Genomic DNA, 57,671 nt, shown 5'->3' with positions numbered 1-57,671 from the left:
CCGCCGCGACCTACGGAGCCGCCAGCTCCACGACTCCCCACAGAATGACGACGATGCCCACAGCGAAGAACAGCAGAGCATCAGGCGGCACTCGCATCGACCAGTTTGGGAAGAGCGGCGTGATGCCGCGATAGACACGCCTAGACCACTCACGCAGGGGCCTCTGTGCCAGGTGAAGGACCAACCCGACGGCGAGACAGAGGAATCCGGAGGTGATATGCCAGACACCCATGCGACTCCCCCCAGTGCCCTGCCTAACGCATTTGCGCTTCAGCTGCGCGCCGAAGCCCTCTCTTCGTAGCCTACACCGTGGCGCGTCAGCTGGAAGCGCTTGTTAGGCACGCTCCCCCACCGACTCCCTACGGCGAGGACGGCCAAGCACAACCCCCGAGAGCACTAGGGTGATCGCGGCTAGCACCAGCGGTCCGAGAGAGTTGTCGATAAGGGTGAACGCGAGCCCCATAGCATCGAACCGAGCGTCCGACCCGAAACTCATTGCAGTGAGAACGGCGTCGCGGACCACAAACACCAACAGCCCGATTGCCAGCAGCAGCAGTAGCGTGCCGACCAGCTGTCGACCAATTGGAGGATCGGGGCGACGCCAGCAAACCAGCGCCCAAATAGCTACCGCAACAACGGCCGCCGCAGGAGCAATCCAAAGAACCTCCGACGAGATGATCACGTCCAATAGCGACCTCCTGGTGCTGTGCCTAACGTTCTTGCGCTTCAGCCGCGGCCGAGCGCCTCCCTTCGTAGCTTAGCGGTTGCGCCGTCGGCTGGAAGCGCGGGTTAGGCATGCCTCGCCGGTCGATCAGCAGCCCTCAGGCCACCGACGAACGTACCGGCAAACCACAAAGCCGCGTACATGATGACGCTCCAGAGAACCCAGGCCACGATGGCCAGCGCGTAGGTGCCTGCCTCCCCGCCGGTCACGTAACCGATCAGCATCGCGGGAAACTGTAGGAAGATGAACGCGAACAGTCGCGACAGCCCGGTGTCGACAGCACTCATCAGGAGAATCGAAGCCAGAACGAGCACCCCACTGATGCCACCAGCAATCGCAATTCGCCTCACGGCAATCCCCCCTCTGCTATGCCTAACGTTCTTGCGCATCACCCGCAGCGCGCCTGCGAGCGCCACAATCCCGAGTCTATCGTAAGGGGCGCGCTGTCGGTGTGGATGCGCGGGTTAGACCTCGTCCGATGCTGCAGCCAAGCCGCCCAAGTACGTGACGCCATTCCCAACGACCGTAGGGTCAATACAACCCGCAGCGCTCGACAGCTCGTCCGAGATGCCCCGGACTGACGCCCGCCATCGTTCAGCGGTCTTGATGTCGACCAGGCTCTCCCACTCTGCAAGCAGGCCGGGAACGCGCATCTCAAGCAGGTACCCCTCGTCATCAACGGCGTGCGCGGGGATCTCAGTTGTTGAAAGCGATACTGACCTACCGTGCGCGAGCTGCCTCCTGAAGCCGAACATGGCCTTGAAGTCCTGAAAGGGTGCTACACCCTTGTCAATCGCCAAGCGTGAACGTTCAGCGATGGCATCAAGCTTCTTCTCCGGACGCAGCCACTCTACGGCGGCCCAGACCTCTGGCTCGTAGGACTTCTCCAGGAAGAGATACGCGCCAACATGGTTGAGCACCGCTTCTACCGTCAAGGGGCAGAGCAACATCGCCGTGACCGTGTCGAGATAGTGGCCGCGTCCGCCCGACTTGGCGTGAAGTAGGGCAGAGTAGCTCATCTGGTGAAGGGTGAAAGCGGGAGTGACCTCGCGTGAGGCGGATTGGATCACCCTCTGTGGCTCCTCGCGATCCAATTCGTCGCCCCCATCGGACGTAGGTCTAACAATGATTCGACAGACTCAAATTCACTTTGATTCTAGGTTATGGAGTTCCGTGTAGACAGCGCAATTCCTCTCACGTCGCATCTCCAGCCCAGGATATGCAGTCTCGATAATCCGGCACTCACCGGACCGGCCTTACATCCCATCCAGCGGACTCCGCACGCCCAACCCGCCCTTGTTGAGCACGTGTGTGTAGATCATGGTCGTGTTCACGCTCTTGTGTCCCAGCAACTCCTGGATCGTCCGGATGTCGTAGCCCGACTCGAGCAGCTGCGTCGCGAACGTATGCCGGAAGGTGTGACACGTCACATGCTTCTGGACCCCGGAGCGCAGGACCGCCTCACGCACCGCACGCTGGACGAGCGTCTCGTGTATGTGGTGCCGGCCCTGCTCTCCCGTCGCACGGCTCGTCCACCGGCGCTGTTGCGGAAACACCCACTGCCAACGCCACTCCGCAGCGGCATTCGGATACTTGCGCCCCAGCGCCTCGGGCAGCACCACCCTGCCCCAGCCGTCGGCAACATCCCGCTTGTGCACGACCTCGGCACGGCGGAGTTGGTCCTTGAGCGGGCCCTTCAGCGACTCGGGCAGCATGGTCACGCGGTCCTTGCCACCCTTGCCGTCGCGCACCACGATCTGGTTCGCACCGAAGTCGATGTCCTGCACGCGCAGGGAAAGACACTCGCTCAGCCGCATGCCGGTGCCGTAGAGCAGTGCCGAGATGAGCCAGTACTCGCCCTCGAGCTCGGCCAGGACGGCCCGGATCTCGGCGCGGGTCAGCACCACCGGCAGATGCGTCGACTTGCGCGCGCGGACAAGCCCCTCGAGTTCGCCGACGTCCATGCCCAGCACAAATCTGTAAAGGAAGAGCACGGCCGAGAGTGCCTGCGTCTGCGTCGACGCGCTCACGCCGCTATCGACTGCAAGACTCGTGACGAACGCATTGACCTCCTCGGCGCCCATCTCTGCCGGATGCCGCATTCGGTGGAACCGTATGAAGCGCCTGACCCACTGCAGGTAGGCCTTCTCGGTGCGCGTGCTGTAATGACGCGCCCGCAGCTCCTCCACCATGATGTCGAGCAGCTTCGGTGGTTGAGGATCGGACATGGTCGGCTCCCGGGTGCGCGTTCGGTCGAAACATCATGCGCACGCGTAGGTCACCAGGATCCAACCGGGGACAAACCAGATGAAGCATGACGCAGAGACGGCAGCACTGAGGAGGGTCTGATGAAGCGGCAGCCGAACGTGTCCAACACCGACCGCGTGGTGCGGTTCATCCTCGGAGGCGCGGCGCTCGGCCTTGGCCTCGCCTTCTGGCCGGTGGGCGCCGTCGTGGGCGTGCTGTTCGCAGCAGCGCTGTGGATCAGCGCCTGGACAGGCTACTGCCACATATACGAAGTGCTCGGCATAAGCACGCTCAAGCGCTGACCGTTCGCGCGCCTACTGCTTGTCCTTCACCGCCTCGGCGATCCCTGTAGCCCACTCGGCAACCGACGAGAAATCGTCGTCGCCCGGCCGATACTTCACGGTGAAGTCGTCGAACGGCATCTCGAAGCCGATCTCCTCGAGCCGCGCACGCATCTGCTTCTCCGCGCCCTTGCTCCAGCCGTAGCTCCCAAAGGTGGCCGCAAGTCGTCCGGTGGGCTTGAGTCCGGCCAGGTACTGCAGGTAGCCGGCGACTCGGTAGAGCATGCCGTGGTGGAGTGTGGGCGAGCCGAGGAGCAGCGCCTTCGCCTCGAGCAGCTCGGCGGTGACGTGTGCGATCGGCGAGACCGCGAGATCGTACACGACCACCTCGCACCCGGCCGCTCCCACCGCATCCGCGATCCGTGAGGCGAGCGCTGCAGTGGACCCCCACATCGTGCTGTAGGCGATCACGATCTTGTCGCGCTTCTCTCCCACGCCCCACCGCTGATACGACTCAATCACACGTCCGATCTCCTCGCCGCGCCAGATGAGTCCGTGCGACGGGGCCACCACGTCGAGCTCCCACCCGGTCTCGACGACCTTCGTGATCGCCTTGTCGATGGCGGTGCCGAGCGGAAGCAGGATGTTGGCGTAGTAGACGCCGAGTTCGTGGAACGCGGCATCCAACCCGTACTCGCTCGCGAAGCGCTCGTCGCTCGAGACATGCTGCCCGAAAGCGTCGTTGGGCATGAGCACGCGCTCCTCGGGACAGTACGTGAACATCGAGTCGGGCCAGTGCACCATCGACATGGGCTGGAACGTGAGCGTACGCCCGCCGAGGTCGATCACATCGCCAGCCTTCACGGCCTCCACCTCGAGTCCGTTGTGGTACTCGGCCACGCCCTTCACGCCGGCAGGTGAAGCCACCACGCGCGCTTGCGGCATCGCCGCCATCACCTCGGGTAGTCCGCCGTTGTGGTCGGGCTCCACGTGGTTCACCACGATGTGCGTGATCTTCTCGAGCGGCACCACCGACTCGATGCGCGACAGCAGCTCCGACACGAATGGCGCCTTGGTGGTGTCCACGAGCGCGATGCCCGTGTCGCCCATCACGAGGTAGCAGTTATAGGTGGTGCCCTGCGGCGTCTCGAAGCCGTGGAAGTCGCGCAGGTTCCAGTCGATCGCGCCGACCCACCAGATGTTGTCGGTCACCTTGGCAGCACGCATAGGAGAGCCTCCATTCGAGGACGGGTTATCCCGTTCATCATACCCGTCAGCGAGCTCCGCTCGGCCGCCGGGAGGTCCGAGGAAGCCTCCGCAGCGCGGGTTGTGCGCGAGGACAGCGACGAGGGCCTCCCAGTGGCCGCGCGAGGCGAGCGTCGTCCTCCGCAGCGCGGGTTGTGCGCGAGGACAGCGACGAGGACCTCCCGGTGGCCGCGCGGCGCTCAGTCAGCGTCTCAGCTGTCGCGCTCCACGAAGAAGTCGGCCATCGAGAGCAGCAGGTCGCGGGCCTTGCTCTTGGGCAGCGCCGCTTTGAGGTCGGCCTGAGCGGTCAGCACGATCCCGCGCGCATACGAACGCGCGAACTCGATGCTGCCGCTCTCACGCATGATCGTCACAGCCTCCTCGAGCAGGGCCGGATCCTCGGTGCGCGACGCGAGGATCTCGAGCAGCCGCTCCCGCCGGTCCGAATGCTCGAGCGCATGCACGGCGGCGAGCGTACGCTTGCCTTCGGTCACGTCGCTGCGGAAGTCCTTCTTGGTGGCCTCGCGCGTGCCCACCAGATTGAGCACGTCGTCCTGGATCTGGAACGCCAGCCCGGTGGCCTCGCCGAACGCGCGGAGCGCGGCCACCTGCTCGTCGGTCCCTCCGCCCGCGATGGCGCCGATCGCCAGCGGCACGGCGCCCGAGTAGAACGCCGTCTTGTGCGTGGCCATCACCAGGTAGTCATCGACGGTGAGGTTGAAGCGGTCGTCGCGCGCCCATCCGATGTCGAGCGCCTGCCCCTCGATCGTGCGCGTGGTCATGTCCACCAGCTCGCGCAGCACGCGGAGACGCACATCGGGCTCGAGCGTGTCGTCCCCCACCACCGTGCCGGTCACCAGCGCAAGCGCCAGATCGCCCGCGTTGATCGCCAGGGCCTCGCCCTCGGTCACGTGCAAACACGGCACGCCCCGCCGTGTCAGCGACGAGTCCATGATGTCATCGTGTATCAGCGCCGCGGTGTGGAAGTGCTCGATCGCCGCCGCCGACGTCCTCGCACGCTCGGGGTCGCCCCCCACCGCCTCGGCAGCGAGCATGCAGATGAGCGGCCGATGCCGCTTCCCGGCGTTCGCGGTGTAGTCGGCGAGCAACCGGTACAGGTAACGGCCCATGTCTTCGTGTGTGCCGTCCTTGAAGAACCGCGCGAGGTACGCGTCGAACTTCTTCGCATTGCGTTTCAGATAGAGCTCGAAAGCGGTCATGACCCTCCTGATGGACCGCAGCGGGTCCACGGTCCCCGATAGTGTAGGGTGCCGCCCCCAACGCGGCAACCGCCGGTTTGGAGCCTCCACCACTAGACATACGACGGGCGCACCGGCAGTCCTACATGCCGGCGCCATCCCCGTTCTCCTCGCGCATCCCTTGTTCCAGGAAGACGCCGTCATCGCTGAAGCGCTTCCGGAACGTCAGCATCACCGCCACGACCGACCCCAGCGCGGTAGCAGCCGCCACCATGAGCATCACCACGATCTGATAAGCGCTGGCGGCGAGCGGGTCCGCGCCCGCAAGGATCTGCCCGGTCATCATCCCCGGGATGAACACGATGCCCGCCGCGGCCATCGAGTTGATCGTGGGGATCAGCGCCGCCGAGATAGCCTTGCGCACGCTCGGTCCGGCCGCCTCCCACGGCGTGGCGCCCAGCGCCACCAGCGCCAGCAGCTCCTCCGCGCGCAGATCGAGGTCGGCGAACATCCGCTCCAGCGACAGGGCGATACCGTTCATCGAGTTGCCGAGCACCATCCCCGCGATCGGGATCACGTACTGGGCGCGGTACCACGGCTCCACCTGCACCACGAGCCCGGTCACCGCGAACGTGACGATGAACCCGGTGAGCAGCATGGAGACGAACGAGCTGCCGAATATCCCGCGTGGAGCGTCCGGCGCGCGCTGCACTATCGTGCGCGCGGCCGCCGCGACCATCACCAGAAGCAGCGCCAGCACGAGCCAGGGGCTGTCGATGCCGAACACCCAACGGAGCACGAGGCCGAGGATGAACAGCTGCACGTACGTGCGCAGCGTGGCCACCGCCAGGCTCTTCTCGATGCCGAGCGAAAGCCGGATCGACACGACGCCCACGAACACCATGAACCCTGCAGAGAGCAGCAGTTGCGGCCATCCGATCGCGACCACGCCAACGGTCTCAGGCACCGGGACCCACCCCCCTGAGGTGACCGGCGGTAAGCCGCAACCGGCGCGCGGGGACCTCGTCGGGCATCTGGTGCCGTACCCGCACCACAGCACCCGAGGCTGCGAACTGGGCCGTGAGCATCGCCACCTGAGAGGCGGAGTCCGAATCGAGGCTTGCGTCGGGCTCGTCCAGGAGCAGCACGTCAGGCGCGGTGAGCACCACGCGCAGCAGCGCCACGCGCGCCGCCTGACCCACCGACAGCCTCACGGCGTCACGGTCGAGCGAGACATCCTCGAGACTCACCCGGTCGAGCGCGGCACGGAGCTCGTCATCGTCCGGAGCCGCCTCGCCGTCCCTCACCTTGAGGTCCCAGGGCATGCGCAGGTTCTCACGCACCGTGCCCTTGAGTATCACCGGCTTCTGCGGCAGGAGCGCCACACGGGTCCGCCACACGCGTTCACCCAGCTCGGCGGGCGTCGCGCCGTCCAGGAGAAGCTCGCCGGTGACACCCGGCTGCAAGAGCGCGAGAGCGCGGAGCAGCGTGGTCTTCCCCGCCCCAGACGGGCCGAACACGTCCACTACCTCGCCACGCTCCACCGCGAGATGCGCGCCGTCCAGCACCTTGAGCGGCCCCGCGTCCGACTGCCGCACGAACCGTAGGTCACGCGCCTCGAGGAGAGGCTGCGCGCTCACCAGCGGTCCCGGTGCACCGCGCCAGGGTCGTACCGGCCGGCCGGGGGTTTCGTCTCGGCAGGATGCCCGACGGCCAGCACGCAGAACGGCTCCACGCCCTCGGGCAGCTCCAGGACCGTGCGCAGGGGCGCCACGCGCTCCATCTTGGGCCAGAAGCCGAGCCACACCGCGCCGAGACCGAGCGCATGGATCGCCACGAGCGCGCTCTGAGTGGCCGCCCCGCAGTCCTGCTGCCACATCACGTCGTGCTTGAGGTCGCGCGTATCGGCGCACACGGCGATCGCCAGCGGCGCCCGGCGCAGGATCGAGCCGTAGGGCGTCGTCTCGGCCATCGCGTCGATCCGCTCGCGATCGGTGGAGACCACGAACCGCCACGGTTGCTGATTGCCCGCCGAGGGCGCGGCCATCGCCGCGCTCAGGATCGTCTCGATGTCCGCCTCCCGAACAGGCTCGTCGGTGTAGTCGCGGATCGAACGGCGTGTGAGGATCGCTTCGATGGCGTCCATGTCAGACCTCCTCGGCGCGCTCCTGATGTCTCAGTCCGAGCGCGGTCTCGATATCGGCGCGCTCCTTGAGGCTCAGCAGCCATTCGGCGAGTTCCCTGCCGGGCTCTCCAAGCAGGCCGAAGTACTCCACGGCGCACTGGGGCCGGGCGTGTTCCGGGCCGATCTGCGACCAGAAGATGCAGCCGTCCTCGTCGCACTCGAAGCCGAGGTCGAGGACACGTCGTCTCAGGCTGCATTCACTCATGGCGCACTCCCGGAGGGGCATCGTGGTCCCCATCAAGATGACATATGGCGGAGGCGTGTGCGAATCGAACACACCCGGGAGGCTCTTCACCCCCCACGACGGTTTTGAAGACCGCGGAGCCCACCAGGACCCATCCGCCTCCGCCCGAAAGGATAGCGGTTTCCGGCCTGGCGCACCACGGGTGCGCCGCGGCGGCTACGCGTTCTTGCCGAGGGTGCGTGCATCGCCCTCGCGCTTCGTCACGCCCTGGGAGTCGAAGTACTCGAGCAGCGGCATGATGTACTTGCGGCTCGAGCCCACGATGTCCCGCGCGTCCTTGGGCAGTATGGAGCCGTGCTCCCTGAGGTAGGCCACGATCGCCGAGCGGGCGGCCCCCACCGCGGCCGCGTCGAAGTGCAGGTCCGGACCCAGACGCACCAGCTCGCCCTGTGTCGCCAGCCGCCCCAGGACCTTCCGGGCCAGCCCGGTATCCACCCCGGCTTCAGCGGCGAGATCGGCGGTGGATGCCGGCGCGATGCCCTGTGCCTTGAGAAGCGCCGTCAGCTTCTCCGCCGCCTCCTCCTCGGCGGCAAGCGCGGTCGATGCCGCCTTGGGGTGACGCGCTTCCCCGCCGGCGATGACCACCGCGCCGCGCTCGACGGCAAGGTCGAGCAGCGCGTCGAAGACCTTCTGCTCGATCCGACGGTCCACGCGGTCGCGCAGCGCACCGGTTGCGAGACCCGTCGCCTTGGGGTTGGTGTCGTGGAACGCGAGCAGCTCGCGCTCGATCGCGCCGAGCAGGCCCTCCTGCGCCTCGGCGGTGACGAAACAGGTCTCCCCGCCGGCCTTGAGCCGCTTGAGGTCGGCCTTGTTGAGATCGTCCGCCACCTGTGGTCGCGGCACGCCGATCGCCGCAGCCACCTGCGCCGAGGTGAGCGGCATCGCGCGGCTGGCGAGCAGTCCCAGGGCGGCGCCCGACAGGTCGTGGCCAAGCAGCGCGTCGAGCAGCTCGCGCTCGTGCGACCTCAGCGTCGTCCGGCGCGGCGGGAGCACGTCGAGCACCACGCCGCCGCCGATCGTCCACATCGGCGAGTACGAGCGGATGATGAACCGGTCGTCATAGCGCGGCGCCAGAGGACTCTCCAGCCGTACTTGCGCCAGACCGCTCTGCCCGGGCTGCAGCGAGTCCGCATCCATGAGCAGCACTCTGCCGAGCACCTCGCGCGTACCGTGATGAACGTGCACGCGGGCGCCGCTCTCAAAGGGCTTCTCCTCGCTCGCGAGATAGGTCACGCGGGCGTCGAACCGGTCGGTCACGGTGAGCGTTCCCGGCTCGGCCACGATGTCGCCTCGCGAGATGTCGTCGGTGTCGAGCCCCGCGATGTTGAGCGCCACACGGTTGCCCGCCACCGCCTTCTCGGCCGGAGCGCCGTGGATCTGCACCGAGCGTATGCGCCCGCGCTTGTTGCCCGGATACAGCTCCACCTGGTCGTCCCGCTTGGCAACGCCGCTCCACAGCGTCCCGGTCACCACCGTGCCGGCTCCCGCGATCGTGAACACGCGGTCCACCGGCAAGCGGAGCGGCAGGTTGGAGTGACGCGCCTCGGCCTCCTCGGCCACCTCGTCCAGCGTTGCGAGCAGATCGGGCAGCCCCGCCCCGCTGCGGGCGGACACTGGCACGATCGGCGCACCGGCGATGGACGTTCCCTCCAGCAGGCCTCCCACATCCTCCACGACCATCTCGAGCCAGTCGGGGTCGGCGAGGTCGGCCTTGGTCACGGCCACCACGCCGCGGGGGATGCCGAGCAGGTCGATGATCGCGAGGTGCTCTCGCGTCTGCGGCATCACGCCGTCGTCGGCGGCCACCACGAGAAGCACGATGTCGATGCCGGTGGCGCCGGCGACCATCTGACGCACGAACCGTTCGTGGCCGGGCACGTCCACCACGCCCATCGTCCGTCCGCTTGGCAGTGCGAGCTGCGCGAAGCCGAGCTCGATGGTGATGCCGCGCTTCTTCTCCTCGCTCAGCCGGTCGGGATCGGTGCCGGTGAGCGCGTGCACCAGCGTCGACTTGCCGTGGTCGATATGTCCGGCCGTGCCGAGAACGAGCGAAGGTGTGGTCATCATCAGCCCCAGGCGATCAGGCCGAGTCCGCGCCCGGCACAGATGCGGAAGAAGTGCTGCAGGTCGGCGCAGACGTCGGCGTCGTGCGGGCCCCCGGTCACGTCACGTTCCACCGAGAGAGCCGCAAGCTCATCGGGCTCGAAGACCTCGAGCAGCGCGGAGAGCTGCTCGACCTGCGCGGGTGTCAGGCTCTCGGCGATGTTGAAGCCGGTGGCCTCGAGGATCAACTCCCAGTAGATCTTGCCGCGGAACGACGACTCGGCACCGGAGCAGATGCCGCCACAGAGACGCAGGCCCGCCTCCTCGAAGGCGCGCTCATCGTCGCCGGTGAGCTCGACATCCTCAAGCGAACGCGATGCGAAGTTGTCCAGGCCCGTGGTCATCGCCCCCATACACGCATGCCCGCCCTGCACCCTGCCAGGCCGTTCACGCTCGTGCCGCCCGTGCGAGCGCCGAGGCGACCTCGGGGTCCTCGTCCTCGCGGAGCGTGCGGGGATCGAGCAGCAGGCGGTCGTCCTTGATGCGGGCGATCACCGCGGGCTCGCCGAGGCGGAGCCGCTCCTCGAGCGAGGTCGCGCTTCCGCGATGCGGGGCCAGCGCCACCACGGTGGTGGGGATGTCTTTCATCGGCAGGGCGCCACCGCCTGCCCGCGAGGTGTCGGCGGCAGTCACCACATCGAATGCCTCGCCACATGCGCTCACGATCGCGTCCGCCAATCTGCGGGCACGCCGCTCCAGTTTGGCCTGGGTCATCGTGAGCATCCTGAGCGTGGGGACCTCGGCGAACAGGCGCCGCTCGTCCAGGTACAGGCGGAGCGTCACTTCGAGCGCTGCGAGCGTCATCTTATCGAGTCGGACCGCGCGGGCGAGCGGGTGCTTCTTCAGCTTCGCGATGACATCTCGCTTGCCTGCCAGGATGCCCGCCTGCGGACCGCCGAGCAGCTTGTCACCGCTGGCGCTCACGAGGTCCGCACCTGCGGCCACGGCCGCACCGATCGTCGGCTCGCCAGGCAACCCGAATCGCGCGAGGTCGATGAGCACGCCGGACCCCTGGTCCTCGAAGACCGGGACGCCGTGCTCGGCGCCAAGCGCCACGAGATCCTCGAGCGACACCTCCTCGGTGAAGCCCACCACGCGGTAGTTGCTCGTGTGCACCTTGAGCATGAGTCCCGTGCGGGACGTGATGGCGTTCTTGTAGTCGCGCAGATGCGTCTTGTTGGTGGTGCCGATCTCCACCATCTTGGCGCCGCTCTCGCGCATGATGTCGGGGATCCGGAAGCTGCCCCCGATCTCCACGAGCTGCCCGCGGCTCACGATCGCTTCCTTGCGGCGTGCGAGCGCGGCAAGGCCGAGCAGCACCGCCGAGGCGTTGTTGTTCACGGCCATCGCCGCCTCGGCCCCGGTGAGGCGGCAGATGAGATCCTCCACGTGCACGTGCCTGCTGCCGCGCTGCCCGCTCGGCACGTCGTACTCGAGCGTGGAGTAGCCGCGGGCCACCTCGGCAACGGCCTCGATCGCGGTCTCCGCAAGCGGCGATCTGCCGAGGTTGGTGTGCACCACGATGCCGGTGGCGTTGATGACGCGCCGGAGCGACCTGCGCGCCTTGAGCGCGAGCCACGCGACGGCGTCCGCGGCGATCGCGTCGGCCGAGACCTCGACGATCTCCCCGGCGCGTACAGCAGCTCGCGTGGCGTCGAGCGCCTCGCGCAGCGCCTCCAGCGTGAGCGGGCGCCCGTGCGTGGCATCGAGCGCAGCCACGTCCTCCCGCTTGAGGAGCTCGTCGACCTTGGGCAGTGAGCGAAGCAATGTGTTGGTATCCATGGGAGTCATTCTAGCGGTTCACTGCAACGCTGCCCTACACCCATCACGGCGCGTCGTCGGGCCGACACGAGAAGAGCCGTGGGAACGGCCTAGGCGATGCGGACCCTGCCCGGCTCGCCCTTCACGGCGCGGCCTAGCACCACGGCTTCTTCACCCCGCGCCGCGAGCGCCGCAAGCAACGCGTCGGCCTTCTCCGGGGCGACCGCCATCAGCAGGCCCCCGCTCGTCTGCGGATCAGCGAGGATGCCTTTCCAGGTGAAGTCTGCGGGGCCCCAGTCCACGAACGCGTCGAGGTACGCCACCACATCGGCGGTGCGGCCAGGCCGCACCATCGCCTCGGCATATTCGATGACGCCCGGCCAGGTGGGTACGGCCGCAAGCTCGATCTCGCACGCGCAGCCGCTGCCCTCGGCCATCTCCCGGATATGGCCCGCCAGGCCGAATCCCGTGATGTCGGTAGCGGCATGCACGCCGATCTCCACCATCGCCTCGGCGGCCGCGCGGTTGAGGTGCGCCATGCTCTCGATCACGTCGCGCTGGCTCTCCTCGGTCTCGAGTCCCTGCTTGATCGCGGTGTTGAGGATCCCCACGCCGATCCGCTTGGTGAGCACCAGCGCATCTCCCGGGCGTGCTCCCACGTTGCGGACCGCGCCTCCCGCGCCGGCGACACCCATCACGGACAGCCCGTACTTGGGCTCCTTGTCGTCGATGGTGTGGCCGCCTACGATAACGGCCCCCGCCTCGCGCACCTTGTCGGCGCCGCCGCGCAGCACCTCGGCGGTGACCTCCGGCGGCAACGAGCAGGGCATGGCAAGCAGGTTCATCGCGGTGAGCGGCCTGCCGCCCATCGCGTAGATGTCCGAGAGCGCGTTGGCCGCGGTGATTCGCCCGAAGTCGTACGGGTCGTCGACCATCGGCGTGAAGAAGTCCACCGTGAGCAGGACCGTCTGGTCGCCGAGACGATAGACCGCGGCGTCATCGGAGGTGTCGAACCCCACGAGCAGGTCTTCCGACTCTCCCGGATGCATCTTCTCGAGCACGGCGGCGAGGTCTCCCGGACCCCACTTGGCGGCTCAACCGGCCTTGGTCGACATCTGCGTGAGACGGACGGGCTCCACTGGGCGGCTCCTAAGAATCGGTTTCGTTCATGCATAGCATAACCGATGCTGATGCCAAAGGAAGGGTGCGGGCACGTGTTCGTGAGGCGTCAGAGCGCAGCGGTGCCCATGAGGCGCCTCGCCGCGATCAGAACGCTGGTGTGACGTCCTCGTCGGCGGGATACGGGAGTTGCGGCCTGCAGAAGAGAAAGCCCTGGCCGAACTCCACGCCGAGCTCCCGCAGAACGGCGAGCTGGTCGGCCCGCTCGATGCCCTCGGCGATGAGCTTCACGCCGGTCCGCTCGGCGAAGGTGACGAGGGTGCCCACGAGCGCGCGGCGGACCTCGTCGGTGTCCACATCACGGATGAGCGAGATGTCGATCTTCAGCCAATCCGGCCGCACCTCGGCGATGCACTGCATCGACCCGTACCCCGCCCCGCCATCGTCGATAGCGATGCGGAACCCCAGGGTACGCAGGTACTCGAGCGTCGCCCGGAACGCCGCGAAATCCTCCACCGCCGTGCGCTCAGTGATCTCGAAGACGACCCGTGAAGGCTCGGCCTCTTCACTCTCTCCAAGCGTGCCGAGCATGATGTCGCGCAGTTCGGGATCGGCCACGGCCTCGGGTTCGATGTTCACGAACAGCAGCCGGCCCTCGGGGAGCGACGCCGCGGCTTCGAACGCGCGGCTGCGGCACAGCCGCTCGAGCTGAAGCACCAGGTCGGCATCGTAGGCAACCTTGAACAGCTTGTCCGGGCGCTCGAACTCGCTCGCCTCCGGCCCGCGTGAAAGCGCCTCGTACCCGATGATGGAGAGGTCGCTCAGGCGGTAGATGGGATGCACGAGCGTCCTGATCGCGCCGGCGGCGAGGATCTCCTCCAGCCGCCGCTTGCGGCACTCGCCGTCGCTGCATTCGCGCTTCTCCGAGTCGGCCAGCGCATCCTCGAGCGCCATGTGGACCAACCGCTCCAGCCGTACGTTGCCGTCCCGCCGAGCGGTCGTGGCTCCCACGTAGCACCCGAACTTGGGGAAGATCGCCGGCTCGAGCACGGTTTCCAGATCGTCGCGCACGCGTCTCTCGATCCGCCGGGCAAGCTCATCGAGCGCCTCGCGGTCCATGCCGGCCGTGGTCCTCGGCGGCGAGAGCAGCACCACCAGCGCGTTGCCCGAGATCATGAGCTCGGCCACGATGTCGCTGTCGCGCAGCTCGAAACCGGTGATCCGCTCCAGCGACGCCGCCACCTCGCGCATGACCTCGTCAAAGACCTCCCACCCGTAGATCTCCTCGATCTTCGAGTACTTCATCACGTTAAGGCACAGCAGGGAGATCTCCCCGCGCTCCTCGAGCAACGACTCGATCCGGGGGAAGAGCAGCGGCGCCGTGGGGAGCCCGGTGACCGGATCGAACAGCAGCCGCCTGAGATGCGGGTGCTTGGCCACCACGTCGTGCAGCTCGAGCCAGGGGCCGAGCAGGAACGACGAACCTGAGTGGGTGTCCGGCATGCGATCCTCGCTCCCTTATCCGTACGTCAATCTCAGTAGTGCCGCGCCGTTCGGGCCGAGCGGTACGCCAAAGGACCTGGCTCCCACGTCGGCCGCCTTGCCCCCTCGGACATCTGTCACGGAGGCTACCACACGTTCGGTGGTGAGCGTGGCAGTGCGCGGCGCCATATCGTGGCTGAGCACGCAGACCACATCGTCGCCGTCGCCCTGGAACTGCGCGATCTCTACGACCGGGTCGTCGCAGTCCACCACTGGCCCGCCGCCGGCGGCGCGCGCCACCGACCCGTATACCGTGCGCAGGAGACCCTTCACGGCCTCGGGCGCCGCCCATGGATCGCTCTGGGCGATCGCGCGCTCCAGCGGCGCCGCGAGGAACACGGCCCGGCCCTGTCCGTACTGGTTGACAGTGAGCAGCGGACTGCCCGTGGCATCCGTGGCCACCACCGTGGCGCTCCCGCCCCCCACGAGCGCGTAGTGCGGGAGGTCGAGGCGCGCATCGAACGCCGACAGTTCGCCCAGCAGTCCCGGCTGCGCGATGCGGCAGCTCACCACCTGCCGCACGCCATGATCGCCGAGGAAATCCACGCCGAATATCTCACGGAGCGCGGGATCCGCGTCACCGCCTCCGTACGACAGCACCACCGAACCGCCCGACTGCACGAAGGCCGCTAGAGCCTTCCACATTCCGGGCGAGAGCTTGCCCGCCGACGGGACGAACAGCGTCATGAAACCGTCCAGGTCGTCGCCCTCGCTCATGAGCGTCACCGGCAGGTGCGCCTCCTTGGCGGCGATGTACGACTGCAGACACGAGCGCGGGTCGTACAACCCCGCAAGCGAGGGAAGCGACTCGTACCGCTCGGCGGGCACCACCACCGCCGAACGTTCGGGCGCGAGCGCGTAGCGTCGCAGGTCGAGTCTCGCCACGGCGCGGATGAAGCGGCGGACCTCCTCGAGCACGGGTTTCGGCTCGCCGTCCGGACCGGTGACGCCCACGAGCGTCTCGTACGGATCGCGGAAGTACGGCTCGCGCTTCTCCGCCTCGAGGTCGCGCCATCGCCGCAGCACCACGCCCGCGCCGCGGTTCATCACCGTCGAGAACAGCGCGGTCCTCACGTACGCGGCCTCCTCGGCGACCGATCCGTCGAGGGAGTGGACGCCCACGCCGTCGGCCAGCACGGGGAGCGTGCGGTTGTTCGCGCGCAGCAGGAACGAGTCGAGATAGGTGGCGGGGCCGTACGTGAGCGGCCCTTCGGCCATGTAGGAGAGGTAGGGCGCCGTGACGCGGGAGAGCGCGTGCTCGAAGCCGTCGATCGTCTCGCGCGCATCCACCCCGGTCTCGCGTACGAGCGTCTCGGCGCCGACCCCCAGGATGACCTGCCGGGCGGTGTCCACCTCGCGGATCGCGTCCTTGAGCGTACGGGCCCACGCCTGGAGCCGCTCCTCGGTCTCGAATCCCGTGAAGAACGCCTCGTTCCCGAGCTCCCAGGCCCAGACGGCGGGGTCGGTTCGGAAATGGTTCACCACACGCTGCACGAGCGATATCTCTCGCTGGATCAGATAGTCGTCGGTCCGCGGGTCGCGCTTCTTCGCCCAGGGGACCTCGTTCATCTCGGCAAGACGATCGTCGGCGAAGAAGGTGACGATCGCCCGGAGGTCGTGCGCACGCGCGCCCTCCAGCACGGAGCCGAGCCTGTCCATCGCCTCGTCGTCGTACTGGCCTACCTGCGGCTCGAAGAGCTTCCACGACACGAACACGCGCACCAGGGAGAAGTGCGCCTCCGCCATCGCCGTGAAGTCGTCAGCGAGATCGCGGTCATACCAGTCGCTGAACGAGGCGCGCTCGGCATCGAGCGGGTAGAGGTCGACCCCTACCGGGAACAAGGGGTTCCGCACCGGGGCCGCGGCCGCCGGCGCGCCGCCTTCCGCGGCGCCGGGTCCGGATGGACTGCCGCTCACTGGTCGTCACCTCCCGCGACGTACTCGTCGTACAGCCGCCAGAAGAGCCCCTGGCGCTTGGTGTCGTAGTAGGCGGCGCGCCGGATCTCCCACGACGCCTCGGCGTGACGCCCCTCGGTGAGGTAGGCCGCCGCGAGTCCGAAACGGGCGCGGACGCACGCGGGGTCGAGACGTACGGCGAGGCGGTAGGCTTTGCCCGCCTGCTCGTAGCGCTGCAGGCCGAGCAGCGACTCGGCGAGAAGCACGTGGACGAGCGAGTGCGACGGCGCCTGCTTGGCCAGCGCGATGAAGACCCTCGCCGCATGCCGGCTGAGCCCGGTCCGTCGCGCATACACGACCCCGAGGCAGTACAGCGCCGTTGCGAGGTCGGGCTGCAGCGAGAGCGCCCGCACCGCGCAGGCCATCGCCTCGTTGGCCGCCTCCTGCTTGAGGTACGCGTACGCCGCAAGCGCCAGCGCCTCGGCGTCGTCGGGCTGCTCGTCGAGCGCGAGACGCACGAGATCGGCGGCGGTGAAGAAGTCGTCCGCCTTGAGCGCGAGCCCCGCCGCCCCCACCCGGGCGTCGCGGTTGGGCTTCACGCGAGCCGGATCCACCTGCACGACCGGGGCGTCCTTCAGTCCGAGGAGTGCGAAGAAGAGCTCGTCCTGGCTGGGATCGAGCTCGCCGGCCTGACGGAACAGCGGGAGGGCGAGCGCCATCCCCTCGCGCTTGAGGCTGTCGATGGCCAGGTTGTAGGTGGCCCGCGACTCCTTGGGGTCGAGGTCGAGGGCACGACGCCAACTCTCCACCGCCTCCTCTTCGAAGGCGGCCGCGGAGAACGCCTCGCCAAGCTGCACGTGAGCGGTCACCAGATCGGGCGCCACCTCGGCAAGCTCGTGCCAGACGAGGACGGACTGGTCCCACATGCCGCCCCGGCGATCGTACGCCAGGCCCAGCGCGAGGTATGCCGGCGAGCAATCGGGGTCCGCCTCGATCGCTGCGGTGGCCTCGGCAATGGCCTCGTCGTAGAAGTCGCCTTCGAGCATCAGATGCGCGAGCAGGGCGCGGACGCGCGGCTGGCCGTGGTCGATCGCAAGCGCCTCGTAGCACGCGGCCACAGCGGCGCCCACCTGGCCCTGGCGTGCGAGGGTCTCCGCCTGCTCCGCTGCGCTCGGCCGGCCTGCCATCATCCATCACCGCCGGTCGATGCAAGATCGCGGGCGACACGGTTCATGAGCCTGAGCGCGCTCTCGGCCCCGGTGACCACGCCGTTGGCGCCTGCGTCCCTGGCCAGTGCGGGATCTGCCGCGAACGGACCGCCGCCTACGAGAAGGACGACGCCGTCCACGCCCTCGGCTGTGAGCATGTCCCTGATGCTCGCCACCGAGCGCGCCGTGCGCATCGTCTCGGCGAACGCGATCACGATCCGCGCGCCGGTCTCTTGCACGCGCTCCACGAAGTCGGCGGGTCGGACATCGGCACCCAGGTCGTTGACGCGGTATCCGGCCTCCTTGAGCGTGGCGGCCACGATGGTCCGGGCGATCGAATGCATATCCCTGTGGACCGTGCCCACCACCGCCGTGACGCCGGTGTCGCGCTTTGCCGCCGGAGGCATCACGAACGAGCCGATCTGCTCGGCAACCACGGATGCCTGGGTGAACGCCATCTCGTCGATCGCGCCGGATGCCCAGGCGCCGCCGAGCATGCCCATAGCCGGGGCATACAGGGTGTCGAAGAGGGCGTCCTGGGCCACCCCGGACGACCGGACGCTCTCGACCACCTGGATGGCCGAGGCCGGATCCTGGTCGATGAACGCCTGATAGAGTCGTGCCGCTGCTTCCGCGGCCAACCGTCACCCTCCTGCCCGTGCGAGACGCCCCGCACCTGTCGGCCGCACTGACGTCCGGGTACGGTACCCGGACGGCGCGGCCGTCCTGCCGTCACTACAACGCGCACCACGCGCGTGCCCGTTTGGTAGCGGTGGTGGGATTCGAACCCACACGGCCTTACGGCCAGAGGCTTTTAAGGCCCCCTCCTGTACCAGTTCGGATACACCGCCGTCTCATCCGGCCCCGCCGTCATCGAACGGGTCCAGCATCATGCCGTAGAGGATATCGTGTTCGCTCACGAGCGTCGAAGAGAGCCCGGCGTACGCAAGCACCGACTGCAGCACGATCGCCCCCGCCACGATCACCCCCGCGCGGTCGGGCTCGAGCCCGGTGACGCCCCGCCGCTCGGCGAGCGTCATCCGTGCGAGGTGGTCGAGCGTGTCGAGCAGGGACGAGCCGCTGAGGCGATAGCCGTGCACGCGCTCGGGGTCGTACGGGTCGAGCTCGAGCTCGATCGCCGCAAGACTCGTGGCGGTGCCCGCCACCGACACCATCTCGGCGGGCCGCTCCCGCAACGCGCTGAAGAACGGACGGAGCTCGTCCGCCACCCACGCCGATGCGCGCTCCACCTCGTCACGCGCGGGCGGATCGCTCTCAAGGAACATCTCGGTGATCCGGCGGGAGCCCACGTCCACCGAGCGCACCGCTTCGATGGATGCATGCCGGCGTCCATCGGCCACCGACGTGGTCCCCAGCACGATCTCGGTGGAGCCGCCGCCCACGTCCACGACCATCACGCGTTCGTCACGGATGCCGTAGGTGGCGCCAAGGAAGGTGAGGTAGCCCTCGCGGCTGCCGCTGATGATCTGCGGACGGATCCCCGCGGCCTCCAGCCGCTCGAGGAACTCGTCGCTGTTACGGGCGTCACGCGATGCCGAGGTGGCCACGGCCACGATCCGTGCGGCGCCCAGCTCCCGCGCCTCGACCACGAACCCGGCAACGGCGTCGGCGACCCGCGTCATCCCCTCCGCGGACAGCACGCCGGTGCTCGACCAGCCCTCGCCGAGGTGTGTGATGCGCGACCGGCGCACGACCTCATGCACCTCGCCGTCCACGACATCGGCCACGAGCAGGCGTGCCGTGACCGTTCCGATGTCGATCGCCGCGCGTCGCTCCGCACCCATCATCCGGCCTCCTCACAACGACGGTCATCGCACTCCAGCGCGACATCCGCGAGCACACCCGCACCCACCGGGTCGTCGATGCCGGCGATGAACGCCGCCGCGTGCGCGTGAAGGCACTTCACTCCGCGGACATCGCGCTGCCCGGCGATCCCCACGCGCGCGAAGGGATCCGGGCCGCCCGCCTCGGCCGCACGCGCCGCCCGGTATGCCGCATCGGCCGCATCGAGCCGCTCCGCGAGGGCCTGATCCCGCGTCAGCGCATCGCGCCAGCGGGCCACCCCTCCACGCGACTCGATCGCAGATACGGCCCTGACCAGATGAGGGCACGTGAGGTAGTACAGCGTGGGGAACGGCGGATCGCCGTCGGGGGCCGTGGCGATCACCACCGGATAGGCGTACGAACAGCGCACCGCCACGCGCCAGGAGCCGCGCGGCGGTCGTCCAAGCTGCCATGCCACGGTGCGGGCGTCGTCGGCCATCAGAGACCGAACAGCGCGTCGAGCGCCTGCTGCCACAGCGGCGGTTCGGGCTCGCCGTCCACGAGCACGGTCGCCGACGTCTCACCCAGTGTCCCGCCGGTCACCACATACGCCTGCTCACCCGGCTTGACCATGCCGAGACTCTCACGTGCCGCTTGCTCCACGCCTTCGGGGGTCTTCAGCCGGTCGACCTGCTCCCGCAACGTCTCGTTCCGGGTCTTGAGGCCGTCGAGCTCGGCCTGCAGGGTCTGCAGCTCGCGCTCGTGCTGGTACTGGATACGGAGGACCGGGTAGACAGTCCACGCCGCGAGCACGATGGTGACCGAGAGGAGAGCGGGTGTGACCCACCGCGGCAGACGCGCGCGTCGTGTGGCCTTCTTGGCCCCGGTGGCGCCGGCCCGCTTAGGGGCCGCGGAGCCGCGCTTCTTGCTCCGGGTGGGCGCTTTCGAGGTGCGAGCGGACGCCGTGCGGCGACCCGACCCCCTGCGTGAGGTGGTCGTTCCGCTGCTCGTCGAGACCCGCTTCTGCGTTCGTGCTGTAGCCATGGGCACGCGATCCGTGGTGTGACAAGGCCGACGACTGTCCTGGTGGGGCGGACGCCCCTGTGTGGACCATCATAGCACCGCCGTCGGGTGTGGAGAAACCCTCTATCTCAACCTTAGGCTGATATGGAAGGGGCCCTGTCACACACCACAGACCTGGATGAAGTCGGTCGAACCGGTCACATGCACCGCGACGCCACCCGTGACCGCCACCATCTCCCCCGGCTGCGCCGCCCCCGCATCCCTGAGCGCCTGCACCGCAGCGGTCACCATGCCATCGGTCGAGTCGTAGGCGCCGATGACCAGCGGACGCACGCCCCACACCGGTGTGAGTCGCCTGGCGACGACGTCATCGGGCGTCGCTGCGACCACCGGTGTGTCCGGACGATGGGCCGCTACCTTGCGCGCCGTGGCGCCCGACTGGGTCACGGTCACGATCGCCGCAAGATCGAGGCTCCCGGCGAGATCGCACACGGCGCCGCTCACCGCGGCAGCCACGTCGGTAGCTCGCCGCCCGGGACGTACCGTCTCACGCACGCCAGCGCCCTCGGCTGCGCGCACGATCCGGTCCATCGTGGCGAGCACGTGCACGGGGTGGTCGCCGATCGCCGTCTCCCCGGAGAGCATCACAGCATCGACACTGTCGAATATGGCGTTGGCCACATCGGACGCCTCCGCCCGCGTGGGGCGCATGGCCGAGGTCATCGACTCGAGCATCTGGGTGGCCACGATCACGGGTGTTCCGGTGCGATGACACTCGGCCACGATGCGGCGCTGCGCCACAGGCACCGCCTCGGGCGAGGTCTCCACGCCCAGGTCGCCGCGCGCGACCATCACGATGTCGGCCGTGTCCACGATGCGCTCGAGGTCGTCGAGCGCCTCATGCTTCTCGATCTTGGCGACGATCGGCACCGCCCGGTCACCCATCGCCTCCCGCAGCCGGACGACATCCTCGGCACACCGCACGAACGACTGCGCCACCAGGTCCACACCCATGTCGAGCGCCCAGGCCAGGTCGTCGAGGTCGCGTTGCGTCATCCCCTCCACGTTCAACCGCACTCCGGGGACGTTCACACCCTTGCGGCTCGAGACAGGCCCGCCGCTCACCACCACGGTATGCACCTCGCCCGGCGCGGTAGCGGTCACGCGAAGCTCGATCCGGCCATCGTCGATCAGGATGCGGTCGCCAGGCGTCACGTCATCGGCAAGCCCTGCATGGGTGACAACGGCGCCGGAGCGATCCCCGGCGCCTCCGGCCGCGCGCAGCACGAACGGTTCGCCCTCGGCCAGCAGCGTACCCGTGGCCACCTCGCCCAGACGCAGCTTCGCGCCACCCAGGTCGAGCATGACCCCCACGTGACGGCCGGATGCCTTCGCGGCGGTCCGGATCGCGTGCAGTTGACGTTCCAGCACGGCGCACGAGGCATGGGCCGTGTTGAGCCGCGCCACGTCGATGCCGGCGTCCACAAGCCCCTGAAGCGCGTCGGCGTCATCCGATGACGGCCCCAGCGTGGCTATGATCTTCGTCCGACGCATGGCACCTGCCTGCCTATGCCATGCCAGCTGCCCGACTCAGGGCGCCGGCACGGCCTCGCGCTAGCGGTCTATGTTCGTGAACGCGCCCAGCCCGGGATACGTGGCCGAGCAGCCGAGCTCTTCCTCGATACGCAGCAGCTGGTTGTACTTGGCAACGCGATCGCTCCGCGCGGGCGCTCCGGTCTTGATCTGACCAGCGTTGACCGCCACCGCCACGTCGGCGATCGTCGTGTCCTCCGTCTCGCCGGAACGGTGTGAGATCACGGTGGTGTAGCCCGCACGATGCGCCATCTGGATCGCCTCGAGCGTCTCGGTGAGCGAGCCGATCTGGTTGAGCTTGATCAGGATGGAGTTCGCTGCGCCCATCTCGATACCGCGAGCGAGACGCTCGGTATTGGTGACGAAGAGGTCGTCGCCCACGAGCTGCACGCGGTCGCCCAGACGGTCCGTCAGGAGCTTCCAGCCGTCCCAGTCCTCCTCGGCCATGCCATCCTCGATCGAGATGATCGGGTACCGATCCACGAGATCGGCCCAGAACTCCACCATCTCCGCGCTGGTGAGCTCGCGGCCCTCTCCGGAGAGCACATAGACGCCGCGATCCGCGTCGTAGAACTCGGTGGAGGCAGGGTCGAGCGCGAACATGATCTGCTCGCCCAGGCTGTAACCGGCCGTCGTGACGGCCTCGGAGATCACCCGGAGCGCCTCCTCGTTGCTGCCCAGGTTCGGCGCGAAGCCGCCTTCGTCCCCCACCCCGGTGGCGAGTCCGTGGTCGTGCAGCACCTTCTTGAGGGTGTGGTAGATCTCGGCGCACATGCGCAGGCCCTCGGCGAAACTGCCGGCGCCCACGGGCATCACCATGAACTCCTGCAGGTCGACGTTGTTGTCGGCGTGCGCGCCGCCATTGAGGATGTTCATCATCGGGACCGGGATGGCCGCTGCGTTGCACCCGCCGATGTACGAGTAGAGCGTGAGCTCGCAGCTCTGCGCAGCCGCCTTGGCCACGGCGAGCGAGACACCCAGGATCGCGTTGGCGCCGAGCGAGCCCTTGTTGGGGGCACCGTCGAGGTCGAGCAGCGCCGCATCCACCGCGCGTTGGTCCGTTGCCTCCACGCCCAGCAGCGCCGGAGCGATGATCTCGTTCACGTTCGTCACAGCAGTGAGCACGCCCTTGCCCAGATAGCGGGCCGAATCCCCGTCGCGGAGCTCGACGGCCTCGAAGGCGCCCGTGGAGGCGCCGCTTGGCACCGCGGCCCTGCCCCAACTGCCGTCGTCGAGGACCACTTCCACCTCGACGGTCGGGTTGCCCCGGGAGTCGAGGACTTCCCGTGCCATGATGTCCGTGATGAAGCTCATTCCCGCTCCTCCGTCTCGTTCGGCCGCGCTGCCCGGGCCCGCACCACCGCAGGGCGCCCATCGCCCGGCAGAGCGGTCACACCGCTACTGACCAGAACCTTCCCCAGTACGCTCGGCGCGCTTCGCGCCCTCCCACAGTCCGTCCCACTCGTCCGCCGTGAGCCCGTCGAGAGGCCGTCCCGCCTCCGAGGAGGCGCGCTCCATATCCTCGAACCGCGCCGTGAACTTCTCGCACGTGCGACGGAGCGCAGTCTCCGCGTCGATGCCCATCTTCCGCGCGACGTTCACCACCGTGAACAGCAGGTCGCCAAGCTCCTCCTCGGCCTCGGCCGAGCCCGCCTGCGTGGCCTTCAGCTCATCGATCTCCTCGTGCACCTTGGCCCACACGCCATCGATGTCGTCCCACTCGAAGCCCGCGGCGGCGGCCCGCCGGGAGATCTTCTGCGCACGCATGAGGGAGGGGAACGACGCGGGCACCTCGCCGAGGACACCGCGCGCGGGCTTCTCCCCGCGCTTGATGGCGTCCCAGTTGCGCGTCACTTCCTCGGCGGTCTCCACGTTCACCTCGCCGAAGACATGCGGGTGCCGCCGGCGGATCTTGGTGACGATCGAAGCGATGACATCGTCGATCGTGAAGGAGCCGTCGTCGGCGCCTATCTGCGCGTTCAGCACCACCTGGAGCAACACATCGCCGAGCTCGTCAGCGAGCGCGTCGGGGTCGGCCGCCTCGATGGCCGCGACCGCCTCGTACGCCTCCTCGATCATGTGCGGCGCCAGTGATGCATGGGTCTGCTCGCGGTCCCACGGGCATCCGTCAGGACCCCTGAGCACGGCGATGATACGCACCAGCTCCTGGAAGCCCCCGGGGGCCTCTATCCGGCTCGGGGAGACGTACAGCGCGCTGCCTCTCGGCACGCCTGACAGGGATGCGATCTCGTCCAGCGTCGTCCTCGTGAGCTCGAACCCGCCGCCCTCGAGCCCGCTGGCCACCACCACCGTATGTTCGGCAGCATAGAAGCCGCGCAGGTACGACGCCGCCGACCGTGCCTCGAGCGCATTGTCCACACCGGTGATGATCAGGTGTGTGTCGCGCCGCAGGTCGAGCCCGGACACCGCGCCGGCGTCCACGATCTCGAGGTCTGCCGTCATGTCCACGTCGAGTGCGAGCACGAGCACCTGGAGCGGCGAGGCCACGGGGAAGACATCCACGCTGCCGCGCCCGCGCGCAAGCACCGCCGAGATGAGCCCTTCGCGCACCAACGGGTAGGCTCCCGCCACGAAGGCCACGTCTCCTGTTGCGGCGCAACGCAGGAGCGCCTCGACCACGTCGGTGGTCGAGGCGCGCTCCGTGAGTCCGAGTTCGGCGAGGGACACCGCGGGTATCCCAAGCGATCCGAGAGCCGCTGCGGGCGCTCCGGTCGCGGATGGGACGACCACCGTGTCGGCGTCACGCAACCGCGCGACCGCACGCACGTCGGGCATGCCTTCGGCGTCGGGCTCGAGCCCGACGATGGCTATCGTCCCCAAGACCGCCCCCTCCCGGACGACCGCTACTCGCTCGGTGCGAGACTCTCGTCGAGGTACTCGATGTCGGCGTCCGCACGCAGCTGAGCCACGTACTGCTGCAGCGCGATCTCCGAGCCGCCCGCAGCGAGCATGGCCTGCAGGTCCGCGGGCGCTTCGCTGATCTCGCTACCCTCGGCGGCCTCGGCCACCTTCAGGATGATGTGCCACCCGAACTGCGACTGGACCGGCTCGCTGATCTCTCCCACCTCGAGCGCGTCAGCGGCAGAGGCGAACTCCGCCACGTAGTCGCTGGTGGGCGCCCACCCGAGGTTGCCGCCATCGATGGCGCTCGCGGTATCCGAGGAGTTCTCCGATGCGAGAGCCGCGAAGTCCTCGCCGTCGGTGGCGCGATCGTAGAGCTCATTCGCCAGGGCCTCGTCCGACACGAGGATGTGCGAGAGCTGCGAGTAGGTCTGCGGAACGACCGTGACGCTCGTTTCCGAGGCGGCCTTCTCCTGGATGAACTCGTTCGCCAGCTGGTCGCGGACGCTCTTGCGGACGTCCTCGACCGTGAGCCCGGCAGCGGTGATCTGCTCCTCGATCGTGGCCTCGTCGGCCCCGCCCATGAGCTGCGACAGGCGCTCGGTCACGGCTTCCTCGCTCAGATCGGCGCCGAGCTCCTCGGCCTCCTGGGTGATCAGAGCCGAGTCGATCATCATCTCGAGCAGCTGCTTCTTGTATGCAAGCGCGGTCTCATCGTCGAGCTGCCCCCCCGACTGGGCGAGGATCTGCTCATAGATGGTGTCGAACTCGGCACGGGTGATCTCCTCGCCATTGACGCGCGCTACGGCGTCGGTGGACGAGCAGCCGGCCACCGCGCCGATGAGAACGGTGGCGAGCAGAAGAGCGGCGATGCCGCGGATGGTTCGCACGATGATGCCTTTCCCTAGGGTTCGTGATGGCCGCTGTCAGGGCCGTGGACTGCGGAGAGTATAGCACCCAACGCGCGCAGAGCCGCGGCTGCGGGCGGTTCTCCCGGCATCTCCACAAAATGAACAGAACGAGAGCGCGCGACGTACACCGCACCGTCCCCGGCGAGTACCCCTCGCTCCTGGTCCGAGAGCGAGACCGGTGTGATCGTGACACGGTGTCGCGCGAGCGACACGTTGGTGACGCCGAGCTCGGCCGCGGTCGCCTTGATGCGGGCGATGGCGAGCAGCTCGCGCGCCGGCCCGGCGAGCGGCCCGTACCGCTCCTCGATCTCGGCGCCGAGCGACTCGACCGCCTCGGGCGTGGTGGCGGCGGCGATGCGCCGGTACAGCAGCACACGCTCGTCGGTCTCGGGCACGTACTCCTCCGGCAGGAACGCTGCCACGGGCAGATCCACGCGGACCTCCGGATGCGCCGGCAACGGCTCCCCGCGGATCTCCGAGACAGCCTCGCGGAGCATCTGCGCGTACAGGTCGAAGCCCACCGCGCTCACGCTGCCGCTCTGCTCGGCGCCCAGGAGGCTGCCTGCGCCGCGGATCTCAAGGTCGCGCATCGCGACCTTGATGCCGCTCCCCAGCTCGCTGTGCTCCTGGATCGCGGTGAGGCGCTCGTACGCCTGGTCGGTGAGCATCTGCGAGCGCGGGAACAGGAAGTACGCGTACGCGCGCACGTGCGAACGGCCCACGCGTCCCTTGAGCTGGTACAGCTGGGCCAGGCCGAGGCGATGGCTGTCGTCGATGATCAGCGTGTTCGTGTGCGGGTTGTCGATGCCCGACTCCACGATCGTCGTGGCGACCAGCACGTCGATCTCGCCGGCGGCGAAGCTCTCCATCACACGCTCGAGTTGGTGCTCGGACATCTGGCCGTGCCCCACGCCCACGCGCGCCTCGGGGACGGCCGCCTGCACGCGCTCCACCACACGCTCGATCCCGCGCACGCGGTTGGAGATGTAGTACACCTGGCCGCCGCGCTGGAGCTCGGTGCGGATGGCCGAGGACACGACCTCCTCGTCGTACTCACCCACATGGACCTTCACCGGGAACCGGTCGGCCGGAGGCGTGTCGATCACGGAGAAGTCGCGTACACCCGAGAGCGACATCTGCAGCGTGCGCGGGATGGGCGTCGCAGTGAGCGTGAGCACGTCCACCTGCTCGCGCAGGTTCTTCAGGTGCTCCTTGTGCTCAACACCAAAGCGCTGCTCCTCGTCCACGATGACCAGGCCGAGATCCCTGGGTACGACATCCTTGCTGAGCAACCGGTGGGTGCCGATGAGGATATCCACCGTACCGGAGGCGAATCCTTCGAGCGCCTGGGCCTGCTGCGCCTTGCTGCGGAAACGGGACAGCACCTCCACCTGCACCGGGTACGGCTCGAACCGCTCGGAGAACGTGGTGTGGTGCTGCTGCGCCAGGATCGTCGTGGGGCACAGCACCATCACCTGCTTGCCCGCCTGCGCCGCCTTGAACGCCGCGCGGATCGCGACCTCCGTCTTGCCATAGCCCACGTCGCCGCAGACCAGACGGTCCATCGGCCGGTCGCTCTCCATGTCCGCCTTCACATCGGCGATGGCGGCGAACTGGTCGGGCGTCTCCTCGAACGGGAAGGCCGCTTCCATCTCCCGCTGCCAGGGCGTGTCCGGCCCGTACTCGAAGCCGGTCACCGCCGCGCGCCTCGTGTAGAGGTCCACCAGGTCGAACGCCAGCTTCCGCGCCTGCTTCCGGGCCTTGCCCGTGGCCTTGGACCAGTCGGCGGTGTTCAGCCGCGTGACCCGCGGCGCCGAGCCCTCGGGACCAACATAGCGGGTCACGCGGTCGAGCTGCTCCACCGGCACGTAGAGCTTGTCGCCCTTGGCGTACTCGAGGAGCAGGTAGTCGCGCTGGGAGCCCAGCACCGACTGACGCACGATGTCCTTGAAGAGCGCGATGCCGTGCACCTCGTGCACGACGTAGTCTCCCGGACCGAATGCGAAGGTGAGCTTCGTGGGGTCGGCCGCCTGTCGCTTACGCTCGGCCGCCCGCGGGAACACATCGTCGATCGAGATCACCGCCAGGCGTGCAGCGGGCACCACGTATCCCGACGGCACGTCCGCCACGGCGAGAGATACGACGCCGTGCGGCAACTCGTCCGGCGACCCGCCGAGTTCCGCCACCGACATCCCGGCGCCCACGAGCGCGGCCGACAGACGCTCCCGGCCCTGCCTGTCCCGCACGCAGGCGACCACCCGGTAGCCCGTGTCGAGCAGCGCGCGCAGGCCCGCGGCGAACGACTCCTCACGCCGTCCCACCTGCGGACGGCGTACTACCACTTCGCCGTCCGCGGCGCCCCCCGCGCGGAGGACCGACAGGAAAGTGAGACGCTGATGACCGCCCAGGTCGATGTCCGCCGGCTTGAGGAACAGGCCGTCGAGCACACGGCCCACCGCGTCGGCCCGGGCCTCCATGTCGCCCCGCGCACGCACCAGGTCATCGAAGATCGCGCGCGGCTCGGCCACCACCACGAGCGTACCCGGCGAGACGTAGTCGAGGACTGAGCCGGTCGACTTGTAAAGGCACGGCAGATACTGCTCGATGCCGTTGAAGGTCTGTCCCTGCTCGATGAGCTCCAGGTCGTGTGCAAGCTGCTCGTTGGAGCGCGCGGCCTGTCCGAACGCGCGTCGCGCGTTCCCGCCGGCACGGGTGCCGGGAGCCACCTCGCGGCACGGGAACACCTCCACGGGCCCGGAGTCGCCGATGTGCTGCTGCGTGGATGGGACGTAGCGGCGCAGGGTCTCGATCTCATCGCCGAAGAGCTCGGCGCGCACGGGGTGTGAGGAATCCGAGCCGAACACGTCGAGCGTGCCCCCTCGGACAGCGAACTGCCCGCGTTCTTCGGCCGTGTCGACGCGCTCGTACCCCATACGCACGAGCCGGTCCACGGTCGCGCCGAGGTCCACGGTCGTGCCTGCGGCCAGCCCTATCGGCTCGTATACGTGCGAGCCCTGCGGCGGAAGCGCCCGCAGGAGCGACCTGCCGCTCGCCACCACAACGACCCGCCGGCCCTTGTCGAGCGAGAAGAGCGCCCGAGCCCGCGCGCCCACCGCCTCCAGATCAGGGGCCGTCCGGTCCCAGGGGGTGTCGGACCGCTCGGGGAAATGGAGTACGCGATCGTGCCCGATGTAGGTGGCGATCTGTCTCGCGAACCGCGCCGCGGCGTCTTCACCGGGCACCACCACCAGGATCGGCCCGCTCCGCGCCGCAGCTGCCGCCGCGGTGAGCACAGGACGCGCCAGACCGGGCGCGGCCAGCGTGGCGTCCTCACCTTCGCCGAGCCGCTCGAGCGCACGAGAGAGCACCGGCTCCGAGCCGAGCGACGGCGCGAGCACCGTGTAGAAGGATGTCACCGGCATGCTCCACACTCCAGACAACACGAATGACCCGCATCCGGCGTACCGGGGCGGGCAGCGGGTGCGAGTGTACGGCGCACCGGTTGCCCGGTCAATCGCGGCATCGCCCTGCCGCCCGGCACCGCCGGTCAGGTACCATGTACACGAGCACCCGCTGCACGTGGAGGACCGATGACGACCAAGACCCGCGCCGCCGAGATCGATGCCCTGCTCAAGGAGCTCTATCCCCGCGCGGAGATCGCCCTGCGGTTCGAGAGCGACTTCCAGCTGCTCGTGGCGGTGATCCTCTCGGCACAGACGACCGATGTGAGCGTCAACAAGGTCACGCCGGTGCTCTTCGATCGGTTCCCCGACGCGCGTGCGCTCGCGGGCGCTGACCCCGCCGAGGTGGAGGAGATCGTGCACCCCACCGGCTTCTTCCGGAACAAGACGAAGAACATCATCGGCGCCGCACAGCGTATCGTGGCCGAGTACGACGGGCGCGTGCCCGACACCATGGAAGACCTCCTCACCCTCCCGGGCGTGGCGCGCAAGACCGCCAACATCGTGCTGTACAACGCCTTCGGCAAGGCCGAGGGGATCGCGGTCGACACGCACGTGTTCAGGCTGGCGCACCGACTCGGTTACTCATCGGAGAAGGACGCGAACAAGGTGGAGCGCGACCTCATGGCGCTCTTCCCCCGCGAAGAGTGGGGAGCGCTCACATACCGGCTCATCGAACACGGGCGCGCGATCTGCGACGCCAAGCGGCCGATCTGCGGTCAGTGCGCGCTTGCCGACCTGTGCCCGAGCGCCTTCACCGTGAACGGGTGGCGCGAGCAGGCCTGAGCCGGGCCGTCCATCCGGGCGCTCTCGGGCGGCCGACGCGCGGGATCACACGAGGATCAGCGCAAGGAACGCCGCGAGGAAGACCGACGGCAGCATGTTCCCCACAGGAAGCCGCTTGATCTGCGCGAGGTCCAGGCCGATGGCGAGGATCAGCGCGCCTCCCACCGCCTCGATCGAAGCCACCACCGCGGGCGTGATGTACGGCTCCACACCCGTGGCAGCCAGGACGATACCGCCCTGGATGAGGAGGATGGGGATGACCGAGAGCCCGACCCCCGCGCCAAGCGTGGTTGCGAGCGCCATCGAGGCGATCCCGTCCAGCAGCGCCTTGAGGTAGAGGAGCGACGGGTCGCCGAGCCCGTCCTGAAGCGAGCCAAGCACCGTCATCGCGCCCACGCAGAAGAGCAGGCTCGCCGCAACGAAACCCTCCACCAGCGTGTGCCCCTTCTCCCCCGGCTGGTCGACCTTGCCCGGCGCGAGCATCGGCGCGCGGTACGCCTTCTCCTGAAGCCACAGACCGAAACGCTCGAGGTAGTGCTCGATGCGCATCGCCTCGCCGGTGATCGAACCAACCACGAGCGCGCCCACGAGCACAAGTGCCGAGTAGTCTCCGATGGCCGTCGCCCCCAGATCACCAAGCCCGCCCAGCGCCATCGCGACACCGATGACGATGACGGCGAGTCCGATCCCCGAGTAGGCGATCGCACGGAACCGCTCGGAGATGAGGCGGCCGAACACGAGCCCGATCGCGGTACCCACGAGCACCGCGATGATGTTGACCGCAACCCCGATACCCGGCATCGCTCACTCCCCGTCCTTCAGCCAGAGGTCCTTCAGTTCGCGCGTTATCTCGTTCGCTCCTGCCGGCAGCCCGACGGTGGACGCCGGATACCGGCCGCCGCGGCGTCTCCGCCCGCGCACGCCCTCGAAACACGTGGCCGAGGGAACGACGACCGCTCCCGTGCCCTCCACCCGACGCGCGAGCCCTCCGTCGGAGGTCACCACCGTGACGCCGCCACCCGCGGCGAGTCGCGCGATGAGGTCGTCGGCGCTCTCCGGACTGCGCGCGTACCGCACCTCCACCGCTCCACGCCCGGCGCCGCTGCCGCCTCCGGCGACGCCGTCGAAGACAACGGCCACCTCGCCGTCACCCAGCAGTTCACGCCGACGGGCGGCCAGACGCGCTACGAGAGCCTCGCGCTGCTCCTCGAGCGCGAGATCCTTCGTGGCGGGGTCGCTCCGCGTCACATTGTAGCCGTCAACCAGGAATCGCATGCGGCAATGCTACACCCAATGACCGCATCGGGCCGCACCGGTTGACTCGGCGCGGACACCGTGTGGTACGAACCATGATGAGGATCCCCGATGTGAGGAGGCGTTGTGGCCGACCAGGTCGTGCTCGAAGCAGGCATGCCCGCGCCGGAGATCGACGCGATGGCCACCGGTGGTGACCGGTTCAGGCTCTCGGATCACCGGGGCGAGTGGGTGGTGGTGTATTTCTACCCGCGCGCGAACACCCCGGGTTGAACGCATGAAGCCAAGGACTTCCAGGAGCATCGCGATGAGCTGGAGTCCTTGAACGCCCTGGTCGTGGGCGTCTCAGCCGACAAACCCGAGATCCAGCAGAAGTTCATCGACAAGTTCGACCTGACGTTCCCGATGATCTCCGACAAGGACAAGACCATCATCGACGCATACGGCGCCCGCGAGGTGCTGGGTGTCGCAGCCAAACGCCGCACGTTCCTGATCGACCCCGAGGGCGTGATAGCTCGCGCATGGCACAAGGTCAAGCTCGAGGGTCACGCCGACGATGTGGTGGCCACGATACGGGAGACCTCTTCCCACTGACGGCCTCGCGGCACGATCGAGACAGCTACGCCCCCACGCCGGCGCACGCCTCGGCCACTGCCGCGGCGAACCGCTCGACGTCCTCTGTCGTGGTGTCCCAGCTCGTGACCCAGCGGACTTCGTCGGCGCGCTCGTCCCAAACGTAGAAGTCGTGCTTCTCGGCCAACGGGCCTATGACCTCCCGGGGCAAGATGGCGAACACCTCGTTGGCGTCAACCGCCTGCGTGATGCGCACGCCGGGGACGGTGCGTACGCGGTCGGCGAGCAGCGCCGCCATCGCGTTGGCGTTCTCGGCGTTGCGCCGCCAGAGTCCGTCTTCGAGCAAGGCCACGTACTGCGCCGAGACGTAGCGCATCTTGGAGGCCAGTTGCGCGCTTTGCTTGCGCACGTACTTGAAACCGTCCGCGAGCGCGGGGTCGAAGAACACGACCGACTCGGCCAACACCGCCCCGTTCTTGGTGGCGCCGAACGACAGGACGTCGGCCCCCGCACACGCCTCTCCCAGCGAGCAGCCGAGCGCCGCCGCAGCGTTTGACAGCCGCGCGCCGTCAACGTGCAGCCGCAGACCGTGGGAACGTGCGGTCTCGGCGATCGCCCGGAGCTCGTCGGGGCGATACACCGTGCCGTACTCGGTGGACTGCGTGATCGATACCACCGCGGGCTGGCTGGTGTGCTCGAAGCCGACGCCGGTGATCGAACCCTCGATGAGCGCGGGGGTGAGCTTGCCGTCGGGCGTGTCCACGGCAAGGAGCTTGCCTCCCGTGAACCGCTCGGGGGCGCCGCATTCGTCGGTGTTGATATGCGCGGATGCGGGGCAGATGACCGCTTCGTATGACCTGATCAGCGCCTGCAACGCCGTGCTGTTGGCGCCGGTGCCGTTGAACACGAAGAACGTCTCCACCTGCGACCCGAACTCCCGCCGCATGAGTTCGTGCGCCCGCTCGGTCCACGGGTCCGCGCCATACGCATGGACATGCCCGGCGTTGGCCTCGGACATCGCCGCCATCACCAACGGATGGGCGCCGGACGCGTTGTCGCTGGCGAAACCGCGGACCACCTGTGTCATGAAGGCCGCTCCTCCCGGCGCCGCATGCGCCACATCACCACATATGCGATCACCAGCCCGGCGAGCCCGGGAACGATCTTCCACCACGCCACCGGGTGCTCCCGGGGGGTTCCGGCGGTGAGGACCGTGACGCTCTCCCCGTGGATGTCCAGGTCGCCGCCATGCTGGTCACACGCCTCGTTGAGCACGCCGACGATCTCCACCATGTCGCCGTCCTGCTCCCAATCGCCGAAGGCGGTCACCTTGTCAGCCTCGGCCTTGGGAAGCCATACGCCAACGGCGATCCCCTCGGAGAGCACGTTCAGCCAGACGTGGCCGTCCCCTCCGCGCAACTGCTCGCTCACCACCTCGCCGGAGAACCGCACCCGCTCTCCGTCCAGGCCGCTTTCCATGGACACGAGATCGGAGATGGAGACCGTTGCTGGTTCGGAGGCGTGCGCAAGGCCGGGAAAGGCGCACGTCACAAGGAGCAGCATCGCCATGACGCACATACGCCTCATGCGCTGCGCCTCCTGTCCCGGATCGCCGCGATGGCGCTCGCCACCAGTGTGAAGAGCGCCAGGAACTCGAGCCGGCCGGCCCACATCTGCACGATATACACGAGCTTCAGCCCAACGGGCATCGCAGGGCTCGTCACGCCCGTGGAGAGCCCCACGTTCGCCGTGGCCGAGATGGATTCGAACAACGCCTCGGCTGGCGCATAGCCGTACATCATCCCGATGATGCCCCCGGTGATGTATGTGAACGTGTACAGCAACGTGATGAGGAACGCGCTCGAGAGGATCTCGGCGTTAATGGGCGCCTTGGAGAAGTGGTGGTAGGAGCCGCTGATCATCGCGCTCTGCGGCGCCAACGACTGCCGCACGCGCCAGATGAGCCCCTTGACCGTGACGCCGATGCGGAACGCCTTGATGCCGCCCGCCGTGGATGAGGCCATGCCGCCGAAGGCCATCGCCAGCAGGATCGCCACGAACGCAAGATCGCCGAAGCCGTTCGTCCACTGGGCGGCATACAGGCTCTGCTGCCCGGTGCCGCTGCTCGCCGAGAGGAGATGATAGATGCCCTTGCGCACGATCTCTCCGGACTCCGAGTAGAGAGAGGTGCTCGCAAGCCCCAGGCCGACGAGCATGCTGAACACCAGCGTGTTGATCGCCATCGTGCGGGCCTCGATGTTCTTGAACATCTCCATCCGCTCGCCACGCCAGATGTGCGCATGCAGGTTGAAGTTGAACGTGCCCGCGATCATGAGGATCACTGTGATCGCCTCGTACACGGCGCTGTGGTAGTAGAGCGAGTTCTGCGACTGCGGCCCGAAACCGCCGGTGTCCCAGCACGCCGCCGTGTTGCAGAACGCGTGGAGCACGCTGCGGGCGGGCTCCATGCCCGAGACGAGGTTCACGATCGTGAGCGAGACGATGCCGAGCGCCACGTACACCGCGGTGACGAGCCAGATGAACCGCGCGGTGTGAAGCACGTTGGGCATGATGCGCTCGTCCCGGCCCTCGGCCATGTACAGCGACATTGCGCCGCCACCGCGCACGCCGAGGGCGACGGTAAGCGCGGCCACCACGATCCCCTGACCTCCCATGAGCTGCATCAGATGGCGCCACACGTTGTGGGCGTTGGCAAGATGGTCGAGGTCCTGCACCAGCACCAAGCCGCTCGTGGTGATCCCCGACATCGCCTCGAAGCAGGCGTCGAGATAGCTGCCCCAGTGGCCGGAAAGCGCCAGCGGCACCGCCCCGGCAAGGGACGCCGCGAGCCACGCCAGCGCGGTGATCAGGAGCGCATCGCGCCTGTTGATCGGTGCGCCGCGCGGAGCCGCCTGCGCGAGCAGGGCGCCCACAGCCGCCGTCACGCCGGCGCCACAGAGGTAGTCGAGCGCAGGGTCCCACTCGGCCGAGAAGACCGCCACCAAGAACGGGATGACCATCATCGCCGCAAGGGCGAGCACCAGCATGCCGGTGTAATGGAGGATGGCGCGCATGTTGCGCCGTTCGAGGGCGACCCACATGGCGGGATCAGACCAGCCTGGCGAAGAGGAGGGCGACGAGCGACGACGCGACCACCACCAGTGTGTAGGCGGCTATCTCGGCCAGCAGCCCCGCTGGCCACTGCCGGAAGACCCCACGAGAACGCATCTCCACCCGATGTCGCCTCCCCGGCCCTGTCAGCGGGCCGTCAGATATGGACTCCTGCATTGTGCCACATGCTGGTGGCCGGGCAAGGGTCCGCACCGTTCCATCCGCACATGCTAGTCTGTACCACGCAGAGAGAAGGGGGCTCGACATGGGACTCTTGTCCAGGAAGACGCCGATCGCAACGGTGCGCGTGGCGTTCCTCGACGGCGACACGGCGCAGGTGGAAGCGTGGTCGGACGGCTCGGACAGGCAGGAGCAGAGCTACAACGCCATCCTGCTCTTCCTCATGCACTACGCCCGGATACTCTTCTTCCTCAGCTTCCGCGACACGGCGGACCAGCTGGTGGAGTGGATGGATGAGGCCGTCCGTGACATCGCGGGCTCCGACGGCGAGAAGGTACATCTGACCCGGGGCATGGACATCGTCGCCGAGGCTTCCACCGAGCCACGCGCGGTATGGACCGGAACGCTCTCAGTCCTCAAGCCGGGAGAGTACCGCTGCGCCAACGAGAAGCCGGCGGATCCCGAGGACGAGGACGCGCAGCATGCGGTGCTGCTCCACCTGCAGCACCTCATCGACACGCTCCCCGAGCTGGAGCGCGCCTATCTCGCCCTTGGCATCACCGGCATGCACCGGTACTACCGCGACGTCCAGCACTGGCACACGAGCAAGTCGCTCCACCCGGCGCCCGCCGCCGGCCTGGACTACGCGCGCTCAGTGCTCGAGCGCGGTCAGTGACACTGCCGGGCACAGCGTCTCAGGCCGGCTCGAGACTCGAGATGCGGTAGCCGATCTCCGTGGGGACCACGTAGTAGCTCCAGCTCTCGGTGTTGCCGTACCACGTCTCGCTGGTGGTCACCCACACGGTGCCATCCGACTGCTCCTCCACCGCAAGCACCTCGAACGCCGTGAGCTCCCCGTTGGAGTAGGAGGCGCTCGCCGGATCGAGGCTGAACGGCTCCACGGTGAAGCCGTGGGCGTCCTCGGCGCGATCCTGCTGTACGGCCGTGAGGAACTCGAGCACGATGAACGCGGCCTCATCGCCAGCAGACATCGGCACATCGCCGCCGAACTCCAGAGGAGCCGCGCCGGTCACGGTCCACGAACCGTCGGGGCCACGCTGAACGGTTATCTCCGAGACCCACTCGCTGTTGGGCGGCCCTGCCCAGTAGGTGATCGTGTCGCCGTCCTCATCGTAGATCTGGTAGACCCAGTCGCCCGCGTCGTCCTCGGCCAGTGCGGCGGCCACGGCTTCATCGGCGGTGGCATAGCCGGACGGCGCTGCCGCACCACCCGCGTCCGCTTCGGTTTCTTCCCCTGTGGCCTCCTCGACGACGGGTTGCTCGATCGACGCCTCCAGGTCCTGTATGGCGTCATCGGCGAGGTTGCGCGCGATGAGGATGCCGCCGACCACAAGCCCGATGAGCACCACCACGACCGCTGCGACGATGCCGATGACGAGTCCGGTCTTCTTCTTCGGCGGTGGCGGCGGCTGGACGTACCCGGGCTGCGCATAGCCCGGCTGTCCCTGTGCCGGCGGCATGACCTGCGTGGGCTGCTGGTAGGGCGCCTGCTGCTGGTCGTAAGCGGCCTTCTGCCGCTCGTACTCCGCCTGCTTGGCCCGATATTCGGCCATCTGCCGCTCGTACTCCGCCTGCGCCTGGTCCACTGCGGCCCCGGCGGGCGCCGCGGCGGCTGGAGGCGTCATCGGCGCTGTAGGCTGTTCCGTCCCGGCGGGCGCCCCCTGCGGTATCGCGGCGCCGCACGACCCGCAGAACGCAGCGCCGTCACGGACCTCGGTCTGGCAATTCGGACACCGCATGTCGGCCCCCTTCACATCCGCCTCGCTTCGACGAGCACGCGACCGCACGGCGGCGGTGCACCGATATCGTAGCATCGAAGGGGCTTCCGCCCTACGTATGATGCACACCCGGCAGGCGCGAAGCCGATGACGCGCTCAGGCGACGGCAGCACCCAGGTCGAGCCGTGGCTGCTCGATACCGCCGGGAGCCGAGGTTCGACGAAGCGCGACGATCGCGATGTCGTCGGCGAGGTGGCCATCGGCGAAGCTGAAGGCCTTGAGGAACAGCGACTCCGGGATGTGCTCGGCGCTCTCGTCGGCATGCTCGTGGACCGCCTGGAGCAGCCGCTCAGTACCGAAGGGCTCGCCCGACGGGGAGCGTGCCTCGAGCAACCCGTCTGTGTACAGCACCAGGAGATCCCCCATGTCGAGCGTGGTCTCGTGGTCGCCGTACTCGGTCCTGCCCGCAGTGCCCAGCGCCGTCCCGTCCTGTGCCAGCAGCGCCGGCGCTTCTCCCGTGCGTGCGACGACCGCGGGTGGATGGCCCGCGAGGCTGTACGCCATACGGCCGCTGACCGCGTCGATCGTGCCGAAGAACGCCGACACGAACTCATGGGGCTCGGCGCCCCGGAGCACGAGCTCGTTGGCGCGAGAGATCACCGAACGGGGCGACGGAAGGTGGAGCGCCTCGGAGCGCATGGCGTTCTTCACGAGCGCCGTCAGACCGGCGCTCTCGATGCTGTGGCCCGCGGTGTCGCCGATCAGCACGCCGATCTGCGAGCCCGGCAGCGGCACCACGTCGTAGAAGTCGCCACCCACGTGCCCGGAGCCCGAGACCGCGTGATACAGGTGCCCCATCTCGAAGCCTTCCACCGCCGCCGGCGCAGTGAAGAAGGCGCTTCGCAGCGACCGCGTGAGCGAACGCTCGGCGGCATACTGACGCGCGTTCTCCAACGCCAGGGACAGCGAGAGCTCGAGCTTGTGCAACAACTCCTGATGGGCATCGCCGAACGCCAGGTCCGCATCCCAGCAGAAGCCCATGACCGCGGTGATGTCGCCCCTGCTCTTCACCGGGACGAGCGCGAACCCGCCGATATCGTGCTTGAGCATCAGCTCGAACTCCTCGCGGCGCTTCGCGTCCGATTGCGAGACCGCGAGCGCCCGCCCGATACGGGCCGCGTATCCCGGCAGCGAGAGGTCGTCCTCGGTGAACCGCAGGCCCGTGGCCTCGATCGGCCACCCGTGCACGTTGCGGAACACCCATGCGTCCGCCTCCCGGTCGGCCAGCCACCCCCAGTCGGCGCCGAGCGCCTCGGTGGCCTCCACCAGCACGCGCTGCAGGATGTCCTCCGCATCGAGCGAGGAGAGCACGGTGACGTCGATCAGGCCGGTCGCGCGCCGCAGATCGCGCGCGACTTCCTCGCTCTCGAGACGGTCGCGGACGGTCGCAGTGACGTCCACCCCGAAGAAGAGCACGTTGTGCGGGTCCGACACACGCCCCGGGACCGGCAGATACGAGAGCTGCCAGTACGACTTCTCACCCCATGGCGAGCGGAACTCATACTCGGGCACCGTGATCGGATGCCCGGTGTACGCCACGTCTATGAAGCGCGAGGCCGAGCGGGAATCCGACAGGAAGCCCTTCACGGGCATGCCGAGGAGGTCCCACCGGGGACGGACCTCGCCGAGGAGGTCGAGGAAGGTCGTGTTCATCCAGGTGAAGCGGAGCTCGCTGCCGGACCACAACGCAGCAGGAAACGGAGCGCCCTCGAGCAGCATCGAGATGCGCCGGGGATCCCACAGTCCCGGCGTAAGGACTCCCATATCAGCAGCGCTCAGGTCCGTCGCAGCCACCTCCCGGCGATGACACCACCTGTCATGCCTATCGGCATCACGGCCCACCGGCGCAAGACCGATGTTGACGAGCGGCATTCCGTGACGAACGGCACGACTGACCGCTCGGCGGCGATGAGCGGACCCTGAGCACGGAACGGGGCCCCTGTGCGGGGCCCCGTTCTCAGGCTGGCATGCCGGCACGGCTGCGGTGCCACCGTAGCGGCGCTACTCCTGCGCACCCTCGAGCTCAGGCGCGCCTGCCGACGACCCGATCTCGATCTTGGTCGTCTTCGGACGCGCGGCCTCAAGCGCCTTGGGAACGTGCACCATCAGAATGCCGTCCTTGTAGTCGGCGGTGATGGATGCCGGGTCGACGCCATCGGGAATGGTGAGCGAACGCTCGAAGCTGCCGTAGCAGCTCTCGCACACGAGCCAGTCCTCGCCCTCCTGCTTCTCTTCCTGCTTGCGCTCCCCGCGGATCGTGAGCACGCCGTCCGTGACCTCGACGTCCACGTCGGCCGGGTCGATGCCCGGAAGCTCCGCACGCACGACGATGTCGTCGTCCTTGCGCTTGACATCGACCTTCGGCATCCATGCGACCGACTCCCCTCCCACCTCGGCCGAGCCGAGACGCGAGAAGATGCGGTCCATGTCGCGCTGCATGCGCAGCACCTCTCCGAACGGATCCCACCGTACGATCGCCATGATGATCACCTCCACTGTCTCTCGAACGCCGCCGCGCATGGCGTACCTGCGGCGGCGCCGTCTGATACCTTCGTCCCGTTCCGTTAACCCGCGTGCGTCACGCCTCTGACACCGAGCTCGTCACCGATCACGTCGACCGTGACCGTGTCACCGTCGCTCACGGCGCCCTCGATGATCATCCTGGCCACCCGGTCCACCACCTCGCGCTGGATGAGCCGCTTGAGCGGACGCGCGCCGAACACGGGGTCGAAACCGTCGAGCGCGAGGCGCTCGGCAGCCGCCGGCGTGACCTCGAGCGCGAGCTTCCTGTCGGCGAGACGTTCGCGCACCCGCACCAGCTGCAGGTCCACTATCTCGGCCAACTGCTCCATGGTGAGCGAGTGGAAGACCACGACGTCGTCCACCCGATTCAGGAACTCGGGACGGAACGTCGCGCGCAGGGCCTCGTCGAGCATCGCCCGCATCGACTCCTCGTCACCGCTCTTGGCGAACTCCTGGATGTACTGGCTGCCCACGTTGCTCGTCATGACCACGATCGTGTTCCTGAAGCTCACGATCCGGCCCTGGCCATCGGTGAGACGTCCGTCGTCGAGCACCTGCAGGAGCACGTTGAACACGTCCGGATGCGCCTTCTCGATCTCATCGAGCAGGATCACGCTGTACGGCCGCCGCCTCACCGCCTCGGTGAGCTGACCGCCCTCCTCGTAACCCACGTAGCCCGGAGGCGCGCCGATGAGCCGCTGGACGCTGAACTTCTCCATGTACTCCGACATGTCGATGCGCACCATCGCCCGCTCGTCGTCGAAGAGGAACGCCGCAAGGGTGCGAGCGAGCTCCGTCTTGCCCACACCGGTGGGGCCAAGGAACAGGAAGCTGCCGATCGGGCGGTCCGGGTCCGACAGGCCCGCGCGCGACCTCCGTATGGCGCCCGCCACTGCCGAGACGGCCTCGTCCTGGCCCACGACCCGCTCGTGCAGGTGCTCTTCGAGCGTTGCCAGCTTGGCCATCTCACCCTGCATGAGCCGCGCCACGGGGATCCCGGTCCACGAGCCCACCACCTCGGCGATCTCGGCCTCGGTGACCTCCTCGCGGAGCATCGCCTCGCCCGACTGCAGGTCCTTCAGCCGCTGGTCGGCTTCCTGCAACTGCTGCTCGAGCTGCGGGATGCGCCCGTAGCGGATCTCGGCAGCACGCTCGAGGTCGCCCTCGCGCTCGGCCCGCTCACCGTCGAGTCGCGCCTCGTCGAGCTCGGCCTTGAGGCGCTGCACGTCGGTGATCACGGTCTTCTCGCTCTCCCAGCGGGCCTTCAACCCTGAGAGCTGCTCCGAGAGGTCCGCCATCTCCGCGCGGAGCGCGTCAAGGCGCTCGGCCGAGGCCTCGTCGGTCTCCTTCTGGAGCGCCTGCTCCTCGATCTGCAGCTGCCTGAGCTGCCGGTCGAGCCGGTCGATCTCCTCGGGCATCGAATCGATCTCTATGCGCAATCGCGAAGCCGCCTCGTCGATCAGGTCGATCGCCTTGTCGGGCAGGAAACGGTCGGCTATGTAGCGGTCCGAGAGCGTGGCCGCGGCCACGATCGCGCCGTCGGCGATGCGTACGCCGTGGTGTACCTCGTAGCGCTCCTTGAGACCGCGCAGGATGGCGATGGCGTCCTCGACGCTGGGCTCGCCCACGAACACGGGCTGGAAGCGCCGCTCGAGCGCCGCGTCCTTCTCGATGTGCTGGCGGTATTCGTCGAGCGTGGTGGCGCCGATGGCGTGGAGCTCGCCGCGGGCGAGCGCCGGCTTGAGCATGTTGCTCGCATCCATCGAGCCCTCGGCCGCTCCCGCACCAACAAGGGTGTGAAGCTCGTCGATGAAGAGGATGAGCCGTCCCTCGGCCTGCTCTATCTCGCGGAGCACGGCTTTTAGACGGTCCTCGAACTCGCCGCGGTACTTCGCGCCGGCCACCATGGCGCCGAGATCGAGCGCTACCACGTCCTTGTCGCGGAGCGTGGAGGGTACGTCGCCGCCTACGATGCGCTGCGCGAGCCCCTCCACGATGGCGGTCTTGCCGGTGCCCGGCTCACCGATGAGCACGGGGTTGTTCTTGGTGCGGCGCGAGAGCACCTGGATCACACGGCGGATCTCCTCGGTGCGCCCGATCACGGGATCGAGTTTCCCGTCGCGCGCGGCCTGCGTGAGGTTCCGGCTGAACCGCTCGAGCGCCTGGAACTGCGCTTCGGGGTTCTGGTCGGTCACGCGTGCGCCGGCACGGAGCTCTTCGAGCGCCTCGAGCAGCCGGGCGGCGGTGACGCCGGCGCCGGCGAGGATCCTTCCCGCCTCACCCTTGTCGTCCGCTATCCCGATGAGCAGATGCTCCGTGGAGACGTACGCGTCCTTCAGCCGCTCGGCCTGCTTGAACGCATCCGAGAACACGGTGTTCAGGCGCGGACCGATACCGGCCGGCCCCTGTACGCCGCTTCCGCTCACCTTGGGCATCGCGTCGATCGCCGAGGTGACCTCGGCCTCGATGAGGTCGGGGTCGGCGCCCACCTTCTGCACTATCGGTCGCACGATGCCCTCGGCGGCGTCGAGCAGCGCCTTCAGAAGGTGCTCGGGTTCTATGACCTGCGAGGAGGCGTCATCGGCGATACCCTGCGCCGCCTGCAGCGCCTCCTGCGCTTTCACTGTCAGCTTGTCCAAACGCATAGCACTCAACTCCCACGGTCCGCGCTCACCGCCCTCGGGCGGTCATTAGCCTGGCCTGCCACGACCGGCTCGCAGGACCGATAGCCTCACGGGCTACCGGGAAACCGTTCAAGCCGGTGCCGTTCTCTTCTTGAAGAGGCGTGACCACACCCAGGCCACGGCCTGTCAACCGGGTCCTCCGACGATCTCGCCGGAGCGGATCCCTTCGAGCCACTTCACCACCGCGCTGCGGCGGTCCTTCGCTCCGGGGTCGCCGCTCATCGGGCACCCCTCTTCACGATGCCGCCACGCGGCACGTGCACGATGTCCGCACGGAGCGACTTGCGGAACTCGTTGATCTCCTGCGCCAGATCGCGTTCGGCGCGGGTGGCGGCAGCCTGCGCCTCGGCGAGTCGGGCCTCGAGCTTCTCTTTCTCGACCTCGAGTTCGATGATCCGCATCACGCCCGCGAGGTTGATGCCTTCCTCCTGCGTGAGCCGCTGGATGAGACGGAGCCGCTCGATATCCGACTCCGAGTACATCCGCGTGCCGCCAGGAGACCTGCTCGGCTGGATGAGCCGCTTGCGTTCGTAGATCCGGAGCGTTTGCGGGTGCACGCCGGCAAGCTCGGCCGCCACGCTGATCATGTAGACCGGCCGGTCTTTGCCGCCGCTTCCGTGCTGCCGTCTCACCACGACCGGATCACCTTCCCTACGCGATGTGCGCCCGGACGTCGTCCGCACGCAGCGACTCGAACTTCTTCAGCAGTTCCTTCTGCTCCGAGGTGAGCTTCTTGGGCACGTCGATCCGCACGCGGACCTTCAAGTCACCTGTGCCGCGGCCCTTCAGCTTGGGTGCGCCCTTGCCCGGCACCCGCAACACCTTGCCGTCGGCGGTGCCAGCCGGGATCTTCACCTTCACCTTGCCGCCATCGGGCGTGGGCACCATCACCTGGGCGCCAAGCGCCGCCTCCGTGATCGTCACCGGAAGGTCGAGGACCACATCCGCCCCGTCACGGGTGAAGAACGCATGCGGGCGGATGTGCGTGATCACGTACAGGTCGCCCGCCGGTGCGCCACCGGTCCCGGGCTCGCCCTTGCCCGCGAACCTCAGCTTGCCGCCATCGGTCACGCCCGGCGGGATGTTCACCGTCAGCGGCTTGGCCCTCACCACCTGCCCCTTACCTCTACAGGTGGTGCACGGCTGCTCCACCACCGTGCCTGTGCCGCCACAGCGCTGACATGGGCGGGAGAAGCCGAACACACCCTGGCCCTGCGTGACGTGGCCGGCTCCCGAGCATGTGGGACACGTGCTCACGCTGGTGCCGGGTTTCGCGCCGGTGCCCTTGCAGGTGGCGCATGTCTCGGTACGCTTGACGTCGACCTTGGTGGAGGTGCCCTTCAGCGCCTCCTCGAAGGAGAGCGTGAGGTCGTACTGCATGTCCGCGCCCCTGTGCGCGCTCTTTCGCCTCGATGCGCCTGCGCCTCCTCCGAAGAGGTTGCCGAAGAGGTCGCCCAGATCACCCATATCCACGGTCTGATACGACGCGCCGCCGGGGAAGCCGCCGCCCGGGACACCGCCTCCGGGCCAACCCGCTCCCGCACCTCCGGGACCACCCGGCGGGACGTTGCCGCCGAAGTAGCGGCCGTACGTGTCGTACTGCTTCCGCTTCTCCTCGTCCGAGAGGATCTCGTACGCCTCGTTGATCTCCTTGAACTTGGCCTCGGAGCCGCCCGCGTCAGGGTGATGCTTGCGCGCCTGCTTGCGGAACGCCTTCTTTATCTCGTCGGCTGTCGCCGTCTTAGGGACGCCGAGTATGTCGTAGTAGTCTTTCTCGGCCATCGCTGGGCTCCTTTAGGGCCTCGGGCCTCCGGTGCTCACCACGACCGCCGCCGGACGCAACACGCGCCCGTGCATCCGGTACCCGCACTGGTACATGTCGACGCACGTGCCCTCCGGCACGTCGTCGCGTTCGGCCTGCCCCACCGCCTGGTGCTCGTTGGGGTCGAACGGCTCACCCTCCGGCGCGATGCGCTCCACGCCCTCCTTGGCGAAGACGTCGAGCACCTGCTGGAGCACCATCCGCACACCGTCGGTCAGGTCGCTCGATCCACCGGCCTCCTCGGCATGGGCCACCGCACGCTCAAGGTTGTCGAGAGCCGGGAGCACCTCGGTGATGATGCGCTGCCCTGCCCGCTTGACCGCGTCTTCCTGTTCGCGGGCCATACGCTTGCGGTAGTTGTCGAACTCCGCCTGAAGCCGTTGCGCGGTCTCAAAGTGACGGCCCGCCTCCTCGCGTGCCGCCTCCAGCTCGGCCTCGAGCTGGTCGCCCCGGAACTCGAACTCCGCTCCCAGGTCCTGCTCGAGCACAGGATCGGTATGCGCGGACGCGGCCGGGGGGATCTCCGAGGCCGTCTCCGCAGGCTTGCGGCCTGTGAAGCGCCTCCCCGCGGAGGAGGCCCCGAATGGAACCTCCGCCGGGTGGTCTTCCCGAGGACCGAGACCGGAGGGGTCTCCGCCGCGGGGGGTCGTGTGCTTCCGGTTCATATCTACTCGTCCTCGTCGACGACCTCGTAGTCGGCCACTTCCTCGTCCGCTTCGGGCGTGGTCTCACCCTCGGCAGCCTGCTCCTCCTGTACCTGCTGGTACACGATCTCCGCAAGCTTGTAGCTCTTCTCCTGCAGGCCGGTCGTGGCGGTCTTGATGGCCTCGGTGTCGTCACCCTCGAGCGCCGTCTTCACGTCCGCGATGGCCGACTGGATCTCGCTCTTCGTATCCTCGGGTACTTTGTCGCCCAGGTCTGAGAGCGTCTTCTCGGTGCCGTACACCAGTGTGTCGGCGTTGTTGCGCACCTCCGCCTCTTCCTTCTTCTTGAGATCCTCGTCCGCGTGCGCCTCGGCGTCGTTGACCATACGGTCGACTTCCTCGTCCGAGAGAGCGGTCGTGCCCGTGATGGTGATCTTCTGCTCCTGCCCCGTGCCCAGATCCTTGGCCGAGACGTTCACGATGCCGTTGGCGTCGATGTCGAAGGCCACTTCGATCTGCGGCACGCCGCGGGGCGCGGGCGGGATGTTCATGAGATGGAACTTCCCGAGCGTCTTGTTGTACGCGGCCATCTCCCGCTCGCCCTGCAGCACGTGGATCTCCACGCTCGTCTGACCGTCCGCCGCCGTGGTGAAGGTCTCGCTCTTGCGCGTGGGGATGGTCGTGTTGCGCTCGATCAGCTTGGTCATCACGCCGCCAAGCGTCTCAACGCCGAGTGCGAGCGGCGTCACGTCGAGCAGGAGGATATCTTTCACGTCGCCGCCAAGCACGCCGCCCTGGATAGCCGCGCCGATGGCCACGACCTCGTCCGGATTGACGCCCTTGTGCGGGTCCTTGCCGGTGAGTTGCTTCACCAGCTCCTGGACCGCCGGCATGCGCGTGGAACCGCCGACCAGGATCGCGTGGTCGAGGTCGCCGGACTTGACCCCGGCGTCCTTGAGCGCGGCCTGGACCGGCTTACGGCACCGCTCGAGCAGGTCAGAAGTGATCTTCTGGAACTCGGCGCGCGTGAGCGTGTAGTCGAGGTGCTTCGGGCCGCTCGCATCCGCCGTGATGAACGGCAGGTTGATCTGCGCGGTCTGCGTGGTGGAGAGTTCCATCTTCGCCTTCTCCGCCTCCGCGCGCAGGCGCTGCAGCGCCATCTTGTCGTTGCGCAGGTCGATGCCGTGATCGGCCTTGAACTTGTCGGCAAGCCAATCGATGATGCGCTGGTCCCAGTCATCGCCGCCGAGGTGGTTGTCACCCGAGGTGGACTTCACCTCGAAGACGCCCTCGCCGATCTCGAGGACGGACACGTCGAACGTGCCGCCGCCAAGGTCGAACACCAGGATGGTCTGGTCGTGAGCGCCCTTGTCGAGGCCGTACGCCAGCGCCGCCGCCGTGGGCTCGTTGATGATGCGCTTGACCTCGAGGCCCGCGATCTTACCCGCGTCCTTGGTGGCCTGACGCTGCATGTCGTTGAAGTAGGCCGGAACGGTGATGACCGCCTCGGTGACCGGATGGCCGAGGTACGCCTCGGCGTCGGCCTTGAGCTTCTGCAGCACCATGGCCGAGATCTCCTCGGGCGTGTAGCGCTTGTCCTCGACCATCACGACCGAACGGCCGTCCTTGCCCTTCTCCACGTTGTACGCGATGGTGCCGCGCTCGGAGGAGGTCTCCTCGTACTTGCGGCCGATGAAGCGCTTGATCGAGGTGATGGTGTGTTCCGGGTTCGTCACGGCCTGGTTCTTGGCCGCCTTGCCGACGATACGCTCGCCATCCTTGCGGAACGCGACGACCGACGGCGTGGTGCGATCGCCCTCGGCGTTCACGATGATCGTGGGCTCGCCGCCCTCGAGGACCGCGACAGCCGAGTTCGTCGTACCGAGGTCGATGCCGATGATCTTGCCCATGGGTAGTGCTCCTTTCGAATCCCCCCGGTCGCACCGGAGCGGCTTGTTCACAGAGTGCAGCGCAGTGCGCCGACACTGAGCCGGCGCCTTTCGCAGTATGAAATCTAAGTGTTCCATTGTCAAGTTATCTGTAACAGCCATGCAATACGCGAGGCTGTGGGCCGGTGCGCAGCATATCTCCTGCATGCGCGCGTACGCGAATGACCTACCGCCGCTCAGCAGCGGTTCCGGACCGCTCGACCTGCAGCGGCCTACGCTCCTTTACACGCTTGCCGGGCCTTCTGTATCATCCGCCGCGATGTGCCCACCGCCGCACGGATGCGGCGTTCGAAACGAAGGAGTCTCTATGCCCCGACCGATCATCGATGTGGATGAATGCTCCGGCTGCGGCATCTGCGTGGACGTGTGCCCTGAGGGCGTGCTCGACCTCGTGAACGATGTCGCTCAGCCGGTGAACGAAGAGGACTGCACGGCATGCGGCACGTGCATGGAGGAGTGCCCGATGGGCGCGATCACGGAGATCGAGGAAGACTGATCACAGCCCGCGCGCAAGGTCTCGACAGGCGTCCCCCGGGGCGCCTGTCTTACTGTCCGGCCTGCCCGAGCGGACCTAGAGCCTTGAGCTGTCGCCACACGCGCCTCTTCAGGGCCTCGTCGGAGAGCGACGCCTCAAGTCCTTCGAGGGCGACGAAGGCGCGGCCTTGCACGTAGGTGAGCGTCCCCGGCGGCACGGCTTCGCAACCGTAGGCGTCCAGGATGTCCTCGGCGGCCAGGGGATCGAGCGCGACCACGATCCGCGGGTCGACCGCCTCCACCATGAGGCGCGTCCGCTCGAGCCGGGTGGCCTCCGGCAGGTCCGCTGACCGCGTACAGAAAGCGAACCGCTCCGATGCCACTCCGAGCGCGTCAAGCGCCTTACCTGCTGCTTCTCCATCAGCGCCCGCGAGAGCACGGCCCGCGTCGAGGTCACCGGGCCCGGGCTCACCCTTGACGAGCAGCACGTCTGCGAGTTCGTCGCCCTGCCCTCTCACAGAGCCGTTGTCGCCTGCAACGGCCTCGGCAGCAGCTATCTCCGCCTGCGCCTTCGCCCGGAAGAGAGCATCGAGCCGCTTCGCCTCGCCGGTGATGTCCGCGGGATCCTTCACGACTGCTGCATGAACCAGGTCCCGGTCGCGGCGAGTCCGGCCTGCAGTTCCACCGCTGCGCTCCAGCCGAAGGCATCCGCCGCTTTTGCGGGAGAGAGGACGCTTTCTTCGACGTCCCCCTCGCGGGCATCCGCCCGCTCGATCGCCCCGGGGTACCGCATGGCCACCCGCAGCCCCTCGGCCAGCATGTTCACGGACGTCGCCGTCCCCGTGGAGATGTTGTACGCGGGGCCGCTCACGCCGGGATGGGCGAGTACCCCCTCGTGGGTCGCAGCCAGGACACACGCGTTGACCACGTCGGCCACGTAGATGAAGTCCCTGGTCTGGCTGCCCGAGCCGAATATCACCGGCGTCTCACCGCGCGCCATACGAGAGGCGAACTCCGCCACCACGCCTCCCTCACCCTCGGCTCGCTGACGGGGTCCGTAGACGTTCGCGAACCGCAGAGAAGCGAAGTCCACGCCCGCCGGTCGCAGCACCTCCGCGATGACGCCCTCAGCCTCCAGCTTGGATGCGCCGTACGGCACAGCAGGCGCAGTGGGCGACGTCTCGGTGAGCGGCAGCTCCTGCGGTTCTCCGTACACGGCGGCAGAGGACGCCGACAGGACCCGCCTTGCACCCGCAGCGACCGCGGCCTCAGCCACAGCGCGCGTCCCATCTACGTTCACCGCCCGGTCGAACGCCGGATCCGCCAGCGAAGCGGCAACGCTCACCTGTGCGGCGAGGTGGACCACCACGTCCGGATGCGCATCGCTGATGGCTTGTGCCGCCTCCGGAGACAGCACGTCCAGGCATCGGAAGGCGGCTGCCGGGTGCACGTTGTCCATCGACCCTGTTGAGAGGTCGTCGATGATCGTCACCTCGGCCCCGCCACCCAGCAGCGCGTGGACCAGATTACCGCCGATGAATCCGGCGCCTCCCGTTACGACCACCCTCATGCTGCCTCCCTATGGCGCATCTCCGGAGACGCGCCGCACTTCGACGAGTTCCGCCTGTACCGCTATGCGATACCGTGCGCTGTACGGCGGATGACAGGCCGTGAGCGTCAATGAGGGGTGCTCCGTTGGCGCTACGACCTCGATCTGGTCCGGACGCACTATCACCGTACCGGTCACAGAATAGCGATAGCGCCGGTACGGTGAGTACAGGTCGATGGTATCACCCTGCACGAGCTCATCCACGCGTGCGAACGGCGCGCCGTAGGTCGTGCGGTGTCCCGATATGCCGCAGGTGCCCTCCGGCCCCGGGAGATCGGTCCAGTCGATCCATCCGGGACCTTTTCGCAGGTCAGCGGTACTCACGCCGTTCACCACGAGGGTATCCAACCCGATCGCCGGGATCACGATCCTCCCGAACACCGCACCCGCATCGAGCGACCGCCAGTGCGCCTCGTCCTCCTCATGCCACCCAGAGAAGTCCAGGGCGGGGCCATCGGGCGCCTCGAGGACCTTGTCGGGCGCCTCGGCCCGGTAGGGAGCCACCGCAGCCGCCTCGTCGCGCAGGACCTCCTGGGCATGGGAGCCGACGAGGGTCGTGAGCCCGTAGTACGACCCAAGGCCTAGGGCGACGCCGAGCAGGAGGTTCCCTGTTGCGCGTATCCAGCGATCCCGTAGGCGCACGTTCTGCAGACCTCCGCTCGAGCGGTGTGACGTTCCTCACAAGAATCCTGTGACGAACGACACAATATGCTATAAAGACCAGCCGTACCGCTGCCGATATGAGAAGTGTACGGCAGGATTGAAAAGCGAACATCGGATCGCTCCCGAAAAGGCACGGTCGGCCGAAAGGTCGGCTTCGCAAAATCACGGGTCTACCGGAAGCCTCGCTTCCCACGACAGCCGGATTGCCGAAGGTACGAGCCACGCGTTGTCGGCCCGACACCTCTGCGCCTTGAGGAGAAGTCGGGCCGATGTGCGCGAGGAACTCGAACAAGGGGCGATCCACCATGACCAGCATCACCACCCGGACGATGAGGTTCGCAGCGGCGACCACGCTCGTTGCCCTCGCACTCGTTCTCGTCGCAGGCTTCGCACCGGTCGATGACGCGGTCGCCGCAGCCAACATCGGCGGCGTCTTCCGCAACAGGCTCAGTGCCGAAACGCACACAGCGGCACTCGTCGCGGACTCGGTCGAGCCGCTCGCGAAGAGCGTTCGCACCGCCGCACGCACGGCCACGAAGATCGAGGCGCCCGCGCCAGCCGCCACAAGCGCGGCCCGCACCAGCAGCACCCGGACTTCGTCGGCATCCACCACGAGCTCAAGCGCCCGCAGCACCACCTCCGCTCCCGTTGACGAGACGGCAACCGCGCGGTCGATCCTGGCCCGCTACATCTCCAAGTACCCGATCCTCGCCGGCTCGACCGTCACCTTCGGCGACGCCAAGGGATACCAGGCGATCTGCTACTACCAGTCGGGCCGCATCGTGATCAGCCCCACGCACACCAGCAGCCTGGAGCGCATCATCGCCCACGAGGTGGGACACATCCTCGACTGGCGTGACAACGGTGTCATCGACTGGGGCGAGAACATCCCGGCGCTGTAAGACGCGGCACCCCCATAGGAGCGACACGAGACCCCGGACCTCCCTCCCCGGGGTCTCGTTGTATGCGCACAAAGAGGGGCGCACCCTCTCGAGTGCGCCCCTCGCCCCGGCAGTCGGACAGTGCCGGGCCCCTCACAACCGGTGTGCGCTACGACGTCTTGCGGGGTGCAAGCCTGAGCGCCAGACCGGCCGTGCCGGCTGCCAACGCTGCCGCAAGCAGCAGCCACGCCTCCGTACCGGTGAACGGCAGGAACGGTTCGCCTACCCGCACCACGACGCGCTCATCGTCGGAGTTGTTGGTGGGATCGGCATCCTGCGGATGATCGATCACAACGACGTTGTCGACGTTGGTCCGGCCATCCGGCATGTCCTCGTCGATCCGCACCGTGTAGGTCAGCGTCTGCTTACCGTCTTCGAGCGCAAGCGGACCGGCCATCGTCCAGGTGATCTTCCCACCCGACACGACGCCGCCGTTGGCATCGACAACGGTGACGTACCGCTCGTCGAAATCATCGACGATCGTGTAGTTCTCGGCAGCAAGTTCGCCATTGTTCCAGTAGGTCAAAGTGTATGTCACGAGAGCACCAGGAGCGGCACTGTCACGATCGGCCACCTTGGTGATTGCGAGGTCCAGTTCGGTGAACGGGAGGAACAACTCGACGTTGCCGAACCATACCTCGGTGGTCTCGCCATCGACGACCGTCGCGACCTGCGTGAGCGGCGTGGTGTTGACCCAGCCGTCCTGCAGCGTCTCGGTCACGGTGTACTCAGCGGGATCCAAGCCAAGGAACTCGAGCATGCCGTCACCGTCGGTGAGACCGGTCCCGATCAGCATGATCGCCGAAGGGTTGATCTGGTCGTTGAGGATGGGCTCGGACTCCACGGTGACCGTGAACTCCCAGTCCTCGAGCATCGGCTCGCCCTCGTCGTATTCCCCGTCCTCATCGAGGTCGTGGAACTTGTAGATCACGAGGTCGCCTTCCTCAGGAGGAAGCTCTTCCTCGATGTTGCCGAACCATACCTCGGTGGTCTCGCCATCGACCACGGTCCCCTTCTGCGTGAGCGGCGTGGTGTTGACCCAGCCGTCCTGCAGCGTCTCAGTCACGGTGTACTCAGCGGGATCCAAGCCAAGGAACTCGAGCATGCCGTCACCGTCGGTGAGACCGGTGCCGATCAGCATGATCGCCGAAGGGGTGACCTGCTCGATCTGAAGCGGTGGTGTCTCGACGGTGACCGTGAACTCCCAGTCCTCGAGCATCGGCTCGCCCTCGTCGTATTCCCCGTCCTCATCGAGGTCGTGGAACTTGTAGATCACGAGGTCGCCTTCCTCAGGAGGAAGCTCTTCCTCGACGTTGCCGAACCACAGCTCGGCCGTCTCGCCATCAACGACCGTGGTGCTCTGAGTGAGCGGTGTGGTGTTGACCCAGCCACTCACGAGCGTCTCCGTAGCGCTGTACTCGCCGGGGTCCAGACCCGGGAACGACAGCGAGCCATCGGCCCCGGTGGTACCCGTTGCAGTCAAGCTCTGGCCCACGAAGATCTCGAACTCCCAGCCCTCGAGCATCGGCTCGCCCTCGTCGTATTCCCCGTCCTCATCGAGGTCGTGGAACTTGTAGATCACGAGGTCGCCTTCCTCGGGGGGAAGCTCTTCGATGATGTTGCCGAAACGCTTCTCGGAGTTGACCTGCCCGGTGTGGTAGAAGACCATCTCGCCGAGCGGATCACCCGACGTGGGGGTCTCGCCTGCCGCAATCTGCGCGGGGCTCAACACCTCGACGATCTTGTACCAACCCGTGGGCCACATGCCGAAATCGGCCTGGCCGCTTGCGCCAGTGGTGGTCTCGGTGGCCACCTTGGTCCACGGACCGGTCTCAGATGCGCCCTCATAGAGATCGAAGGCGAATCCTTCGAGCCAACCCTCGCCGCCGTCGTGCTCGCCGTTCGTCACAACGTCATCGCGGAACTTCATCACGATGATGTGCGAGTCGTGAGGCTCGCTCAGGTCGAAGCAGAACACGATGTGGCTGATGTCCGCATACTTCCCGGAATCGTTGACCGGAGCATGCAGACCAGACCCTGACAACACACCAGGCGAGTAATCATAGTCAATGTAGCCGTCTCCGCCCTTCACCCGGACCTTGGTGACCGGGTAGTTGGACGTGAAGCTCATCACCATGCCGTCATCCGTCATAGCGGTGACTATCGAGAGCTCGTAGTCTGACGGCGTGGTGGGAGTCTCCTCGGTGCCTGACGTATCCCACGTGTACGTGCCGGTGCGGGGCGAACCATCAAGCTTCACGCCGCCGGCGCAGATCCAAGAGTTGTCACCCTCGTCCTTCTCCGCCTTGGCGGGAGCCACAAGCGCAGCTACCGTCGCGACGGGCGCCTCGACCGAAGCCTGCAGTGCGATTTCATCGCCCTCAGGCTCATCGGCCGGAGCTGCATCCTCTACCGGCTCCGGCTCGTCCGCCGGTGGCTCGGTGGCTGGCTCGAGCGGCTCCTCTGCCGGGGCCTCCAGAGGATCCTCAGCCGGGACTTCCGGCAGGACCTCCTCCGTCGCCTTCTCGGCAAGCGGCTGTGGCACTGCTTCGCCTTCCGCCGCGAGGACCGTCATGCCCGGTCCGGCTACCGCCAGAGCGAGTATGAAGGCCACGTACGCGGCGAAGACGCGCCACAATGCGCCTCGCCTATGCATTCCCTTCATCACTTGTGCCGTCATCGTAGACACCTCCCTGCTTCCCCCGTCCACGAAGGCGCGTAGAACACGTCTCCAGAAAATGAACGAGACCGACCCTTGATCGGGTCGGTCTCACCACTGACTCCACGCCGGACCACGGTGACCGGGGATATGTCCGACGTATCCGCGTCTCCCACTCAGGTCGTGCTTTCGGTTTTCAATCACTCCGTCTTGGAGTAAGACTTTGTACCCGCAGTGGAGCGACTGTAATCTACGTCACACTATGTGTTGACGGACGGTGCATTAATGATGCTGAACGGCATTGGTGGTCCGCTCGACAGGGCAGCGACCCGGCCGAGTGGCGCAGTGCGGAGGTCGAACGGCTCTAGGCGAAAGCGAGCGCGAGCACGTCATCCATGGTCGCCACGGGGACGATCTCCATCTCGGTCCTCACATGCTCGGGAACGAGCTCGAGGTCCCGCGTGTTCTCGCTGGGTATGAGCACCGTCTTGATGCCTGCGCGATGCGCCGCAAGGAGCTTCTCCTTGAGGCCGCCCACGGGGAGCACCCTCCCCCGCAGCGTGATCTCGCCGGTCATCGCCACCTTGCGCTTGACGCGTGCGCCCCTGAGCGCGGACAGCAGCGCGGTTGCCATCGTGATGCCTGCCGACGGGCCGTCCTTCGGGATGGCGGCCGCCGGGACATGGATATGCAGGTCGAGCGCCTCGACGAAGTCCGGGTCGACCTCGAGGTCCGCCGCGTTGGCGCGGATCCAACTCACCGCGGCCTGAGCGGACTCGCGCATGACATCGCCCAGCTGGCCGGTCAGCACGAGGTTGCCCTTGCCCTTCATCGTCGTCGCCTCGATGAAGATCACGTCGCCGCCCACCTCGGTCCACACGAGCCCGGTGGCCACCCCCACCTCGTCCTTCTTCTCGGCCAGACCGAAGGTGAACTTCTCCGGGCCAAGATACGAGTGGATCGCCTTGCCGGTGACGCTCGTCTTGCCGGTCTCTCCCTCCACGACCTTACGTGCAACCTGACGGCAGATCGTGGCGATCTGACGCTCCAGGTTGCGCACGCCCGCCTCACGCGTGTAACGGCGGATGATCTCGCGAAGCGCAGCGTCCGTGATCGAGATCATCTTCGTGGTGAGTCCGTGCTCCTTGAGCTGCTTGGGAACGAGATACCTCCGTGCGATGTGGAGCTTCTCGTCCTCGGTATAGCCGGGGAAGTGGATGACCTCCATGCGGTCCCGCAGCGCCGGCGGGATAGGATCGAGGACGTTGGCCGTGGTGATGAACATGACGTCCGACAGATCGAACGGCACCTCGAGATAGTGGTCCTGGAAGGAGTTGTTCTGCTCAGGGTCCAGGACCTCGAGCAGCGCCGACGTGGGGTCGCCACGAAAATCCATACCCACCTTGTCGACCTCGTCCATCATGAAGACGGGGTTGTCGGTCCCCACCTGGTTGATCGATTGGATGATACGACCCGGCAACGCCCCGACGTACGTACGACGATGCCCGCGGATCTCGGCCTCGTCGCGCACCCCGCCGAGGGACATGCGGATGAACTTGCGGTTGAGCGCCCTGGCGATCGACTTGCCGATGGACGTCTTGCCCACGCCGGGAGGTCCCACGAAGCAGAGGATCGGCCCACGCATGTGGTCCGTGAGCTTGTGTACGGCAAGGTACTCGAGCACACGCTCCTTGACCTTCTCGAGGCCGTAGTGATCCTCGTCCAGGATCGCCTGCGCCTCCACCAGGTCGAGCTTCTCCTCGTCGGAGGTATCCCACGGCAGCCCGGTCAGCCAATCGAGATACGTGCGGATCACGCCCGTCTCGGCGGCCGCCTGAGGCATCTTCTCCAGCCTGCCGAGCTCCTTGAGCGCCTTGGCCTCCACATCCTCCGGCATACCGGAAGCTGCGACCTTCTCGCGATACTCGTCGATCTCCGCCTGGGCTTCGTCGTACTGCCCGAGCTCCTGCTGGATCGCCTTGAGCTGCTCTCTGAGGAAGTACTCGCGCTGACTCTTGGACATCGACTCCTTGACACGGTTCTGGATCCTGGAGCCGAGCTCGAGGATCTCGAGCTCCTTGCGCAGGAACGTCGATGTCTTCTGCAGACGCTCTTTCGGGTCCAGAGCCTCAAGGATCTCCTGCTTCTCCTCGATCTTGAGCGAGAGGTGGAACGTCACGAAGTCGGCCAGGCGGCCCGGCTCCTCGATCGCCGAAGCCGCGGCAAGGACCTCCTGAGGGATCGGCTTGCCGAGTTGCGAGGCGCTCTCGAAGTCGGTGACGAGGTTCCGCATCAGCGCCTTGGTCTCCACATCGGCTTCCTGCGGTTCCTCGATGATCTCCACACGCACCTTGAAGTACGGATCCGACTCCAGGTACTCGAGGATGCGTATGCGCTGCACGCCTTCCACGAGCGCCTTGGCGGTCCCATCGGGGAGCTTAAGCTCCTGCAGGACGGTCACCACACAGCCCACGTCGTAGATGTCCGAGGGTCCGGGGTCCTGCGTGGCGGCTTCACGTTGCGTCACGAGCGCGACCAGATGATCGGTCCTCATGCACTGTTCGAGCGCGCTGATGGAGCGCTCCCGGCCGACGAACAGCGGCACCACGAGATTGGGGAAGATGATGAGGTCTCGCAGGGGTATGAGCGGCAATACGTCAGGGACCTGCGTCTTGTCATCTTTCGTGGACATCGGTTGTGGCCCTCTCGCGTCGCAAAGGAGTACCTACCGTGTGATAATCTCGCCACGTACTTCTCCATCGTACACGAACCCCCTGCCGCTCCCGGTCATCCGGGACCGCGGATCGGACGACCGGATGCCCCAGGAACAACACAGAGCCATGCGCGCGTTCACCGCTGTAGCGCTCGTCACGATGGCGCTCGTGCTCGGCCCGGTGTGGGGACCGGTCAACGCATCGGCGGAGCCGGGGACCCAGGTCGTGGGAGTGGACATCTCACAGCCCGAGACCGTTGTGCGGACCGGGGAGAGCGTACCCGCGACCGTGACAGTGTCCCTTTCGGAGCCCGCCGAATATCTGGAGGTGAGGTTCCGGCTCCACTCGCCTGAAGGGCGTCTGGTCTACCAGAAGACCGAGGTGCGGTGGAACATGGATGCCGGGGCGCACGCCATCGGGTTCGAGCGCAGCGCCGGTGCCACCATGCTCACGCAAGGGCGGTACCCGATAGAGATCCGCGTCCTCGCTTCCGGATCCGACCCCACCACCGCCTCCGGCAGGCTGCTCGTGCTCGACCCTGACACCGCGCCACAGCCGGTCGTGCTGGTGGCCAGGGTCTGGGGTACCGCGTCGGTGGACCATCAGAGCAGCGCCGATGCCGACCCGGCCACCGGCGTGGCGCTACGGTCGGATCTGATCGCAATCGCGGACCTTGCCGTGAACGCCGGGGTGCCGATCTCGCTCGCGCTGCCACCCGTCCTCATCGAGGAGGTCGCGCGCACCGCCGGCGGCTACCAGGCGCCCAACGGCGACGGGGTCGCCCCGGAAGGTGCCGAGGTCGCCCCGGACGCCGATACGGTGACAGAAGCGGGAGACGCACTCGACGCTCTCGTCGATGCCAATGCGTCCGGAGCGCTCACACTGCTGGACGTCCCGTATGCGCTTCCCGATCTCGCCGGCCTCGCGGAGGCAGGAGCCGAATCCGATCTGGCGGCGCACTGGGCCCTCGCCGACTCGGTGGACCTTGCGGCGGTTCGCTCCGTGACGGCATCGGGAACGGCGTATCTCGGCTCGTCCCTCACCCGTGCAGGCATCACGTCGCTGGACGCCCGCGCGACGCAAGCGCTGGTGGCGCCTGGACGGGCGCTGCGGATCGATGGTGGAGAGCCCGCGCCCGGTATCTATACACTGTCGAACGACCACCTCACGGTCATCGTCCCTGACGACGAGGTCACCGCGGCCATCGACGCCGGATCGGACGAGTTCTACGACGTGCTGTTCGATCGGCTGGGGTCCGGCCCCGTCACGCTCATGATCGACGTGGGGCCCGATGCCCAGGGCGGCGTCGATGCCGTCCGGGACGCGGCCGGGTGGGTGGAGCGCGCCGACTGGCTGCGTTGGCAGCCGGTGGACGGGGTCGTCGCACCCGAGGATGCCGCAGTGGTATCGATCGCCGAGGGCGCCACGAGCGCCCCGAACGGGTACTGGGACGGACTCGCTACGGCACGCTCGTTGGTGCGCGCCTATTCGGACGCGGCGGGCGAGGACGACGCCGACGTGATGTCAGCCTCCCGCATGTTGCTGGTCGCCGAGAGCGAGCTCTGGAGCGGCCCTCACGGGACGTGGCCGCGCGTCGTGCGTCCTCGCGATATGGTGACCCGCGTTCAGGAGTTCGTGTCGAGCGAGTTCGCCAGGGTGGTCCTTGATGTGAAGGACGTCACGCTGTCGGGCAGTACCGGCGAGGTCCCGTTCACCGTGGTGAACTCCACCGGAAAGCACCTGGAACTGACAATCGTGGTGGAGCCGCTCGACGCTCGCGGTGAACGCACCACCACCTCCGTCGCGCTCGAGCCGACACAGAACTTCATCACCGTCCCGGTGGATCTCCGCAACGCGATTGCATCACGTCTGCGCATCTCGGCGGTCTCGGGTGGCG

Annotated in this window: 52 protein-coding genes, 2 tRNA genes and 1 riboswitch (1 of these 55 running past the window's edge); of the genes, 7 read left to right on the top strand and 47 right to left on the bottom strand. The window is 67.6% G+C overall.

What is annotated here, in order from left to right; translation table 11 throughout:
- Positions 1 to 334: 334 nt before the first annotated feature.
- From MSB02_RS10420 to MSB02_RS10405, 4 genes are all read right to left on the bottom strand, one after another.
- The gene (locus MSB02_RS10420; RefSeq protein WP_267195179.1) at positions 335 to 688 is read right to left on the bottom strand and encodes a hypothetical protein; all 354 of its coding nucleotides are present in this window, start codon (positions 686 to 688) and stop codon (positions 335 to 337) included.
- Between the two features lie 101 nt (positions 689 to 789).
- Positions 790 to 1,074, bottom strand: a complete 285-nt coding sequence (locus MSB02_RS10415) for a hypothetical protein (RefSeq protein WP_267195178.1) — start codon at positions 1,072 to 1,074, stop codon at positions 790 to 792.
- A gap of 114 nt (positions 1,075 to 1,188) precedes the next feature.
- On the bottom strand, positions 1,189 to 1,794 hold the full coding sequence (locus MSB02_RS10410) for a hypothetical protein (RefSeq protein ID WP_267195177.1): 606 nt from the start codon (positions 1,792 to 1,794) through the stop codon (positions 1,189 to 1,191).
- Between the two features lie 186 nt (positions 1,795 to 1,980).
- On the bottom strand, positions 1,981 to 2,952 hold the full coding sequence (locus MSB02_RS10405; protein ID WP_267195176.1) for an integron integrase: 972 nt from the start codon (positions 2,950 to 2,952) through the stop codon (positions 1,981 to 1,983).
- A 120-nt stretch (positions 2,953 to 3,072) separates the two neighbouring features.
- Between MSB02_RS10405 and MSB02_RS10400 the strand changes: the two genes are divergently transcribed.
- Positions 3,073 to 3,273, top strand: coding sequence for a YgaP family membrane protein (locus MSB02_RS10400; RefSeq protein ID WP_267195175.1), 201 nt, complete (start codon positions 3,073 to 3,075; stop codon positions 3,271 to 3,273).
- A gap of 12 nt (positions 3,274 to 3,285) precedes the next feature.
- Here the strand turns inward: MSB02_RS10400 and MSB02_RS10395 are convergent, their stop codons facing one another.
- From MSB02_RS10395 to mfd, 24 genes are all read right to left on the bottom strand, one after another.
- Positions 3,286 to 4,479 (bottom strand): FprA family A-type flavoprotein, encoded by a 1,194-nt coding sequence (locus tag MSB02_RS10395; protein ID WP_267195174.1) that lies wholly within the window; start codon positions 4,477 to 4,479, stop codon positions 3,286 to 3,288.
- A gap of 230 nt (positions 4,480 to 4,709) precedes the next feature.
- Complete coding sequence (locus tag MSB02_RS10390; protein WP_267195173.1) at positions 4,710 to 5,717, bottom strand: polyprenyl synthetase family protein; 1,008 nt, start codon at positions 5,715 to 5,717, stop codon at positions 4,710 to 4,712.
- A 121-nt stretch (positions 5,718 to 5,838) separates the two neighbouring features.
- Complete coding sequence (locus MSB02_RS10385) at positions 5,839 to 6,663, bottom strand: ABC transporter permease (RefSeq protein ID WP_267195172.1); 825 nt, start codon at positions 6,661 to 6,663, stop codon at positions 5,839 to 5,841.
- Positions 6,656 to 7,336 carry an ATP-binding cassette domain-containing protein gene (locus MSB02_RS10380; RefSeq protein ID WP_267195171.1) on the bottom strand — a complete coding sequence of 227 codons (681 nt, stop codon included), beginning with the start codon at positions 7,334 to 7,336 and terminating at the stop codon, positions 6,656 to 6,658. Before MSB02_RS10380 ends, MSB02_RS10385 begins: the two co-directional genes overlap by 8 nt.
- Entirely contained in the window at positions 7,333 to 7,842 is a 510-nt protein-coding gene (locus MSB02_RS10375; RefSeq protein ID WP_267195170.1) for a nitroreductase family protein, read from the bottom strand. The genes MSB02_RS10380 and MSB02_RS10375 overlap by 4 nt, the downstream gene beginning before the upstream one ends.
- A 1-nt stretch (position 7,843) precedes the next feature.
- Complete coding sequence (locus MSB02_RS10370; protein WP_267195169.1) at positions 7,844 to 8,086, bottom strand: hypothetical protein; 243 nt, start codon at positions 8,084 to 8,086, stop codon at positions 7,844 to 7,846.
- Positions 8,087 to 8,131: 45 nt separating this feature from the next.
- Positions 8,132 to 8,228, bottom strand: a tRNA-Sec gene (locus MSB02_RS10365).
- 53 nt (positions 8,229 to 8,281) lie between these two features.
- Positions 8,282 to 10,189, bottom strand: coding sequence for a selenocysteine-specific translation elongation factor (gene selB / locus MSB02_RS10360; protein WP_267195168.1), 1,908 nt, complete (start codon positions 10,187 to 10,189; stop codon positions 8,282 to 8,284).
- A 2-nt stretch (positions 10,190 to 10,191) separates the two neighbouring features.
- Positions 10,192 to 10,572, bottom strand: coding sequence for a hypothetical protein (locus MSB02_RS10355; RefSeq protein ID WP_267195167.1), 381 nt, complete (start codon positions 10,570 to 10,572; stop codon positions 10,192 to 10,194).
- A gap of 43 nt (positions 10,573 to 10,615) precedes the next feature.
- The gene (selA, locus tag MSB02_RS10350) at positions 10,616 to 12,010 is read right to left on the bottom strand and encodes an L-seryl-tRNA(Sec) selenium transferase (RefSeq protein WP_267195166.1); all 1,395 of its coding nucleotides are present in this window, start codon (positions 12,008 to 12,010) and stop codon (positions 10,616 to 10,618) included.
- 89 nt (positions 12,011 to 12,099) lie between these two features.
- Positions 12,100 to 13,104, bottom strand: coding sequence for a selenide, water dikinase SelD (gene selD, locus MSB02_RS10345; RefSeq protein WP_323748534.1), 1,005 nt, complete (start codon positions 13,102 to 13,104; stop codon positions 12,100 to 12,102).
- Positions 13,105 to 13,255: 151 nt separating this feature from the next.
- Positions 13,256 to 14,611, bottom strand: coding sequence for a bifunctional diguanylate cyclase/phosphodiesterase (locus MSB02_RS10340; protein WP_267195164.1), 1,356 nt, complete (start codon positions 14,609 to 14,611; stop codon positions 13,256 to 13,258).
- 15 nt (positions 14,612 to 14,626) lie between these two features.
- Positions 14,627 to 16,567, bottom strand: a complete 1,941-nt coding sequence (locus MSB02_RS10335; protein ID WP_267195163.1) for a cellulase family glycosylhydrolase — start codon at positions 16,565 to 16,567, stop codon at positions 14,627 to 14,629.
- Positions 16,564 to 17,736 carry a tetratricopeptide repeat protein gene (locus tag MSB02_RS10330; protein WP_267195162.1) on the bottom strand — a complete coding sequence of 391 codons (1,173 nt, stop codon included), beginning with the start codon at positions 17,734 to 17,736 and terminating at the stop codon, positions 16,564 to 16,566. The genes MSB02_RS10335 and MSB02_RS10330 overlap by 4 nt, the downstream gene beginning before the upstream one ends.
- On the bottom strand, positions 17,733 to 18,395 hold the full coding sequence (locus MSB02_RS10325; RefSeq protein ID WP_267195161.1) for a cobalamin B12-binding domain-containing protein: 663 nt from the start codon (positions 18,393 to 18,395) through the stop codon (positions 17,733 to 17,735). Before MSB02_RS10325 ends, MSB02_RS10330 begins: the two co-directional genes overlap by 4 nt.
- A 123-nt stretch (positions 18,396 to 18,518) precedes the next feature.
- Positions 18,519 to 18,605 (bottom strand) — tRNA-Leu (locus MSB02_RS10320).
- 3 nt (positions 18,606 to 18,608) lie between these two features.
- Positions 18,609 to 19,562 (bottom strand): Ppx/GppA phosphatase family protein, encoded by a 954-nt coding sequence (locus MSB02_RS10315; RefSeq protein ID WP_267195160.1) that lies wholly within the window; start codon positions 19,560 to 19,562, stop codon positions 18,609 to 18,611.
- Complete coding sequence (locus MSB02_RS10310; RefSeq protein ID WP_267195159.1) at positions 19,559 to 20,038, bottom strand: DUF501 domain-containing protein; 480 nt, start codon at positions 20,036 to 20,038, stop codon at positions 19,559 to 19,561. The genes MSB02_RS10315 and MSB02_RS10310 overlap by 4 nt, the downstream gene beginning before the upstream one ends.
- A complete protein-coding gene (locus MSB02_RS10305; RefSeq protein WP_267195158.1) occupies positions 20,038 to 20,583 on the bottom strand; it encodes an FtsB family cell division protein in 546 nt (181 codons plus the stop codon). The genes MSB02_RS10310 and MSB02_RS10305 overlap by 1 nt, the downstream gene beginning before the upstream one ends.
- A 138-nt stretch (positions 20,584 to 20,721) precedes the next feature.
- Complete coding sequence (pyk, locus tag MSB02_RS10300) at positions 20,722 to 22,116, bottom strand: pyruvate kinase (protein WP_267195157.1); 1,395 nt, start codon at positions 22,114 to 22,116, stop codon at positions 20,722 to 20,724.
- A gap of 60 nt (positions 22,117 to 22,176) precedes the next feature.
- On the bottom strand, positions 22,177 to 23,469 hold the full coding sequence (eno, locus tag MSB02_RS10295; RefSeq protein WP_267195156.1) for a phosphopyruvate hydratase: 1,293 nt from the start codon (positions 23,467 to 23,469) through the stop codon (positions 22,177 to 22,179).
- Positions 23,470 to 23,553: 84 nt separating this feature from the next.
- Positions 23,554 to 24,996, bottom strand: a complete 1,443-nt coding sequence (mazG, locus tag MSB02_RS10290) for a nucleoside triphosphate pyrophosphohydrolase (RefSeq protein ID WP_267195155.1) — start codon at positions 24,994 to 24,996, stop codon at positions 23,554 to 23,556.
- Positions 24,997 to 25,019: 23 nt separating this feature from the next.
- Positions 25,020 to 25,910, bottom strand: coding sequence for a peptidylprolyl isomerase (locus MSB02_RS10285; RefSeq protein ID WP_323748533.1), 891 nt, complete (start codon positions 25,908 to 25,910; stop codon positions 25,020 to 25,022).
- Positions 25,911 to 25,921: 11 nt separating this feature from the next.
- Positions 25,922 to 29,350 carry a transcription-repair coupling factor gene (mfd, locus tag MSB02_RS10280; protein WP_267195153.1) on the bottom strand — a complete coding sequence of 1,143 codons (3,429 nt, stop codon included), beginning with the start codon at positions 29,348 to 29,350 and terminating at the stop codon, positions 25,922 to 25,924.
- Positions 29,351 to 29,518: 168 nt separating this feature from the next.
- Between mfd and nth the strand changes: the two genes are divergently transcribed.
- Positions 29,519 to 30,175, top strand: a complete 657-nt coding sequence (gene nth / locus MSB02_RS10275) for an endonuclease III (protein ID WP_267195152.1) — start codon at positions 29,519 to 29,521, stop codon at positions 30,173 to 30,175.
- A 45-nt stretch (positions 30,176 to 30,220) separates the two neighbouring features.
- Here the strand turns inward: nth and MSB02_RS10270 are convergent, their stop codons facing one another.
- A complete protein-coding gene (locus MSB02_RS10270) occupies positions 30,221 to 30,976 on the bottom strand; it encodes a DUF554 domain-containing protein (protein WP_267195151.1) in 756 nt (251 codons plus the stop codon).
- Between the two features lie 3 nt (positions 30,977 to 30,979).
- Positions 30,980 to 31,450 carry an NYN domain-containing protein gene (locus MSB02_RS10265; protein ID WP_267195150.1) on the bottom strand — a complete coding sequence of 157 codons (471 nt, stop codon included), beginning with the start codon at positions 31,448 to 31,450 and terminating at the stop codon, positions 30,980 to 30,982.
- 135 nt (positions 31,451 to 31,585) lie between these two features.
- On the opposite strand from MSB02_RS10265, the gene MSB02_RS10260 reads away from it, so the two are divergent.
- Complete coding sequence (locus MSB02_RS10260; protein ID WP_267195199.1) at positions 31,586 to 32,023, top strand: peroxiredoxin; 438 nt, start codon at positions 31,586 to 31,588, stop codon at positions 32,021 to 32,023.
- 25 nt (positions 32,024 to 32,048) lie between these two features.
- On the opposite strand, the gene MSB02_RS10255 is transcribed toward MSB02_RS10260, so the two are convergent.
- The 4 genes from MSB02_RS10255 to MSB02_RS10240 are packed head-to-tail and all read right to left on the bottom strand — an operon-like array spanning position 32,049 to position 35,236.
- Positions 32,049 to 33,089, bottom strand: coding sequence for a threonine aldolase family protein (locus MSB02_RS10255; protein WP_267195149.1), 1,041 nt, complete (start codon positions 33,087 to 33,089; stop codon positions 32,049 to 32,051).
- Positions 33,086 to 33,589 carry a hypothetical protein gene (locus MSB02_RS10250; protein ID WP_267195148.1) on the bottom strand — a complete coding sequence of 168 codons (504 nt, stop codon included), beginning with the start codon at positions 33,587 to 33,589 and terminating at the stop codon, positions 33,086 to 33,088. Before MSB02_RS10250 ends, MSB02_RS10255 begins: the two co-directional genes overlap by 4 nt.
- Positions 33,586 to 35,076, bottom strand: coding sequence for a TrkH family potassium uptake protein (locus tag MSB02_RS10245; protein WP_267195147.1), 1,491 nt, complete (start codon positions 35,074 to 35,076; stop codon positions 33,586 to 33,588). The genes MSB02_RS10250 and MSB02_RS10245 overlap by 4 nt, the downstream gene beginning before the upstream one ends.
- A gap of 34 nt (positions 35,077 to 35,110) precedes the next feature.
- Positions 35,111 to 35,236: a hypothetical protein gene (locus tag MSB02_RS10240; RefSeq protein ID WP_267195146.1), complete on the bottom strand. Its 126-nt coding sequence runs from the start codon at positions 35,234 to 35,236 to the stop codon at positions 35,111 to 35,113.
- Positions 35,237 to 35,378: 142 nt separating this feature from the next.
- Here MSB02_RS10240 and MSB02_RS10235 point away from each other — a divergent pair, with 142 nt between their 5' ends.
- On the top strand, positions 35,379 to 35,969 hold the full coding sequence (locus tag MSB02_RS10235) for a hypothetical protein (RefSeq protein ID WP_267195145.1): 591 nt from the start codon (positions 35,379 to 35,381) through the stop codon (positions 35,967 to 35,969).
- Positions 35,970 to 35,988: 19 nt separating this feature from the next.
- Here the strand turns inward: MSB02_RS10235 and MSB02_RS10230 are convergent, their stop codons facing one another.
- From MSB02_RS10230 to dnaK, 8 genes are all read right to left on the bottom strand, one after another.
- The gene (locus tag MSB02_RS10230) at positions 35,989 to 37,053 is read right to left on the bottom strand and encodes a zinc ribbon domain-containing protein (RefSeq protein WP_267195144.1); all 1,065 of its coding nucleotides are present in this window, start codon (positions 37,051 to 37,053) and stop codon (positions 35,989 to 35,991) included.
- A 135-nt stretch (positions 37,054 to 37,188) separates the two neighbouring features.
- Entirely contained in the window at positions 37,189 to 38,886 is a 1,698-nt protein-coding gene (locus MSB02_RS10225) for a SpoIIE family protein phosphatase (protein WP_267195143.1), read from the bottom strand.
- A 207-nt stretch (positions 38,887 to 39,093) separates the two neighbouring features.
- On the bottom strand, positions 39,094 to 39,573 hold the full coding sequence (locus tag MSB02_RS10220; protein ID WP_267195142.1) for an Hsp20/alpha crystallin family protein: 480 nt from the start codon (positions 39,571 to 39,573) through the stop codon (positions 39,094 to 39,096).
- An 83-nt stretch (positions 39,574 to 39,656) separates the two neighbouring features.
- Positions 39,657 to 42,260: an ATP-dependent chaperone ClpB gene (gene clpB, locus MSB02_RS10215; protein WP_267195141.1), complete on the bottom strand. Its 2,604-nt coding sequence runs from the start codon at positions 42,258 to 42,260 to the stop codon at positions 39,657 to 39,659.
- 257 nt (positions 42,261 to 42,517) lie between these two features.
- Positions 42,518 to 42,931: a heat shock protein transcriptional repressor HspR gene (locus tag MSB02_RS10210; protein WP_267195140.1), complete on the bottom strand. Its 414-nt coding sequence runs from the start codon at positions 42,929 to 42,931 to the stop codon at positions 42,518 to 42,520.
- A 19-nt stretch (positions 42,932 to 42,950) separates the two neighbouring features.
- Positions 42,951 to 44,081 (bottom strand): molecular chaperone DnaJ, encoded by a 1,131-nt coding sequence (dnaJ, locus tag MSB02_RS10205; protein ID WP_267195139.1) that lies wholly within the window; start codon positions 44,079 to 44,081, stop codon positions 42,951 to 42,953.
- A gap of 12 nt (positions 44,082 to 44,093) precedes the next feature.
- Positions 44,094 to 44,786: a nucleotide exchange factor GrpE gene (gene grpE / locus MSB02_RS10200; protein WP_267195138.1), complete on the bottom strand. Its 693-nt coding sequence runs from the start codon at positions 44,784 to 44,786 to the stop codon at positions 44,094 to 44,096.
- Positions 44,787 to 44,788: 2 nt separating this feature from the next.
- Positions 44,789 to 46,675, bottom strand: coding sequence for a molecular chaperone DnaK (gene dnaK / locus MSB02_RS10195; protein WP_267195137.1), 1,887 nt, complete (start codon positions 46,673 to 46,675; stop codon positions 44,789 to 44,791).
- Positions 46,676 to 47,021: 346 nt separating this feature from the next.
- Here dnaK and MSB02_RS10190 point away from each other — a divergent pair, with 346 nt between their 5' ends.
- Positions 47,022 to 47,210, top strand: a complete 189-nt coding sequence (locus tag MSB02_RS10190) for an ATP-binding protein (protein ID WP_267195136.1) — start codon at positions 47,022 to 47,024, stop codon at positions 47,208 to 47,210.
- 49 nt (positions 47,211 to 47,259) lie between these two features.
- Here MSB02_RS10190 and MSB02_RS10185 read toward each other — a convergent pair whose 3' ends face one another.
- The 3 genes from MSB02_RS10185 to MSB02_RS10175 are packed head-to-tail and all read right to left on the bottom strand — an operon-like array spanning position 47,260 to position 49,439.
- Positions 47,260 to 47,820, bottom strand: coding sequence for a uracil-DNA glycosylase family protein (locus MSB02_RS10185; RefSeq protein WP_267195135.1), 561 nt, complete (start codon positions 47,818 to 47,820; stop codon positions 47,260 to 47,262).
- Entirely contained in the window at positions 47,817 to 48,758 is a 942-nt protein-coding gene (locus MSB02_RS10180) for an NAD-dependent epimerase/dehydratase family protein (protein ID WP_267195134.1), read from the bottom strand. Before MSB02_RS10180 ends, MSB02_RS10185 begins: the two co-directional genes overlap by 4 nt.
- A gap of 9 nt (positions 48,759 to 48,767) precedes the next feature.
- Positions 48,768 to 49,439 carry a sortase gene (locus tag MSB02_RS10175; RefSeq protein WP_267195133.1) on the bottom strand — a complete coding sequence of 224 codons (672 nt, stop codon included), beginning with the start codon at positions 49,437 to 49,439 and terminating at the stop codon, positions 48,768 to 48,770.
- Between the two features lie 140 nt (positions 49,440 to 49,579).
- Positions 49,580 to 49,671, top strand: a riboswitch (cyclic di-GMP riboswitch).
- 94 nt (positions 49,672 to 49,765) lie between these two features.
- Here MSB02_RS10175 and MSB02_RS10170 point away from each other — a divergent pair.
- On the top strand, positions 49,766 to 50,362 hold the full coding sequence (locus tag MSB02_RS10170) for a hypothetical protein (protein WP_267195132.1): 597 nt from the start codon (positions 49,766 to 49,768) through the stop codon (positions 50,360 to 50,362).
- A 148-nt stretch (positions 50,363 to 50,510) separates the two neighbouring features.
- On the opposite strand, the gene MSB02_RS10165 is transcribed toward MSB02_RS10170, so the two are convergent.
- On the bottom strand, positions 50,511 to 53,081 hold the full coding sequence (locus MSB02_RS10165; protein WP_267195131.1) for a SpaA isopeptide-forming pilin-related protein: 2,571 nt from the start codon (positions 53,079 to 53,081) through the stop codon (positions 50,511 to 50,513).
- Positions 53,082 to 53,424: 343 nt separating this feature from the next.
- On the bottom strand, positions 53,425 to 55,752 hold the full coding sequence (gene lon / locus MSB02_RS10160) for an endopeptidase La (RefSeq protein ID WP_267195130.1): 2,328 nt from the start codon (positions 55,750 to 55,752) through the stop codon (positions 53,425 to 53,427).
- Between the two features lie 148 nt (positions 55,753 to 55,900).
- Here lon and MSB02_RS10155 point away from each other — a divergent pair, with 148 nt between their 5' ends.
- Positions 55,901 to 57,671, top strand: partial view of a hypothetical protein gene (locus tag MSB02_RS10155; protein WP_267195129.1) — the 5' portion only. Its footprint extends 185 nt past the window's final position; 1,771 of the gene's 1,956 nt are visible here — the first part of the coding sequence; its start codon is at positions 55,901 to 55,903; its stop codon lies beyond the right edge, outside the window.

Origin of the sequence: Anaerosoma tenue (assembly GCF_023161965.1) — a bacterium.
GTDB lineage: Bacteria > Actinomycetota > Coriobacteriia > Anaerosomatales > Anaerosomataceae > Anaerosoma > Anaerosoma tenue.
This window is presented reverse-complemented; position numbering and strand designations above follow the sequence as displayed.

Coding starts and splice junctions, on each gene's coding strand:
- dnaJ (WP_267195139.1), bottom strand. CDS start 44,081: ATGGCCGAGAAAGACTACTACGACATACTCGGCGTCCCTAAGACGGCG.
- nth (WP_267195152.1), top strand. CDS start 29,519: ATGACGACCAAGACCCGCGCCGCCGAGATCGATGCCCTGCTCAAGGAG.
- MSB02_RS10220 (WP_267195142.1), bottom strand. CDS start 39,573: ATGGCGATCGTACGGTGGGATCCGTTCGGAGAGGTGCTGCGCATGCAG.
- MSB02_RS10310 (WP_267195159.1), bottom strand. CDS start 20,038: ATGGCCGACGACGCCCGCACCGTGGCATGGCAGCTTGGACGACCGCCG.
- MSB02_RS10405 (WP_267195176.1), bottom strand. CDS start 2,952: ATGTCCGATCCTCAACCACCGAAGCTGCTCGACATCATGGTGGAGGAG.
- MSB02_RS10340 (WP_267195164.1), bottom strand. CDS start 14,611: ATGCCGGACACCCACTCAGGTTCGTCGTTCCTGCTCGGCCCCTGGCTC.
- MSB02_RS10235 (WP_267195145.1), top strand. CDS start 35,379: ATGGGACTCTTGTCCAGGAAGACGCCGATCGCAACGGTGCGCGTGGCG.
- MSB02_RS10255 (WP_267195149.1), bottom strand. CDS start 33,089: ATGACACAGGTGGTCCGCGGTTTCGCCAGCGACAACGCGTCCGGCGCC.
- MSB02_RS10395 (WP_267195174.1), bottom strand. CDS start 4,479: ATGCGTGCTGCCAAGGTGACCGACAACATCTGGTGGGTCGGCGCGATC.
- eno (WP_267195156.1), bottom strand. CDS start 23,469: ATGAGCTTCATCACGGACATCATGGCACGGGAAGTCCTCGACTCCCGG.
- MSB02_RS10315 (WP_267195160.1), bottom strand. CDS start 19,562: ATGATGGGTGCGGAGCGACGCGCGGCGATCGACATCGGAACGGTCACG.
- grpE (WP_267195138.1), bottom strand. CDS start 44,786: ATGAACCGGAAGCACACGACCCCCCGCGGCGGAGACCCCTCCGGTCTC.
- MSB02_RS10250 (WP_267195148.1), bottom strand. CDS start 33,589: ATGAGGCGTATGTGCGTCATGGCGATGCTGCTCCTTGTGACGTGCGCC.
- MSB02_RS10390 (WP_267195173.1), bottom strand. CDS start 5,717: ATGACCGCTTTCGAGCTCTATCTGAAACGCAATGCGAAGAAGTTCGAC.
- mfd (WP_267195153.1), bottom strand. CDS start 29,350: ATGCCGGTGACATCCTTCTACACGGTGCTCGCGCCGTCGCTCGGCTCG.
- MSB02_RS10375 (WP_267195170.1), bottom strand. CDS start 7,842: ATGGACGCCATCGAAGCGATCCTCACACGCCGTTCGATCCGCGACTAC.
- selA (WP_267195166.1), bottom strand. CDS start 12,010: ATGGATACCAACACATTGCTTCGCTCACTGCCCAAGGTCGACGAGCTC.
- MSB02_RS10355 (WP_267195167.1), bottom strand. CDS start 10,572: ATGACCACGGGCCTGGACAACTTCGCATCGCGTTCGCTTGAGGATGTC.
- MSB02_RS10230 (WP_267195144.1), bottom strand. CDS start 37,053: ATGCGGTGTCCGAATTGCCAGACCGAGGTCCGTGACGGCGCTGCGTTC.
- MSB02_RS10190 (WP_267195136.1), top strand. CDS start 47,022: ATGCCCCGACCGATCATCGATGTGGATGAATGCTCCGGCTGCGGCATC.
- MSB02_RS10170 (WP_267195132.1), top strand. CDS start 49,766: ATGACCAGCATCACCACCCGGACGATGAGGTTCGCAGCGGCGACCACG.
- MSB02_RS10180 (WP_267195134.1), bottom strand. CDS start 48,758: ATGAGGGTGGTCGTAACGGGAGGCGCCGGATTCATCGGCGGTAATCTG.
- pyk (WP_267195157.1), bottom strand. CDS start 22,116: ATGCGTCGGACGAAGATCATAGCCACGCTGGGGCCGTCATCGGATGAC.
- selB (WP_267195168.1), bottom strand. CDS start 10,189: ATGACCACACCTTCGCTCGTTCTCGGCACGGCCGGACATATCGACCAC.
- MSB02_RS10305 (WP_267195158.1), bottom strand. CDS start 20,583: ATGGCTACAGCACGAACGCAGAAGCGGGTCTCGACGAGCAGCGGAACG.
- MSB02_RS10270 (WP_267195151.1), bottom strand. CDS start 30,976: ATGCCGGGTATCGGGGTTGCGGTCAACATCATCGCGGTGCTCGTGGGT.
- lon (WP_267195130.1), bottom strand. CDS start 55,752: ATGTCCACGAAAGATGACAAGACGCAGGTCCCTGACGTATTGCCGCTC.
- MSB02_RS10265 (WP_267195150.1), bottom strand. CDS start 31,450: ATGCGATTCCTGGTTGACGGCTACAATGTGACGCGGAGCGACCCCGCC.
- MSB02_RS10400 (WP_267195175.1), top strand. CDS start 3,073: ATGAAGCGGCAGCCGAACGTGTCCAACACCGACCGCGTGGTGCGGTTC.
- MSB02_RS10330 (WP_267195162.1), bottom strand. CDS start 17,736: ATGATGGCAGGCCGGCCGAGCGCAGCGGAGCAGGCGGAGACCCTCGCA.
- MSB02_RS10245 (WP_267195147.1), bottom strand. CDS start 35,076: ATGCGCGCCATCCTCCATTACACCGGCATGCTGGTGCTCGCCCTTGCG.
- MSB02_RS10370 (WP_267195169.1), bottom strand. CDS start 8,086: ATGAGTGAATGCAGCCTGAGACGACGTGTCCTCGACCTCGGCTTCGAG.
- MSB02_RS10165 (WP_267195131.1), bottom strand. CDS start 53,081: ATGACGGCACAAGTGATGAAGGGAATGCATAGGCGAGGCGCATTGTGG.
- clpB (WP_267195141.1), bottom strand. CDS start 42,260: ATGCGTTTGGACAAGCTGACAGTGAAAGCGCAGGAGGCGCTGCAGGCG.
- dnaK (WP_267195137.1), bottom strand. CDS start 46,675: ATGGGCAAGATCATCGGCATCGACCTCGGTACGACGAACTCGGCTGTC.